Raw genomic sequence first — 53,690 nt, 5'->3', positions numbered from 1 at the left:
AGCGCACTGCGGGGCTTCGCTATTTTTACGCCTTGATGATTCCATCTTCCTTTAAACTCCGCTCCAGGCGTTTAATTACCTCTCCGTTAAAAGACCTGCATTCATCACTTGCAGCTTTCTTCAAAGCATCTTTCAGCCAATCAGGAAAACGTATTCCTGTCGGTGGAATGTTTCTTGCCTCTTTCATTACACTTCTCCGTACATTATGTATGATTTAATGCTACACCATGTGACTATCATGTCAATCCAAAATTAACTACATTATGTAGATTGTTTTGTAGTAGGGATAAATCATGAAAGGTGCAAGCCAATTAGCCCCACTTGGGATTCGTATCCCAGACGAACTTAAGGCAAGAATTCAGGAGCGAGCTCAACAAAATGGACGCTCCATGAATGCGGAAATTTTGGATATTATTGAAAAATCGTTCTCACTTGACGCTAATCAGCAAGTTGAGATCTTCAATGACAAGATAAACCACCTCACCAGAGTTAATGATCTTAAAGACCAGATAATTGAGTCAATGACCGGCACCATCTCCAGCCAGAAGGAAACGATATCTGCGCTAGAAAGCTCAGTAGGGTCTCAACAAGAACACATGGAAATACTCAGAGGTCACATTGATTTTCTAAAAAGCATCCTTGATAAGAAGTGATTTTTTACTAAAGCCCACCTGAGTGGGCTAATCCTCGCCCCCATCTTCATCACCCTGATCTCTTGCCCATTCATCGCGGTAAACGTCATCAAGGGCGAAAATAGCTTCCTCCAATAACTCCCGGTCAATCGTTACTGGCCTTGACGTCAGGTAGGTATCAACGTCCCTGAGAGATAATGGAAGCGGTGACGCCATCATGCCGACATATTGCCTGCCGCGACTGATAGCGGCATAGGCCGACAATATCAGCGCTGACAGTTCATCAATTTCAGGTTCGTCACTTGGCTTAATACCCAGACGTTCTTCACGCCAGCGATTACGCTCACCTTCAGGGCCAGAGTACCTGTTAAGCCACTTCTGAGCGGCTATTACTTTCCCACGGCATCCTGTTTTTGTTCTTCTTTACCGGCGGCAATATCTGAGCCAGCTTTGAGGATGAACCAGTAGAACTCCGGATTTTGTTGCAGGAAAATCAGCCCGGCTTCCGGCGTGTAAGGGATCGCCTGCTCTTTGCCATCAACAACTTCACCGACACCCTCCCAGTCAAGCAACAGGTGTCCGGCACACGTTTCCAGCAGCAGATCGTCCATCGAGTCGATGTCACCCACAGAATTCAGACTAAAATCAGTGGTGCCGGCTTTAAACAGATTATCCAGCTTATCGATGTGGCGGCGCACCAGTGCGCTTCGGGATTTGAAGCCGTGACTTGATACGCTGCCGACTTTGAGTTTCAGACCCGTTACCGGCTCAATCCAGCGGGTTCCGTCAGCGTCCAGGTGTTTATTGATAATTAACATAGTGCCTCTGCGTTAAAAGGCCCGTAGCGTCACGCAGAACACCACGGGCAAAAGGTGGGATTATTATGCTGCGGTTACGGTAACTGCAGATGTTGCAGTCACGCCGCCAGCGCTTGCTGTGATAGTGGCAGAACCTGCAGCTACGCCGGTCACGACACCGGTTGAAGAGTCAACCGTTGCAATGGTGGTATCGCTGGATGACCAGGACACGGCGCTTTCAGTGGCATTTGACGGTGTTACCGATGCAGCCAGTGTGGTAGTCGACCCCACAGCCACGGATGCAGTGGTCGGCGTCACGGTGATTCCGGTAACTGCTACTGCGGCCGGTGCGCGGGTGATGGTTGGTGGAATATCAGAACCGGTGATGTTCAGCTTCACCTGAACAATGTCGGTATTGCCGCCATCAGGCCAGTCACCATCAACCTGCACAGAAGGAAAATCGAATGTGTAAGAGCCTTCATCATTCGCAATTGTGAAGCTGAACGGCATCGCAACACCGGTCAGCGTTTTTTTCCACGTTTCGTATGCCGATTTTGACCAGGACAAGGTGATCTGACCTGACGGAGTGAAGGTCGTCGGGATATTCGCGCCGGCAAAGCCGGTGCCGGTGCCGATACAGCGCTGCGTTTTCAGTCCGTTATCGAACTGGATATCAAATGTATCCACACAGAAACCTGAACCGCCGGCAATACCATTCAGGCTGATTGCCGTGACCTGCTTAAACGAGTAACGCAGTGTGCCGGCCGCATCCGTTGGTGAGCCAAAATAACTGGTGCCGTCGTCTTTATCGTTCCAGTCAAGGCCAGCCAGGGTAATGGTGGCCTGCAAATCACCATCGTTCGGGATTTCCAGCTTAAATGTGCCGACCTGGCAGCCGGTAGCAATTGACGCTACACCGATATCTGAGGCGAATGACGCCACGGAAAACGCGATGCGGTTATTCCCCATGGTCAGCACGTTATCAACCCAGTCATTGCCGAAGCATGACGCAAGGAAGTCATCATGCTGGCCGTAACGGTATTTGCAGACCACATCACCGCCGACATCAGTAGTTCCCGGGGTCTTACCATTCGCCATGCGGGTGCCGCCAATCTCCGCGTTCTCTACCATGTTCTGAGTGGGTTTCAGACCGTTAGTGACGCGTTTTAAAAGCAGCCACGCCGGACTGGCCGGAGTGGTGCCTGGTGTTGTTTCACGGCAATATGCCGTTTGAATCTTAGCGCCTGAACTCACAGGAGCCTCCTATTGAAGTTAAGCGCTACATAGCGCGGTAAGGTATGGAAAGGTTCATCTGCGCCCATCCGTCGGCTTCTCCGGCATCGGTTGCACTCACAGCGAAGTAATCCAGCGCGCCGTCCGCCTTAAACTCGAACAGCTCGCGGATGGCGTCAGCGGTTTCGGTAATGAGAAGTGAGCGCGACCCGATCGGGACGAATAACTGAATGATGATGGTCCCTGTGCGGTGAACTACCGGACCGTCGCCAATCTCAACCGCTCCGGCGATCCCGGGAAGATTTGTTAATCTGGCCCAGATGGTTTTACCGCTTGGGTCGAAAGTCGGGTCATTCGGATAGGTCACAGAACCTGCAGGCATAGCCGCCTGCGCCGTCATTCGCTTAATGACAGCGTTTCTTATTTCGGTGAGGGTCATTTGTTGGCCTGCGCTACTCCGTTAAATGCATTGGCATATATGCCGGTCGGTGCCTGCTTTGAGTGTCCGTTTTCGAGAGCCACACTGTATGGCAGGTTTGACTGGATATAGATAACTGAGAAAGGTTTGCCTGTAGCGATGACTGCATTCCCCTGCTGTATGGTGCGGGAGCCTTCCTCATCCGGACCGGCAGGCTCTGAGTAATCAGGTTCATCGACACTGACAAGGTTTGACGCCCGGAACGTACCGCCGACATAGCCGGGAGGTGGTTTACTCATCCACAGTTCGGGATTCCCGACAGGAGAGGTCAGCACAATCTCATTCAGCAACTGGACGGAAATAACCCTCAGCTTTTTCCCGACATCATCCTCGACCATTCCAGCAAACTCTGACGGGTCAAAACTCCAGCCTTTCGCCATGCTATGCCCTCCGCAACTGAATAGAATATGTGGCCTTCGCCGCATCTGTACCGACAGTGACGACCTTGTACGCCTGCTGAATCCCTGTAACCAGATCCGGAGCCGTGATGACGTGATTCTCCGCAGGCTTATCCGTTACTTCATTTGTCAGCGCCGTGAGCTTCAGGTCACCATGCAGGATATTGACGCCATCAATGCGGTTCAGACTGTAACCTGACAGCACGCCGCGCCCGGAATAGTTCACCGTCTGACTGGTCGACGCTTCTGTAACCGGATCAACTTCACCGGCCACGACATAACTACCGGCAAACGCATTTACGGCATCACCGAGCCAGTCTGCGCTATTAAATGCCTCTGCAAGCTCTGCCTGCAAATCGTCACGCATCCCCATATCAGCCTCTCACAATCCGGATTTGCGACGTACTCAGCCCGTAGGGTTTGAGCATTGCCATTGCCAGTTGCAGGTTTGAGTCCAGCAGAGCAGCGCTGTTCGCATACAGGTCAGCAAAGGTCTTTGACACGCTGACGCCGTTTGCATCAACCGACTTGCTCAGGATTGCTCCGGAATCAGTCTTTTGCTGATACAGGCCGTTATTTGCAGCCGCAAGCGCCACATAAGCACCGGCAACTTTCACATCATCAGGGATAATCAGCTCATGTGTGACCCTGTCATGCGGCAGACGTAATGAAGCGCCGTTGAGCCAGGTATTTGCCATCAGGACAGCTTTTGCTTTGGCGCTGGCATCAGCCCATGTGCTGCCGAGAGTGGTATCGACATCATCCGTCGTGATGAAGGTGATCATGATTACACCCCGACTTTCCAGCCATGTGCTTTCCAGGCTTCAACCTCTTCCGGATGCACGTCGGCCCGCGTTGGCGCACCTTCAAATGCAGGAAACTCTGTCACCATGCAAACAAACTCCTGCTGGCTTTGAGCCTTTTCAGCCTCGCGCTGCGCCCGCTGTTCTTTTGTAAGTCCGGCCATAAGCCCTCCATTAAAAAAGGGGCCGAAGCCCCATGTCAGGAATAGCTATTAGCCCAGAACGATAGTCGCGTGTTCAGGCTTGATAGATGCCACACCCCACGCCAGGCCAACTTCATAGCGCACCTGGCGGTACTGACGGTACAGCGCCACCTGGAAGGTAATTCCGGAAACCGGGTCGGTGACGTTCATCACATCATCAGCAGTATCACCACCCTGTGGCATTGCCGGAGTACGGGCAGCCAGCAGGAACGCATTGCGGTCAAATGCCATGTTGGCAGTGAATCCGCCGATAACGGTGATTTCAGCATTATCAGCCAGAGCCTGCTGCAGGCCGGGGGCTGCCAGGGTGATGGTTGTTGCGGTCGTCGCTACTACCAAATAGGTATTATCATCTCCCGCAAATTTCACTGCATTGCCCTGCAGGATACCGCCAGTACCGGAGTCCACCGCGATGATGACATCACCTTCGTTTTTGGCACCATTTACCTGATAGCCCGTTGCAACAGAGGCTGCGGCTTTCGCCACACCGGCAGAGTTATGCAGGTTAAAACCTTCCAGGCTGCCAATGACGCCCTCGCGCAGAAGCTGGTCAGTACCTGCCTCGTTTACCTTGAACAGCACAGCTTGTTTGCCACGCAGGTTAGCGATAGCCGCCGAACCAAGTACCATTTGCAGGTCGGTAGTTGGTGCGCCGTTGTCTTCCAGCACCTGACGGGCCAGTGCCGCATCGGAGAGGTCTTCTTTTACGCCGAACGGTGTAGTGCCTGCTGTACCGACTGCGCGGGACGAGTTCAGATACAGCGCACCAAGGTCGGCATCGACTTCGTTCGCCAGCGCGCGGAATGCCTGCTTGAACTGGTCAGCCAGAATAGTGTTGTAGGTACCGGATGGGCCGATAGCCAGTTGTTCTTCACCGTTCCATTTGACCGAGGCCATTTTAGACTTGGTGATTTGCACGTTAACGCTACCAATGTCCTGATCTCCGTCATTCGGTGCGGTTGCACCCGGCGTGATGTCAACAGTGGTTGCGACCGGAGCTACTGGCGCGGTGACTGACTGCCCTTTTGCCGCAGCGTCAGCTTTGGAGTTACGGGCGACAGCAGGGATAAAACCGACCTGCTCGCGTGATACGACGTCCAGAGCGGTATAGATAGTGGGAATTAAGTTTGTGAGCGTATTCACTGGGATTTCCTTAAAATTAAATAGGTTGAGTGATGCCCTATCCAGAGCCTGCGCCAGCCCCCATCCGGGGAGTGGCAAATGAGGATTAATCGACGATGGTTACGCCGTCTTTAAGTGCAGATTGCCTGCCGGTAGCGTCCATTGAGTCAAACGCAGAGCGCTTGATGGTCTTCTGTCCGACTGCATGCTGCGAGGTCTGAGAGCCGCCGCCATTATTGCCGCTGGCTTTCAGAATGTGGTCTTTCTGCGGGTATTGCTCGACCAGGTATTCCAGCGCTTCGTCAAATCCGGCGAGTTCACCAGGCTTGGAGCGGGAATAAACTTTGTTACCGCTGCCGTCATAGGCAACGACCTGGCCGTCTTCGATTTTGAATGACTGACCAAAGCGGGCCTGAACGAAATCAGAGGGGATTGCCATCTTTTCGGAAATGAACTTGGAGCCTGCAAAGCTGCCGCCGATCTTCGCGTCATAGAGCTGACCTTCCAGAGCCTTACTGCGACTCGTAGCTTCTTCCAGTTGGGCCTGAAACGATTTGGTGATTTCTGCCTTAACCTGGTCAACTGCACCGGCGTCGATCAGCTTTTTCTGGTCGATTTTGGTCATCATATCCAGAGCTTCCAGCGCTTTTGATGGGTCGCTGATACCGGAGAACTTCGCCAGGCTGGATTCTGCCGCTTCTTTCGCTTCACGGTGAGATTTAGCCTCGCCATTCAGTGCCGAGATTTTCCCGATAGCCTGTGCAGCATCAAAGCCGATTTCTTTTCCGTCGTCATGGACGTACACCGGCAAGCCGTTGTTGTCGAGAGCTGCGAATTGCTGACCGTTCACTTCTACTGTTTTCAGTTTCATGCTTATACCTTTGGTTTGGTCATCCGACCGTTGCGCCACTCACCATCCGGATTGCGGCCATAAAAAAAGGCCACCGAAGTGACCCTGTTAATTGATTCCTGCTTTATCGAACGCCGTGGCGTCCCGAGCCTTTAGCTGTGCAAGCGTCAGCCATTCCCCGTTATCGCTGTAGAAAGCGTCCGGCTTCATACCGCCATCCCGCATTAACCGCGCACGTTTCTCACCGACAATCTGTTTCTGCCGGCCATATGACTGCCGGGCAAACCAGCTTTGATAATCCGTATCACCCGGCACCTGACCGTCCATACTGGCGCGGGCTGATGGCGGGATTTCTCTGATATCAATGCCGAGTTCTGCGGCAGATTTGAGAATGTAGGTTTCAGTCGAGCGGCAGCACCAGTGAAGTTTTCCGGGGCCCTGCAGATACGGTATTTTGTGACCGATGGGCTTGTTATCCAGCGTGTACTTCAGACGGTCACGAATGCGGCATTCCGGCGTTGTGCGGTTATCCAGCGTCGACAGCCATTGCTTGCCTTTCATGATGTCATCGTTAGCCGATGCGAAGCTGTCTCTGGCTGTTGCTGCGAGATGCCCTACCGCTGTTTTAGCGATGCTGGCAGCATTTGCCCGGCTCACCTGTAAAACGCCGTCTTTGTAACCGTTATTCGCATGACCGCGGACTTTTTTCGCAATCTGCTCAGTGGTATCGCCGAGCAAAAAACCCTGTCGTACAGTGTTGCGGATTTTGGTCATCCGGTCGGCTTCCAGATTCGACGCCCACTCACTCAGCAATTGCCCCTGGAATGGCCTTGCCATTGTGGCCGCGTAAAGCGCATCCGGATGAATGCCTGTCAGCGGGTGCAATGCCAGCACCGAATCAGGTATTGCGTGGTGAAAGAGATCGAGCTGATAACCTGCTTCATGCAAGGCAAGCTGATGGATTTCATCATTGAGGCCGGACATCATTGCGCTGACTGCCTGAGAGTTGACAGAGCGTACACCGCCCAGTAAAGCCTCCAGACGCGTCACAGTGAAGTTACTCGCGCTCAGACCATCCATTGCGACCAGTAATCGCGCCGTAAGCTCTGCGTCGCTCTCATTGAGGATATTGACCATCCTGCTTGCAACACCGGTCCCGAATCTGCTCACCCATATGGCGTGAGCGATGTATTCATCACGTAGCGTCTCATTGGCTGTCGTCATCGGTCATGCTCGCTATTGATTCCGGCGTCACTGGTGGCGTGGCAGCAGGCGGAGGCGTCATCGTGACCGGCAGGTTGTTCAGCTGGTCAACGACATCATTCGGGTCTGCGTCCGGGTCGATGAATTTAAGCGCCTGAAGCGTCATGACGGCGTCAATTTTGCGGATAATACCGCCCTGCTCCAGAGCCTGAACCGCAAGCGCCGACGGTGCATCGTAGGTCTGCGTGGAAACATCCAGCTCAGTCCTGATATCGACATTTCCGCCATCTTTCTCGCCAATCCACTCAGCCATAATCTGCAGAATGTTATCCAGCGCGTCTTCCAGTGAATTCGCCATGGTGTAAAGCGGCGAGTTTTCCTGCATGTGCTCGGAATGGTTCTGCTCAATAGACTTGGTGGACGTGTTCTGTGCGCGAACGAGCTTTGCCCCGGCCTGACGCATCTGGTTTTCCAGGTCGTCGAGAGAGGTTTTTCCTGCGCCGATAGCTGTTCCGGAATGCTCTGTATACTCCATGCCTTGAGTTGAGCGGTCAGAGAATTGCGTTGCACATGATGAGCCGATAGTCAGCTCCTGACCTTCCGTCAGCCCGAAGACCGACAGTAGCGGAACGCGGGCAACGTGCAGAATGTTGTCCTGCTCCGATTGTGACTGCCAGTGTTTGATATTCAGGTGCGCCAGGTTAAGCAGTGGCGGGGCGCCGCGCATGAAGCCGATGCGTTTGGTATATAGCGTTATCAGCGGTATATCCTGCCGGCTGGTTTCCCACTGGTCGACCATGACCCATGTTTTTGCCCCGTCATCACCCATCGGTGCTCGGTAAATCTCTACCTTCCCAGGCATGATGTGCCGGATTTGCTCAACCTTTTCCTGCCCGAAATCGTCACCTTCAACAACGACAATTTCTTTGATACGCAGATCGGTCAATACGACCTTTCCGCCCTGAATAGCAGACTGCCAGCCGATGATTTGCCGCGGGTTCAGCATGGTGACATATGGCCGTGCGCCGGACTGCTGTTCATCGGCACGGGTTTTCACCGCAGTCGTGTCAGTTTTCGGATAGTCGACAAGGGCGTGAGCCAGCCCGTACTGAAACGCGATGCTGAAGAACTGCTGCGCCCAGACATCGAGCCGGTTGCCTTCCATATCGATGTTTTCAGCGAGCGCCTGTATTTTCGGCGGCGTTGATGTGCTGAGTACAGTCGGCTCAGCGAAGATGCGGCCAATGTTCTGTTTGATTGTTTCCTCGTAGGCAGGCAGAAGCGTTGCTGCACAGAGTCTCTGCTTGTAGCTCTTTTGGTCTTCGTTCGGCCAGCGCGGGAGATAGATTTCACCCTGGCGGCGCATTTCCAGCGTACCGCCCATGAGCGCATCATTGATGTCCCACGCCTCGCACATATCGTTGTAGTCGAGATTGGGTGTAGAAATATCTGCCATGGTTTACATCCGGAGTTGAGTTACTTTGCCAGTTGGCTTGATGATCGGGAATCGCTTCACAATGAAATAACCGCCTGCATCATTCGTATGGTCAAAGCCTGCTGTTTTGTCAGGTTCGCCATTGGGTGACCAAATCTGCTGTTCGAGTGATTCGGCATACACCGGACACCTGTCGGCATTTATGCGATACCGGCGATCACCTTCGGCATTCAGCAGCATTGCATTCACCGAGTTCACCCTGTCTTTCACTGACGGGTTAGTGCCGTTCACATGGACTGTAAAACCGGCAGTGCGCAACAGGCTGAGGTCTGTTTCAGAGGCGTTGACTGATTTGCGGCTGTTACCGCTGGCATCGGGATAGACATGCACCTTGTTTACCGGGAACCGGTTTTGCAGCGTCTTAATCACGTCAGGCGTATCGTAGCCGCTCGTAATTTCATCCACTGCATGAGGAAGCTCACCGCGAAGAACATGGACAATGGCCGACATCTTGCCGACGTTGAAGTCCATGCCGACATGAATCGGTTCGTTGCCGGTGACAACCTCGCTGCTGCCATTCAGTTTCCGGTCATAACAGTGATACACCGTGCCGCTGGTCAGGTTGACAAAATCGCCGTTCAGATAGGCTTCTATCAGCTGCACAGGATACGAACTGCGCAGCGTATCAGCATAATCCGGCGGCAAAAACGGGTTACTGTAGGTACTGGCCTGAACCATTTCGTAACCAGGCTTAGGGTTACGCTTCCACGTCTTGTACACGAACCGGAAACCTTCCGGCGTGGTGTAGACGCTCACCCGGTTGAACGGGTCAGGTAATCCGTTGGGTCGCTGACGGTTACGGGCAATCACCTTGATCCACACATCAGTGGCGTGTTGCTCTTTCAGTGTGTCGATTTCGTCAATGTGGCTGCGGTAGGACTCATAACCGACGATACGCGCCGGGTTATCCAGCGTGCGCAGAACAAAGTCACCAATGCCCGGTGACGAGGTGTAAATGATGTTCTCAGATTTGTTGTACTTGTACCGGACGCCGTACTCACTGAGCTTATCCTCCATGCGAGGCGCGAGGATTAAGCGGATCAAGTCGTAGGTCGGTTCATACATCGCTATCAGTGCGTCAGATGAATGGCTGGCGTCACGGAACGCGCTCACCGCCATAGTTTCCGTCTTACCGGTACCGAAGCCACCGACAAAGGCCGGATATTTGCACTGGAGGCTAAAAAACTTACCCTGCGGCGGGGTCAGGGTCGTTCTGATTGTTCTCCCCGACAATTACCACCTCCATTCGTGTTATCGGCTGATCACTTCCCTGCGCACTGATTTCCTTGCGCAGTTTTTCAATTTCAAGTTGCCTGCGTTCCAGCTCAAGCTGCTGTAGTTTTTGCGCAATCTCGCTATCAGACAGGCCCATCCGTTTGATGATGGCTTCAAACATCTTTTCACGGCTGATGCTGACTACCTCGATACCGCCTTTCGTGACTTTGGTGCCGGAATAAGCCAGTCGGGCAATCGGAGACAGCTTGCGGGTGTCCTGCATGTAAACGCGACCTACACCTTCACCACTGCAAACAGGACAGTCAGGGTTGGCGTCAATGGTGCGGTTGTAGTCGAGGCCACCGGAGTCATCAGGCGGCTCTTTACCCATCCGCTCCGCTTTTTCAGCAGCCTGCCGGTATTCGAATTCGGTCCACTGGTAGTTGTGGTCTATGCCCCAGCAGTGACGGCAGCAGCCACGGCGATATTGCGATAGCTCGTTGGCGTCAAAGGTTGCTAATTGCCACATCTGGGAAAGGATTTCGTCAGCTGTTCCGATGGTTCGTGCGAGAGATTTCTTCTGCTGTTCGGCGATGGCTTGAGAGATTGAAGGTTTCTGAAGCAACTGGTAACCAATCTGTGCCGCAGTCTTTTTGCTGTACCCGGCACGAATAGCTGCATGGGTTGCACTCTGGTCTTTCAGGTATTCCACGATAAACAAGCGTACCTGGTCAGACAGGCCATTATCTCCAATCAGCTTTTCTGCGCATTCCTGTTTTTGCGCACTGCGCGTTTTACGCTGCGCACTTTTTTGCGCACTCTGCGCAGTTTTTTTTATATATCGGCGAGCAGTTGCATAGTTCAGCCCCTGCGACTCACACCACTCTTTCGGTGATACGCCGGATTCGGCATGTTCGGACAGGAACCGATCTTGAAGCTCGCTCCAATCCGGCTTTGCCATAATTTTCTCTTTAGTTTTGCTTATGAATGATCAATATTGTGTAATAGCATTGCCGTAAATATGGATTGCTAAACCTTTACCAATATTTTTGGAGGAATCATGCACGAGAATTTTGAAGTTGGCACTACAGTTCAATTAAAATCTGGTGGCCCTGTAATGACCGTAAATCACTACAATGAACAACAAGATATTTATGTTTGCATATGGTTTTCAGGGGATAATTTGCAGTCAGAGACTTTCAACCCCTCCGTTCTAACTGATGATTGCTGATCTGCAAATTTCTGAGAGCCGTTGTGATAGTGGCTCTCGGGTTAACCCGCGAATTTTTGCGGGTCACACAACTGACTTTTCCATCAGAGCCACCATGTCAGGGTCTATCTGGTCGATAAGGTTTTGACGCGCGTCATTCAGTAGCGCTTTTCTTCCGCCCGATCCCCATTTACCCATTTTGCTTGCGCACTGGCTTATCTCTTTGGTTTCGCCAGATATCAGGTAATCCAGGCGGTTAAGCTGGTTAAGAATATCCAGTGCATTGGTTCTGCTTTCAATGAACGTGTTGTAGACGTCAATTTCAAATTCGGGCTTTATCCATGCCGCATATCGGACGGCAATCATCTCTACGCCCCACGCCCCTTGATTATCACCACCGTGTATAACTATAAGTGGTTGATTTTGTTCCAAAGCATTTTTTAGTGCTTTGGACTTTAAGGCCTTAACAAAGCGTTTAACTTGGGCGCTTCGTAAAAATACGCTTGGTCGCTGAGACTCCGTAGCCTCTCCGTTTTTTACTGCCGCAGCGTGGAGGTCGTTGAGGTTATATCGCCCTTCTTCGTCTACACGAACAGAGATCCCATTAACTTTTACTGTTGGATATTGCATGGTGATTTCCTTTAGAAACGAGCCTCGTTGCCCAGAAACGACGCCCACAGAGAGGTCACCACCTATAACGGCGTTTCTCCGAGGCTTGTTTCCAGAAGACTCTGCGGTGGGTTAATGCGCCGGGCATGGCGCCAATAAAAAAGCCCACCGGTTAAAGTGGGCTTCGGGTAGTGAAATTACTTGTCGGGTAATCACAATCGAGGCCACCGTAATGGCCTCTGTTCTGATTACTTCTGCTTCGCGCTTACCGCTTTGGCAAAGTCGATTGCAAACTCGATGTACTCAGGGCCGTATTTTTCTTCCAGCTCTTTAACGATGCTGTAGAACTGTCCCAGGTCGCGCTCAACTGTCGCCACAATGCCGGTTTCTGGTTTAACTGCTGCTTCAGCTACTGCTGGTTGTGCGGTTTCTGCTGCCGGCTGAGCAGCGGCGGGTTGTGTTGCTTCTGGTTGTACTACGGATTGATCTGACATTTTCTCTTTCTCTCGGTTAAAAAGGCTTTTCAGCCAGGTGATGAATTTCATTTTCGTTGCGCCTCAATGTTCCTGATCGCCTGGCGGTCGATATTCGCCTGATTCAGCAAGCCGAATAACTCAGCATTCAGCATGACGCTGTCGCCATAGATGAAGGTGTCAGGGATTGCGGGTTTAGTGATTGGGGCTGTCAGCTCTGCCGGGATCGGCAGACACGGTACTGTGACTGTCCGGTACTCCGTTTGCTTCTGCTGCCTGACGCAGCCGGTCAACAGCATCGCGATTAATGGCAGACTGAGCGCACTGGTCCGAATGCAGGTAGGTTTTAATCTCACTCTGTAGCGCCTTATTGTAATGGTCTGCATCTGCCCGTTGCTGGAGCACATCAGACATGATTACGTTTTGCTTCTGGATGGCAGCAGTTAACTTCTGCACACCGTCAGCCAGGTCATCGTTTTTATCCTGCAGCTCGTTAATCTGAGCATCTTTGCTGTCGCTCAGTCGTTCCAGTCGCTCGTTTGTCGCGGTTAACTGGTGATTGCTGGTATTCAGCCCCCACAGAGCAACGCAGACGAGAAGGATGAATAAGCATGGGATGATGACGTGGGCGTTATTGCGGAGCTTGGTGTAAATCGCTTTGGATTTTACGAGCAGTGTCAGCCAGAGCATAAAACCCCCTTAGCTTTCAGTAGCCGCGCTGTTCTGTCGTCCAGGCCGTTAGTGCCGCCGTTAATGATTCGGGTAATAGCCAGCAAATCATCTTTGTCAGCCAGGGCATTCAGGCCGTGATTACTCCACCATGCGGCGGCAGACTCAGCAGCCAGTGCATACGTGGTTAACTGGTCAGGGTCTGCGATGATATCGACACCCAGATGGTTAACGAGGGCCTGATAATTACTGCGACCGGTAATCTGAATTAACCCGCGGCCACGAAACCGGTAACCGTCACCCGAGGCAATATCACCATTCCCATTCCGGTTGGCGTAGATGATGTTGGCTATCATCGGCTGGTCAGCCGGGTGAGCATTGGTACCGGCATCAACTCTGCCGTATTTCAGTGCATCAGCCTGACTTATTCGGTTGCCAAACATTGCCAGCAGCACACCATAGCGATAATTCAAACCTTCTTCGATCTTCGCAAACCCTCCCGATTCGTGCCCGGTCTGTGCGAGAAAGTGTGCCTGGCGGTACGGGTTGGTAATGCCAAACTTATTCATCGCCGCGTTAATATTCGGGAACCAGACATCGCGGAGATAATCACCGACACCGGTGGCGGACTGGAAATTAGTTGCCGTCAGCATCTGCTTCCTCCTTGCTGTCGTTAAGGCCGAATTTCTGGCGGGCAAATGCAAACAGGGAATCAACACCGATGTACCCGACTGCCGCAGATACCGGCCAGCAGAGTTCAGGCGGAAAATTCCAGTGAAATATCGCGCAGATGGCGGTTAATGTCGGTTTAGCGAAGAAGCAGAGAATGCCGCACATCAGTGCGCCGGCGATTCTGTCTGTCCATCGTGCTTTTTTATTCCGTGACGTTGCGAGGATCGACATGACAAAGGCCAGGACAGAGTAACCTGCCTCATTTCTGTGCGTGGCCAGCCATGAGAGCATCGCAGCCCAGGTGTCCGGCCTTTCGCTCATAGTCTGTTTCTTCATAGTCACCCCCGAACGGGGATTGAGGTGTAGGGGATTCACCCGCTGCCGTTAGCGCTTCAGTTCAGAGAGGATGTTTTAACGTGTTATGAATCGGCAGAGGGTGAAATTGAAGGGCCTGATATGACTCTGACTACTCTTTCAATTGCCTTGAATGTGCAGGAGCAGAAAATATTCTGGCACTGGTAGTAAGTTTCTTTCGTATCGTCAGAGAGGTAACGACTGCTTCTGGTGTGGGAACTGTGCTTACAGTGTGGACATCTCATCATTTTGGATAATTGTTTTCATGCATAAAAAAAAGCCCGCACCAGGCGCGGGCAAAAACACACAAGAAGGGAACAAAGTATGAGTCATACACTACATAACGTAGAACAGCTTGAAAACCATGCAAGTTTCTGGATACCTCAGATAAAAGGAGTTTGACCAGCGTCACAAAATCGTCGAAGCGTATCCCATTCAGGATAAAAAAAACCCCGCAAAACGCGGGGTTAAGAGAGAGTACTGCATTTCAGGGTAATAACATGATGGAGAGGTAATGAGTGATTCAAAAAAAGTATAGCCCTGATTTCATAACATGAAAGTAATACATAAAAAAAACCTCGCCGAGGCGAGGTAGCTGATAAAAATTCGTTAAGCAAAGATCTTCCATCATGGGAGTCAAATTTACCCAATTTCCGCCATTTAGTCAATTGCAATCGTTTGTTTTTTGCTAATGTCGTCAAAAGAGGTGGTTACCAGTCGTAACATACAATTGGCATGACTCTCAGATTTGTCCAGCTCCGATATCAGTGATTCGTAATAACGCTTCACCTCATAGCGCCACTGCTTATCAGTGATATTGGATTTTATGGCCTTGTAAGCTGATACGGCCGGCAGTCGGGTGTAACCCTCCCCGGAACATCGGTTACACTCCTTTTCAGTGAATACCCCGCTCTCCTCTGTCTTCTCCCGATCACATGCGCGACCGGTTCCGTGACAGTCTTTGCACCTGGCCCCGGGCGTTGCCGCAGAACGTGACCATGAAGCAAAGGCGAAAGTTGCGAGTGTTTGCACCACTTTTCCCTTAACCTTGGTTTCAAGCTTGCGTAAGGCGGCCACCTTGTCGCAATGCTTTAATCCGTGTTGTGTCAGTAACTGAATAGCCTTTCGTTTGTCGTTCTCACTCAGATCCATTTTGCCGCTGAAAGCTGTGAATCCGAGTGCAGAGCGACTCTGTACCATTCCGAACGCTCCCATAACATCAGTGCCGGTTAATGCCTCTGATGCGGTTGCCCGTGGGGAGTCGGTGAATTGCGGGGATTTGGGGCTGTGAAATTTAACGGCGTTTTCGAGGTTCATTGCTGCTCCCGCTGTTTAATCAGCTCTCTGGTTTTCTTCCTGTAACGCGCAGCCAGTTCTTCCAGCTCTTCCCGGGTCCATTTCTTCACCGGATGCGGCCCCATCAAAACATCGAACGCTTCCTGCCCTATTCTTTCGATAAGGTTCGGCGTGTAGTTCTCGATGTTTCCGGACAGGTGCTGGTTACAGGGGACACATTGCTTATGGCAGTTTGTCTCGTCATACCGCGTTGCTGGAGAGGCTCCACGCGTCCGATAATGCCCGGCATCATACTTACCCTCATGATGACGTCCGCAGCTAATACAGGGCTGCTCAGCGTCTCTGATGCGGATGAATTGATTGAATGCTGCCTGGGCTTTGCTGTGGAAATAGCTGAGGGGTTTTACTTCGAGTTTGCGTATTTGGTGGTGACGTCTTTCCTGCTGCGCTTCTTTCTTCCTTTGCTGCTCCTGCTTTAACTTTTCCTTCTGTCTGAGCATTAGTGCGTATGCAGTGCCATGTTCCGGACTGCACCACCATTCGTTAGGGAATCGTGGGTTAAACCATTCACGGCATATTTTGCATCGTCGTCGGGATGACTTAGTCAATTTCGTTTGCTTCATCATCACCTCCCAGATCATAAAAGTTTGGGCTCTTTGCGCTGTACAGTTCATCGCAGGAGTCACAGAGTTTCCCGTCAGTTGAGGGGAAGCCGCAGGCTGTGCAGGGTGTTTCTGCCAAGCTATCGAGAAATGCTCTGATAAACTCTGCAGCTACTTGTGGGACGATGGCATTGCCGTAACCGCGCAAGCGTCCCACTCGGGCGGGAATCCCATTAGCCAGCGGGAATGTGCCGGGTTCAACTGGCCTAAAATTTCCATCCCTGCCGCTGAGCCAATCAGGGTCTGACCAGTTATTGCGAGGGCTCTGATTGGCTTGTCTATCAGTCGAACCGCGCCGCCCAACGTCGTCCCGCGAGACGTTCCTGCAGCTTTTCCCTCCCCGCGAACCTGCGGGTTGTCGATTGTTGTTGGTGTCGGCCATGTCGCCATTGATGCTGCTGTCTGCAAATTCATGCCCCCTTGTCGCCCCGATATTCCCGCGCCAGTGCCGTTGTTTGCTGTCGGCGTGGGCCAGTTCGTTAATGGCGCCAAAGAAAACTCGATCTCTTTTATGCGGGGCACCGACGCTGCACGCTGGCAATACGGCCGACCCGCAGGCGTAGCCTTGTCTTTCCAGCTCAGTGAATAAATCATCGAGCCAGTGTTTTCTAATCGCTGCCGCAACTTGTTCGCCAAAGAGGATTGAAGGTTTGCACTGCTCAACGAGCCGCATGAATGTGGGGGCAAGGTGGCGATCGTCGAGTTGTCCGAGTTGCTTTCCTGCGACACTGAAGGGCTGGCACGGTGGTGATCCTGTCCAGCAGGGGTAATCATCGGGGACCCCTGCAAGACGCAGTGCATATGACCACCCACCGATTCCAGCGAAGAAGTGACATTGAGTGAATCCGGTAAGGTCTTCAGGTCTGACATCTGTAATGCTCCTTTCATCAACCACGCCATCTGCGATGTGGCCTTGCTTAATTAATTCCCGTAGCCATGCTGCTGCTTTTGGGTCAAATTCGTTGTAATAAGCTGTCATATGCGCCTCATCCTCATGCAGTCATATTTCCGTTTACGCAATAGCCGGACGGCATCATAGGTTTCGACCTCTGAGGCTATTGGTATCGGCTTGGGTTTATTGCGGGAGAGTTTTGTGGGCTGGAATATCAGGTTATCGATGGCTTTCTGCGTCGGGCTACGCTTCATCGCTTCCCCTGATTCGTGTTGACGTCATCAGAACGCCGTTAACGACGATGTGATGCTCACATTTAATGTCGTTTTTTAAGCGGCTTATAGTGCCGCGGTGTACGTGAAGTATTTCGGCCAGCTTTGTCATGTTGGGCTGGATTTTTAGCATGTTGGGGATGGATGCCAGTTGATGTGTCATGCTGCCCTCTCCATCAGTCGTTTGCCGAAGTTAATAAGCTGATCCCGGTCCACCGTTTTGAACTGGCACGAACCCGTCGGCCACGGGTGCCAGATAATCAGCAGTGACCCCTTGTTATTGCCACCTACCGGCCTTCCGGTTTGCGAAGAGATAAACGCCAGGCGGCCACCGGTTATCAGCCGGACTTCGCTGGCTGTTTTCACCGCCTCTTTGAACCAGCCCACGGATATGTCCGCCGGAAGAAGCATCACGCACCCGACGTGATTCAGTTCTTTTTCCTTCGCTGCCTTTTCGACAAACGGTAGCGGTGCGCTGTATGGTGGGTTTAGCCAGACATAGCCATTCTCAACATGATCACCCCACTCTGTCTGAAGCGTGTCCTGTTCAACGGTGATGTACTTCCGGCAAAGCGCGTTGTGCGGGCTGGCAGCGGCATCAAGCTGGAACTGAAATTCAGCATTGAGTGCGCGGAATATTTCCGGCGGGGTTTGCCAGCTATCCTTGTGCTCTGCTGGCGTATTGGATTTATCAGTCATTCTGTTTCCTCAGAAAAAGGCATACAGCCTGTTTAAGGTGTTCGGGTCTTTGGTGCCCGCGAATACGTGTTTAATGGCGGCGTTAATCAGTGCGCTATACACCCTCTCGAAACGTTCCTGCTCCATGCTGGCGAAGGCCAGGCTTTCCGCTTCTGTCCGGACGTCACCGTTTAATCTGACCGTCTGGACATAGAAACCGGCCAGTATCGTCAGGTCTTTACGGAAACGGTCAAACTGGCTTTGTTCGTCCATATGCTCCAGGCCGGCACGGTTGGCGCACCAGTGCTGGAAGCAAAAGCCAAAGAAGGCCATTACCTTGCGGTGAAAGGATGGATTACGGGTCAGTTTGATTTCGGCGATGTAGGTTTCGCCGGATTTGAAGCGGTTGATTCGAGGAAGGTCTATATCGTCTGCTAGTGAGAATACGCCGCCCGGATGTTTCACCAGGTCGAATTGCAAAGGTCACTCTCCTTTCTGGCTATCCTGTAGTGCCTGTCGGGATGCTTTCCAGAATAACCATCTGTCGTTAGTTCTGGGTAGCGTGTAGAACCCTGACTCATCTTTATCTAACAAAAAATTTTTGCATAAATCGATGCCAGAAATACTGAGGATAAACGCCTCGAACTGCCTGCGGGCTTCATCCATTCTTTGGCCCCTTGTTTTGTAGCCTGTAGAACGCGCTTTGATACGCTTCCAATCGCCTTATCATCTGGCAGTTATGACAAAGAATTACAGCTGAAAATCCAGATAGCGGACTAAATTCTTTTTGCCCGCATCTCAAATCACTACCATTGGGATTAATGTGCTTACCACAGCCTTTGGATTCATCCATTGCCAGACTCCTTCATCATCAGGAACACGATCATTGCGGCGCGGAGTGGGTTTCTGTTGCTTGCTGAAACTCCGCTCTCATGCGCTGCCATCCAGGACGCCTTTCCGTGGGGAGTTAGCGATATACGCTCTCGGAGAATAATCCGAAATCCATCCTCTGCACGACTGCATGGACAAAAGCTCAGCTTGTGTACGACCCGTCCAAACCCTTTAAAAATTGAAGCAGATTTCGGGTTTAGTTCTCCCAGTTCGACTCGACATTTTGGGTTTTCAATTCGCCCAACTAAAACGGATATCTCGCCGTCAGTTAGCTTGCTGTAGTTCATATTCCTCTCCAAATTCAGGCACAAAAAAACCGTATTAAGCGGCGGCGGGGTTAGCTTGCTTTCTGGCCTCGCCAGTTACTGACCGGCTTCGATTCCTGCTCGTTCTGAGAAAATCGCTTCGCGGCTTCTTCCTGGTCGATTGTGACAAAGTGACCATTGCGCCATCCCATGTAAAACGTCTTCGGCTGACCGGACCGGTATTTGCCGATAATGATTTCAGCGATGCCGCGCATGTTGCTATGCTCGTCGTACACCTCGTCCCGGTACGGGAAGATAATCAAGTCTGCGTCCTGCTCGATGGCCCCGGAGTCTTTCAGGTCTGCCATTGTCGGCCGCTTATCGACACGCCCTTCCACACCGCGGTTAAGCTGCGACAGGAGGATGACCGGTACTTTGTTTTTCAGGGAGAACTGCTTCAGCTTGCGGGTGATCTCCGCGATTGCCAGGTCGTGACGGTCAGACTTTGGCTTTCGCATCAGGCCTAGGTAGTCGATGGCCACAAAGCTCAGTCCGTTGTCGGCGTTCAGTCGCTCCGCATGAGCGATAATTTCATTGACACTCAACGTACCTTCCAGGACGTAATTGTCTTCGTTCTGAATCTGTGCCGCGGCATTGGTCAGGCGGGTGTACTGTTCGTCAATCATATCCAGCGGGTTGCGTAGTGCGCCTACTGCGATATTCCCGCGGTCAGCCAGATGGCGCTCAACAACCTGCATTTCTGACATTTCCATCGAGATAAACAGACCCCTGCCCTTCTGCCGGCCGATGTTGTTTGCGATGTGAATTGCGATCTCGGTCTTACCCATGCCCGGGCGACCGGCGATGATGATCAGGTCTGTCCGGTCAAAGCCGCCGTACTCATCATCCATCGGCCCGATACCGGTTTTCAGGTACAGCCCAGATTCTGCACCGGTCATTCGCTCCTCAAGGACAGCCATGTAATCGTCCAGCATATCCCCGATGCGGCGTGGTAACTTGTCGTTGGTTTCAAACTGGATCTTTGACAGGCCTGATGCTACTTCTGAGAGGGTTTCGTTGATGTTGTTGGTGTTGATACTTCCCAGCGAGTTAAGCGCCTCTGATAGCTGCGCCTTAGCCTTGCGGATCATCCAGCACTGGCGAACACGTTTGGCCCAAGCCTTGATGTTCGATGCCGCCGATGCTCCCTTTGCCACCTCAAGCACCCGATGGGATGTTTCCTCCGGAACGCCGTTTTTCACGCTGAATACGTCAACCGGTTCGGCCTGGTCCAGCAATCGGACAATGGCCCGGTACATTTCCCGCAAGTGGAAATTCTCAAACGATTCGACCGGTAGCTTACCGGCGATGTCCCGACAGTCGATGTGATCGCCTTTGACCATCATCGAGGCAACCAGTAATTCCTCAAACTCAATACTTTCCATGTCAGGCCTCAGTCGTCAGGATGGAGTCGATCATCCGCTGTGTCAGCGCAGTGGGAAGGCCATACTTCGTGCCGCTCGGGTTATTCCCGCAGGCATAATCCGTAGGCGTGTAGCCAAACTCGATATACCCGTTAACCATCGTGTCCACGTCAGCCGGTTCGCAGCCTGTTTGCTTGCAGTACGCAACATGCGAGGTATACAGGCGGGTCAGTCCAGCCAGATTGGTTTTGCTGATCACGGTGATTCTTGGTAGTCCGTATTTCTCGGCCTTGGCGTTCCAAGTGTTTATGAACCGTTGGTGGTCGAGTTGGATTTCAGAGTTTTTCTTCCTACTGCGTTTTGGCTTTTCAGGGTTTGATTCTTCCTGAACCGACAAACTCCCCTCTGGGGATTTAGGGGTAGTTTCTTTTTTCTTTTGAATAGTTTCTTTTGTGTTTAGCTGACTTGGCTTATGGGTATTAGCTGACTTAGCTAATGTTTCATTAGCTGGTTTGGCTAATGTTTCGCTATGTTGGCTAATGCCGGTATTCCAGTCAGAAACGACCTTGTTTACCCCGACTGCAATCCCTGTAGAAACAAGGATTCGCATCGCAATCATTTCGTTTTTTGCTTTACAGACATGCGTGTGATGAATGCCTGTCATCGCAGCGATCTGGGTATTGGTTATCCTGTCCAGCTTCTTGCCAAATCCGTATGTTTTCCTGATGATCGCAAGCACAACTTTTAGCTGCCGGGCAGTTAAATCGGCTGACATAACGGCTTCCAGTAGCTCGTTGGCGATGCGGGTATACCCATCATCGGTGTCGGCCACTTTGCGCTCCAGTTCTTCGTTTACCGGCTCATTTTGAACCAGCGATAAATGTCTAGCGGCGACCATTCTTCACCCCCGCTTTAGCCAGTCGATACTCACCAATAAGCCGGGCAGCAAAGGCCCGATTTTTAACTGCAACATCGACCAGACTGACCGGTCTTTCCGGGTGAAATTCTGGTGCCTTACCCTGGATTTTCTTCGTGTTTTTCATGTATAATTACCCCTGTTGAGTTGTTTAGAAATCAATGGTTAGTTGTGTAGAGGCTACTGTTCCCGCAGTGGCCTTTTTCTTTGTCAGAACGTTAAACATTTCCTGAAACGCCCTGCTGATCGGACTAACGTCTGATGCCATTCCGAAAGCACAAAGCACCGAAGCAATAAATCTCCAGTCTGTTCTGCTTATCTTCGATTCGTGGCACCCTACGAGGGCCGCCAGCTTGCGCTGTGTCAGCGTGGCAAGGTTGATGAGTAAATCAGTCTCCGCCCGGTCTATGGCTCGCTGAGATAGCTTGCTGTTATTTGCATGTTCCATTTGATTAAATCCTTGTGTGTGTAGTTGAGTGATCAGCAGGTGCTGTCACTTAAATTGGTCCCTGGTATTCCGAGGGTGGCAGACTGTTAAAGAGCGGTTAGTACTTATGCGGCCGTGTTTTTGTGGTCCATGTATCTATGCGGATAGAGAATTTGCATTTCAGTCACCAATCCACCGAAGAATTTCGATAGCTTCTCTGCCATATCAAGTGATGTGACCTGCACCCCTCTCTCAATTCGGCTCAGGTTTCCTACATCACAATGAACGGCAAGCGCTACTTCGGACATGGTTAGCTTTTTCTCCATACGCATTTTTCTTAGTGGTGTTTCCATGACTACCTCCATTAAATGCGCTGCACGCATATTAATACATATGTCATATATGCGCAACACGCTTTGCGAGTGACGCAAAAAAGGACTTCAATATGGATATGAAAATTGGAACTCGCATCAGACAACTTCGCAAAGCGAAGAAAATGACAATCCTTGAATTAGCCACATCTGTAGGCAGTGACGTGGGTAATATTTCACGTCTAGAAACAGGCAAGCAGGGTTATACAGAGTCAACATTGATTAAGATCGCCGAAGCTCTAGGTGTGAAAGTTGCCGACCTTTTTTCTGATGATATGCCAACCGACATTGAGCCGGTGAATCGCCCTATTTCAAGCCACAGGGTTGACGTTCTCGACATCCAGGCCAGCGCCGGACCTGGAACTTACCTGACTCATGACTTCGTAGAGAAGGTTCGGGCGATCGAATACACGTCGGAAGAGGCGAAAGCTCTTTTCAGCGGCAGAAGCCTGGATAGTGTGAAGGTAATTAGCGCCAATGGCGACAGTATGTCTGGAACGATAGAGGCCGGTGATCTGCTGTTTGTGGACGTCAGTATCAAGATGTTTGAAGGGGATGGGATATACACCTTCCTGTACGACGACACTGCCCACGTGAAGCGCCTGCAGAAAATGAAAGACAAGCTGCTGGTTATCTCTGACAACAAGAACTACACGCCATGGGACCCCATAGAACGCGACGAAATGAATCGTGTAGTCATCTTCGGTAAGGTAATCGGAAGTATGCCGCAGACTTACAGGAAGCATGGGTAATTGGTGTAGCCGTTGAGGCCAAGATGCGGTTTAAGTGAATTGGTTTTTCCGTTTTTTACGTTTTTGTTTTTTTTGCTTTTCTGTTTTTTTTAATTCTTCTGGTTTTTTTTGTTTGACTCACGGGTCAAGTTTAAGTAGATTTTACTCACCAGCCCGGCCCCGTTCGCAGACAATTGTTAATATCTGCATAACGGCTCCGGGCTTTTTTTTGGATTTTTTATGAAAAAAGCAGCAATACTGATAGACGCCGGATTTTTTATGCAGCGTCTAAATGCAACACATAGAAAGCACTTCTCGTCTGAGGAATTAACGGCACCTTGTATCATGAAAGTGATATGGTCGATGGTAATTTCACACCTCAAGGACAGGAAGCAATCTCAGGAGAGAAGAGATCCACTCGAACTCTACCGTATCTATTTTTATGACTGCCCTCCTTTAGATATACAAACAAGATACCCACTCCCTGAGCCAGGAAATAAAACCCCTGGGCGTAAAAACTTCAAGCTAGATAAGTCCTATCAGTTAAGAACTGAGCTTCACGAAGAGCTAAGAAAGACAAGAAAGACAGCTCTGCGGCTCGGTCACCTAGTTGACAATAAGCGTTGGCAACTAACCAGCTTTTCTCTTGATGCCCTGATGAAGGGGCATAAGCAGTGGAGCGAATTAACTAACGATGATTTTTATTATGACATCAAGCAAAAACAGGTTGATATAAAGTTAGGGGTAGACATTACAACCCTTACTTATGAAAAACTCGTAGATGTTATTGTATTGGTTGCTGGGGACTCAGACTTTGTTCCGGCAGCAAAGCACGCCCGCATAAAAGGCATTGATTTCATTCTTGATCCCCTCAGACAAAACGTCAGCCCTTCACTATCCGAACACATAGATGGGGTTCAATCATTTAGCCTCATTACTGGGCTTGCGGATGCATTGCATGCAGAACCGAACCCAGCACCAGATTGGTGGGAGGATAGAAAGAAAGCTAAAAGCCAGCGGAGCCGACAGGCTTCTGGTCGACATAAAAAGCAAAATTAACTGCTAACCCCGGCCACCGCGCCGGGTTTTTTGTGCCTGTAACCCACCGTACTCTCCCCGCCTGATGGCAACTCTATTCTGATGCGTAGTTGCCAGCAGGAAGCTGATTTCCGTCACTAGAACGTACCTACCAGTGCTGCAAGTGCAAACAGAATACCGGTAAGAATGTTATGAAGAAACATGTTAAAACTTAGTGAAGGCTTCTGTAAATCAAGGCGCCAAACCTGCCAGGACATGTGCATGGCAATGGCAACCATAGCAACATAGTAAGGGGCTTTCATACTACTGAGCAGGCCGCCATATGACCACAACGCTACTGCTGCAGTGTAAAATAACCCGATACTGGCCTTTCCGCATTTCCCAAAAAGCAGCGCAGTTGATTTGATACCGATCCGCACATCATCTCTTGCATCTACATAAGCGTAGACTGTGTCATAGCCAATTTGCCAAGCAACCGCTCCCAGCCATATCAAAATAGCACTCGGCGGTACAGCACCTTTTATTTGTGCCCACGCCATCAGCATTCCCCAATTAAACGCAGCACCCAGAACAGCCTGAGGCCAGTAAGTAAACCGTTTACAGAATGGGTAAAGAATAACAAGCGGCACGACTGCCAGTGCCATCAGGCGGGTGAGTGGGTTGAGAAAATAGAGCAGCGAAGCAGCGAAAAGCAGCTGAAAAATAAAGAAAATTACGGCCTGCCGGGTTGAAATCTGCCTGCTTGCAAGAGGGCGGAAGCGGGTTCTTTCAACGTGTGCATCGAAGTTACGATCAGCAATATCGTTGATTGTTGAACCCGCGCTCCTCATCAGGAAAGCACCCAAACAGAAAACCAACATTTCTTTTGCTCCGGGCCAGCCGTGCGATGCCTGAAAAAGAGCTGCTATGCATGGGAATAGGACCAGCCAGATACCGACCGGACGGTCGAGGCGCGCCAACCTAAGGTATGACGTAAGAGCTGGCGAGAACCAGCGTTCAACCCAGTCATTTTGTTTAATATCGCTTAAATCGTGGGATTCTGAATGGGACATACGCATAAAATCCTGAAGAAGATGAAAGCGGTAATTTTACAGGCAACAGCGTTCTGACACTAGTTCTATCCTGTTAGTTCGGGTGATATTTGCCCTTAAAGCGACCATTTCTAACATCATATTAATTTTCGTTCATTGTTCAGAGCGACCTGTCAATTCAGTTGGTAGCTTGCCTTCATTTTTTGTTGAAAATATGGTCGTAAGGGAAAAGCCAGATAAGTCGTTAAGCGAACCCCATCCACAAATGAACAAACTATAACCAAATCTAATCTCCCTATCTTATCCCGCCACTCACAAGTCGGGAATTTTTCGTCTGAGGAAAAATAAATAATCTATAAAATCATAAAGTTAATCTCGGATCCCTATTTCTAGCTCAAATATGCGTTTGACGCATTTGCGCTTTACGCATATTATCAACCCATCGAAACGAAACATCGATGCGGTAAACGGACTACCTACCGCGCCGGACATGAAGTCAGGCTGCTATTTAAAAACAAGGTTCCTGTGAATACACAGGCCGAAGTGAGTTCTTCGGGGGTGAGTAACCGAGCACAAAATTAATCAGGGGTAGATCTCAGTCTATCGCTGTATCGGGACGGCAGTAGGCACAATCTGAGATAGGGCCACAATGTCGCGCTTACTCCCCCACCAAAGAACTTACAGAGGAATACCCATGAAAAAGGCTTATTACTACGCAAGCAAGAAAACGAAATTCGTTGTTGTTTACCTGGAAGATGGCAGCGAGTGGTTCTCAAAGTCTGTAAGCGGCAAAGCTTCTGCCAGGTTGATAGCAAAGGAAGCAGAAGCAACTTGCTGGAACTTTTAGCGAATTCATCATGCGTCTGTCACCGGGCGCATGAATGAGACTACTGGAGATAGCAATGAACAGAAACAGACGCCGCATGGCAGAGTTCAACGCCCGCAAGGCAGCCGAAGCAATGCAGCTTAAACCAGTTGATCGCGTTGAGCGGGCACTGAAAGCACCGAACTGGCGTAATCGCCCTGAGCAGGTTACAGAGTGCATGCCAGACGTAGCAATTTATTCAGCCGGCCACCGCACCAAGAGTGACCGGGTAACATGCACCGGCCGTCAGAAGGTCAGAGGCCGGTCTATTCCTTTAGTGTGATTGAGGTGAAGTATGGATAATGAAGAGTTGAGGCACATTGTTGCTTTATTAATTGAAGATGCTGAAAAGTTAAACGCCATTAAGCCAAACGCAGCGATACAGGCGCACATCTGGCTTGCAAAAAGGGCTTTCAACAATATCGATGATGATGGAAGCGCTATACGGTTATAAGGCCTCTAACTGCTCTCCCAGAAGATTTTGTAACTAATATCCCCGGGTCGCGCTTTATATCGCTAGCGACTCTTTGAGCTTTGTTTGCTACCTGTGACTCATCTTCACTGATTGATGAATAAGTATATTCAGCTTCGGGTAATTGGTAAGTAGTACCAGATGAAGCGGTAATCATTTTACTGAAACCATGGGCCTGCATTTTTTCATGTAAATTTCTGTAGTCTTCTGCGCTTGCTTTATGCAGCTCAACTCTAACGGTGAACGTTGCCATTATCATTCCTTAATTGTCTGTGGAATAACCAACGTATCAGTTTCCTTTGTCTGTGGAAAGCAGGGAAAGCGGGAGCCTGCCCCGGCAAAAACAGGCACTAATTCAATCTGGCTTCGCTACGGCGAGGCCTTTTTTATGCCTGTCATATCAGCGTCCATTCACTGAGTGGGCGGTTATATGACCACATTCAGGAGAGGATTATGGAAAGCACAGAGTTACAGCTGTACAGCCTGCCAAAGACGGCGGGTGAACTGGAAGCGGCGTTTATCAGCGGTGATTACACCGACCGGCTGATTGAAGAAATCCGCGCCAAGGCGAAATCAGTCGTTGGTGACATCAACACCGCCAAAGGCCGCAAAGCCTACATCAGCATGGCGGCCACCGTACGCAGCTCAAAGGTGGCGATTGATGATGCCGGTAAAACGCTGGTTGCTGAGATGAAGAAACGCCCTGCCCTGGTTGATGCCAGCCGCCGGAAAATCCGCGAGGCACTCGACGCCCTGGCTATCGAAATCCGGCAGCCGGTGACCGACTGGGAAGCTGAGCAGGAACGCATCAAGGCAGAAGAAGCTCTGGCCGCCGCCCACGCCGAAGCGCTGGAAATGAACGCGGTATTCGATAAAGCAGCCGCTGAACGTTTCGAGTCCGATCATGAAATCGCCCTGCTTATGAACGACAAGTTTGACCGTGACCGTGCCGAAGCCGCCCGCCTGGCAGAGCAGCAACGCATTGAGCATGAGCAGCGTATCGCCAGGGAAGCTGAAGAACGCGTGAAACGTGAGGCCGAGGAAAAGGCCAAGCGTGACCACGAAGAGACTGAACGCCGTGAGCGTGAGTTACAGGCCGCAGCCGAACGGGAAAAGCAGCAGCGTATCGAAGCCCAGCAACTGGCAGAACGTCAGGCCCGGGAAGCACGTGAAAAGGCTGAGCATGAGAAGCAGGAGCCATCGAAGCTGAACGCCGTAAAGCAGCTCATGCAGAGCAAGCGCGACTGGCCGAAGAGAAGCGCAAGGCTGATGAATTGGCCCGGCGCACAGCAAATGAAAACCACCGCAAGCGCATTGGCTCTGAATCGGTCGGCGCACTGGAAAGTGTCGTTGGCCTTAGCCGTGAACAGGCTGTCCGCGCATTTAAAGCCATTAAAGACGGTGAAATACCGCACCTGAACGTCAACTACTAATCACACCGGAGTATCGCTAATGACAACCAACGTCATCGGCGGCGTCATTGGCGCTGCTAAATCACTGTTTAAATCACAGCTTGACCGTATCAAGCGATTTGTTAATGAGGCGGCCCGTCCGGGCGGGGAGGCTTTTGCGTGAAGAGACTGAAATTTAACGTCGGATTTATTCGCTACTCACTGCCGGATAACGATGCTAACCGGCTTCGGATGTTACAGCTTACCAGGAGGTCAAAATGAGCCTGAACCTGACAATCGAATGCTCAGATGTGCAGGCACGCGGGGCAATGCGGCCCGGAAAGGTCAGCGTTTCACTTGAGGATTGCGCCATCGACGGACTGACCACTGAGCAACAGACAGAACTGTGCGGCCAGATGGATTTCGACGTCCTGGTTGAGTATGTGAATTCGTTCGCGGAGGTGAAGAATGTGGCGTAGCAATGACACCGACTTCATAGCGGAAATGAGGGAGGCCATCGGAGAGGAAATGGAAGCCATCCAGCAGGAGCAAATTGACTTGGCAGCGGAGCGCCAGAATCAGGTGGTTAGCTGGCAGGAATTTGCGGGGGACTATTCATGAGTGTGTACAAAGCTATCAGCGCCGTAGCCAAGGAAATGGCGGAGAAAGGCATCAGCAAGGACAGAGAAAACCAACAGCAGAGATTTATGTTCCGTGGTATCGACCAGGTCTATAACGCGCTAGCGCCCGCTCTGGTGCGTCATGGGCTGCTTATCCTGCCTCGCATAATTGAGCGCACTGTCACGGAACGACAGACGCAGCGCGGGGGCGTGTTGTTTTATGTCGTGGTAAAGGCTGAGTTCGATTTCGTCGGTGCAGAGGACGGCAGCACCCACACTGTGACCACTTACGGCGAAGCTATGGATAGCGGTGACAAAGCGACGAACAAGGCTATGTCAATCGCCTACAAATACGCGGCATTTCAGACGTTCTGCATCCCGACAGAGGAAACAGCTGTGGATGCCGATAGTGAGGTCCATCACCCGAGAGCAATGAATCCGGATGAAGCTGTGGCAACGTTCAGTAATGGAGCGAACCAGGCAACAACGGAGTCGCAATTGACTGAGCTTTATAAAACAGCCTGGGCCGCAGTGGGTGAATCAAAACCACATCAGCAACAGGTAATCGAAATCTTCAAACACAGAAAATCAGACTTTAAGGCGGCAGCATAAATGGCAAGCAGAGGCGTAAATAAGGTCATCATCGTTGGTCGGCTGGGGCAAGATCCGGAGGTGCGTTATGCTCCGTCCGGAGCCTGCTTCGCTAACCTGTCGGTGGCTACATCAGAGCAATGGCGTGATAAGCATACCGGTGAGCAGAAAGAACTGACGGAGTGGCACCGGGTAGTTATCAGCGGAAAGCTGGCAGAAATAGCTGGCGAGTATCTCCGGAAGGGATCGGAAGTCTACCTGGAAGGTAAACTTCAAACCCGCAAATGGCAGGACCAGTCAGGGAATGACCGCTACACCACTGAAATTCGGGTCGGCATAAACGGAACTATGCAGATGCTGGGCGGGAAGCAGGATGGAAGCGCCGCACCGTCAGCAGGTCAAGGCGGCCGGGCCCGGCAATCGACAGGCCAGCAATACAGCGGGAGCGGAAACCCTCCGGCCAACTCAGCACCTGCGGCAAGCGACCCTCCGATGGATTTCGACGACGATTCCGATATTCCATTTTAAGCAAGGAGGCAGGCATGAAAACCTGTACGCGATGCGGCGAGCATAAGCCTCCTGAGAGCTTTCAGATTAGAAACGCTTCCAAGGACGGACTGACAGCTTCATGCAAAGAATGCTTAAAAACATACGATCGGATGCGGGCCAACTTACCACACAGGGTTAAGGCCAGAATGGATTACCAGAAGACTACCTCAGGCATGAAAGCGTCAAGTAAGGCTAAAAGGGATTTTGCCCTTAGAAATCCTCATAAGAGGACGGCGCATATCAAAGTCGGAAATGCCCTGAGGTCCGGTAGACTATCCAGGCCTGATTACTGTGAAAGCTGTAAACAACAATGCAGGCCCGAAGCGCATCATTGCGATTACGGCAAGCCATTGGAGGTCCAGTGGTTATGCAAGGCCTGTCACGTTAAATGGCACAAATATCATAAGCCAATAATCCCCCTCCCCACCCTAACCAAATAAGGCCACATCATGGAACTGTCACCGGAAGAATCGGCGGTATTGTCACGCCTGCCCGAAAAGTATCGGAGTATTACCCGCGAAAACATCATCCGGATGACAGTCCGTGAGCGCAAGGAATGGCTGGTCAGGCAACGGATTGTCATGGGGTGCGAGGAAGCGATTAAGGCGTCTGAGCAGGGAAGCTATCACCCGCGGCTGAATCAGCGCATGGAGCGCACTGTGCAGCGGCTGGTATGTCAGGCGACATCCGTTAACCCTCCGCTGCCGGGATGGCTGGCAGAGGAACGCCGAAGAAAACGCGCCGAGGACTGGAGACGGTACCACGAAGAACGCGGCGCACCTGAAATTAAAATACCGACAGCCAACACCCCGGGGCGCGGTGGCTTCGGTGACTAACTCACCCCACCCTATCCTCTGCCATACGGCACCGGGAGGGTTATCTGTTGGAGAGGAAAAGTGGAAACATTAGCAACAGGCGTCACAGTCGAAAAAACAGATGTGCTCTCATTCATCATTTCCGGCGTGGAGCGATTAGATCCTGTCCGGGTGATGATTGAAAACTATGGGCCAGGGCGAGGTCGTATCACAATCACATGCTATGGGAAGGCGTGGACCGGCGCATGGTTCGCAATGGGCGAGGACTCAGTACAGGAGTTCATTAAGCGGGTAAGCAACGAATACCTGATCGGATATTTTGCCCCCGACATTGAAAGCACGGTCAATGATGACAATGACGCCAATCTTGCTTTCGTGAAGACTGAAATTATTAAATTGCGGCTTGGCAGGGAAATAACGTCCGATGAAGCCCGGGAAATGTGGGTAGAGGCTGAAGATGCTGAGGACGTTAAGGTTAGCTGTTGCGATTGCAGGATAGGAGACAAACTCCCCGGCCTGCTGGGTGACGAGCCGTGGTACGCAAAGTGGCCCTCTGTACCGAATCATAAATATCAGTACCTTAACCGCATCGTGAATGCTGTCCGTGTTGGTCTATCTGAAATGGAGCGTGCTGCATGAAAGTGAAATGCATCAAAGATACCGAAGGGTATTGGACTGAGGGCGAAATGTACCAGGCTCGTATTGTGACCGGTGGCTATGTTCAGGTTGGCGATGATGAAGATTTGGATGGGGAAAATTGGAGCGCTCAACCGATAGAATATCGGGAAGACGATTCAGTCGTGTATCAGATTGGTGGCATTGAAGGCGAAGTGCTGTTTGAAGAGGTGATAAATGACTGATATCTCAGAACTGGTGAAATCTGAAATAAGCGATTTCTGCGCCGGGCTGGAATCGCCAGGGCGCCCGGAAACGCCTGAAGAGATTCAGCGTCAGTTAACGGACAGGATTTTGCCACTGATTAAAGACGGGCGCCGGGATTGGATATTGCGGTCGTTCTTGGCAGGTTATGACGATGGACATTCCCGAGGGCTTAATTGTGGCAGGCTCTATAAATCTGACGATGACATGAGAGGTCACAGGCATGTATGCGTCAGAGATTACCTGGAGGAAATTAGCCATGATGACTGAGCAGGAACGGCAGGAGCCTGATTTCTTTGTTGTTGTAACCAGCGCCGGCATTTGGCAGTAGTTCCACAAATGCAGAGCGGATGCTGAATTCATTACATCCAAAGCACCCAATCCAGGATATTCGATACTTGAAATTTATACCGCCCCGCCGGTACCGGTGATTAAGTTGCCTGGCGCCGTTGAATTTAATAAGCAATCAAAGACCTTAGCTTTTGATAAGGGTTTTTCTGTTGGGTTTAATGAATGCATCGAAGAGATTAAAAATCTCAACGGCCTGGGGGAGTGATGAGTATTATTTCTGAAGCGATCCCGTGGTTAATTATCGGGCTGATTTTCTGCCTGATATGGATACGAAAATGACCCGAATCACCACTCACATACTGGCAGGGAACTACCCTGCTTTCATTAAACGAATAGCGTTCCGCATAGCTCTGTGGGATGCGTACAGGAGGAAGTGATGGGAAAGGTAACTTTCGTTGTTGAGTTCGAAGACGGCAAGGAACCGAGGGTTAATTTTGGCATGGATATTTTGGGTGGGAAGCTATGCGTTGTTAGCTGGCAGGACTACCGTGATGATTTCCTGAGCGATGACGATGTTGAGGATATAAGACATGCCATTTCTGAAGGGGCAGTCAGCTCAAAACAGTATGACGACCTCATGAGAAAAATTGAGGCACTCGAAAGATGATACTCGCCGGATACGTCATCCTCATCCTCTCCGGTAACCAGGCAACTCCCCTCACTGAAACAATCTACCCCACCGAAACACAGTGCCAGATGACAATCGACCGACTGCATGAGCGGCGGCCGGCGGCTGCGTTATTGTGTGGCGAAGTCGAAAGAAAGATGTAATATTCCTTATGTATCAGTGAGCTGAAAAGCATTGGGCTATTATATACATCGGAGGGCTGCAGGTGAGTTGGCATGCGGGAAATTGGGGAGATTTTGTAGTTTCATTAGGATCAGCAATAGGGACGGTTGCTGCGGCATGGTTTGCATACAAAGCTGCAAAATCTAATAGTGTGTCTCAAGAAAAAATGGATGAGGTAAAAGTCTTTGAGAATTTACTCTCAATCTCCAACAGGATAGACGGTCACGCCAAAGGATTGTCGGCATCAAATATACCAAAAGAAATGAAGGGTAATATCGTAGCCTTGATATGTGTTGCGCATGCCGTCCTTACTGAATCTGGCATCAGCTATGAATCACAGGAAAGGCTCAAACATAATTTTCTTTTAATGCTCCCGCCAGCTATTAATCTTGTAATGAAAAGACAGAAAGAGGGCAATTACGCCCTTGGGGACCTGGCCGCCGAGCAAGACATATATCTAATAATAAGATTCAGAGCTGCTAAAGATTTCTTCTCTAACACTTACCAAACCGCCCACTGAGGCGGTTTTTTATTGCCTAAAGGAAACCACTATGACCTACGCAGACCCACTCGACCAGGCGTCAGAACTGGAGCAGCAACAACTGAAGATTGCGATGGCGAACCGCCCGCGGCCGAAGCCATTCACCGGTAAGTGCTATAGCTGTGGCGACACGATCGGCAAAGGCCACTACTGCGATTCAGTCTGCCGTGAAGATGACGAGAAACGAGAACGCGCAGCGAAGTTTAAACGCCATTGAGGTCAGAATGAGCAACAAACTGGACTCGCATTTTTTGAAACAGCGCGACGAAGCCCTGCAGATGCTTAAAGACGTCCTCGATAACTACCGAGACAACAACCGCAAGGGGATCGGGATAGGCCCATTGTTCAAGGCAGCCGAACTCCTGAAGAAGTATCCCCACATTAACAGTAAGTAACCCCCCCCCCCTAAACCAAACCACCCTATTCCCGCACCGGTCACCGGCGGCATCGTCGCGCCTGCGGGTTGGGTAAAGGAGAATGCTATGCAGCAATCAGATTTAATGACACAGGAAGAAGTATTCAGCGTGATCGGCAAAAAGCGCGTTGCACTTTACCGGCTGCGCAAGGAAAAGGGATTTCCGGAGCCGGTATTGCAATATCCATCGCGCTACGTTCGTGCTGACGTTGAAAACTGGCTTTTAACCGGCGGAGTTAACCGAGCTTCTTAACGTGCCAGAATATCTTATCGGCATATATTTCATACGCTTCTTTTTGCTCCGCTATCCAGTCGTGTTTGTTATACACGGCCATCACTCCCCCAAGTTCATGCCCCAGCATCTTTTCGGTGACATGGGGCGGAACTCCTTCACTGGACAGGTTCGTAACGAGGGATCGTCTGAAATCGTGCGTCCGCCATTCTGGTATATCAATTAACTCCCTTAGCTTCGCCATATAAAGGTTTGACGATGACCGGTCTATCGGCTTGTCCAGTTCCATCCCGGGAAACAGTACGTGATTTCCGTTATTCATCAGACGCTCAATATAAGGCTGAACGTGGCTGAAGATCGGACGCCGGATGACGTTACCCATTTTCGAGACGTCAGACGGCGTAGTCCATATCATGTCCTCAAGATTGAAGTCTGACATTGTTGCCAGTCTCATCTCTGAAAGTCGGCTCCCCCACAACAACAGCAGCTGGTGAAGGATGCGGTTTGAAGAATGTATCTTTGAATTCTCCAGTGCTACCCATACCTTTGCCAGCTCACCATACGTCAGAACCCTCGTCCCCACGTCGGACCGCTTGCCAATGGTTTTAACACTGAGCTTCATCACTTCACAGGATGGGATTATCTGCCGGCTGATGCACCAGTTGATAACGGAGCGCAACTGGATCAGTAATACTCTGGCCTTTTTCTTATTATCCTTTTCCTGCTTATCAAAGAAACGGACCCACTGAGACACCGGTATGTTGTGTACAGGCACGCCCTGAAAATGTGTGTACATGGTGTTGTACACGACAGAACGATACAGCGTCTGCGTGTTCTTTCTTAGGCCGCTTACATATTTCTCCCACCACTGGTCAAGGCACACCTGCAGGGTGATATCATCGCCAGGCGATGAAAAATACGTTTTCGGGTTTATGCCCCGCGTGTACAATTCACGCATCTCGCCGACAGCGATCCGGGCGTCCTTAAGAGACATTGAAGGATAACGTCCGATAGTCAGCCGTACCGGCTTACCTTCCCAGCGGTACCGGAACTGAAAAGCAATGGTCCCGGAGGGTGTAATGCGTGCGCTGAGACCTTCGGCGTCAGTAAGTTCTGCCGGTCCGTCATAAGGCTTGCCATTGAGGTTTCGCAGTTTGGTATCGCTAAGGGCCATGATTATGAGATGTACACAGGGATTTTTTTCATTATGTACTCAATCTGTACGCAATGGCAAATGAACAAAACGGAACCAATGCGGAACAACCAGAAACAAAGTGAGTACATTGACATCGGAAGTGCTTGATGAAACATGAGGAATTACGGTAGTATCGGAACACTCAGGAACAACCTGAAACACTAACGCGCAAAGTCTCCTTAGTTAAATGGATATAACGAGCCCCTCCTAAGGGCTAGTTGCAGGTTCGATTCCTGCAGGGGACACCAGTCATCAGTTCGCCACCCTCCGTTATAGTTCGCACTCCCCTCATAAATCAGTACTCATCAAAAACAACCGTTCGTTATAGTTCGTCAAAGTTCGTTGACAGCCGCAATCTAAAGCGGGAAAAAAACGGGTAAAGATTTTTACCCACCGGAATTTTACCCATGCTCACCGTCAAACAGATCGATGCCGCTAAACCAAAAGAAAAATCTTACCGGCTCCAGACCCGGCCGGCTTGTTTCTGTTCGTGCCTCCGACCGGCAAAAAGGTCTGGCGACTCCGGTATCGTCACTCAGGAAAAGAGAAGACTCTGGTCATCGGCCCCTAACCTACCCCGGAACACCGGTTACACTCCTTTTCAGTAAATCCCCTGCTATTCTTTGTCTTCTCCCGGACACAGACGCGACCTGTCACGTGGCAGTCTTTACATCTGGCCCGGGCGTTGCCGCAGAATGTCACCATGATGCAAAAGTGCAAGTTGCGAATGTTTGCACCACTTTTCGCTTAATCCTGGTTTCAAACCTGCGTAAGGGAGCCTCCTTGTCGCAGTGCTTTAATTCGTGTTATGTCAGTCACTGAATTGCCTTCCGTTTATCGTTCTTACACAGATCCATTTCGCCGCTGAAAGCTGTGAATCCGTGTGAAGAGCAACTCTTAAACGAACTCATACCGATTCAGTCTTCCCCGGGGGAAAATCCAAAATGAAACATAAAGCAGAGAGCAACAGTGAGCAGGACCGGCACCGTTGAAGTTAGCGCACCTAATCAGGCGCATCCTCCGGTGGGAAGCACCGCGCCTTAAAAATGAGGTTGTGATATCCACCCGATTATGGAGTGTATATAGTCATTTTGAGGTTACCCCCTGTCTTTACTTCCGTGTGCTTGCCGCGCCATGGGTGTCGCTGAACGCATAACCCTTGTCTTCCAACCCGGAAAATCTTTCCACCTGCCATTCATCCTTAATGACTGACTTCCTGCGGATATCCTCCTGAACCTGAAACTGCTGGCAAAGCGTATCATTCGCCAGTCAGAGCAAACTGTCTTAGGAACAGTAAACTGCAGTACGCAGTGTCGAAGGTATTCTGAGGGGGGATCCGCGCCATTTGGGAATCTTTACGCTGCAGAAATATCTGAAAGCGCTTCCATAAAACAAATTTATTAACCTGCCTAATTATTAGTATGTAATTATTAATGTGAGCCAGGTCTCATACCTGTGTCTGAGCGGCAAATGTATCAACCATTCGGTCGCCATCATGGCGTGGCAGTTTCCAGAACCAGGGATGAATAAAATGAAACACTCTCCACAAGCCGCTTCTGATGAAAGCGGTTCCAACAAGTTTACCGTGCAGCAACGCTTATTTTTTGTGGTACTGGTTGCGACGATGGGCGCACTGGCTTATGGCTATGATACAGGCATTATTTCCGGCGCATTACCTTACATGACCTTACCGGCAGACAGGGGCGGACTCAATCTGACCCCGTTTACCGAAGGATTAATCACCTCTTCACTGACCTTCGGTTCTGCTGTCGGAGCCTTTATCAGCGGATATGTTTCTGATCGATTCGGGCGCCGCATTACTCTGCGAAGCCTGGCACTGTTGTTTGTTGCCGGAGCATTGGGTACGACTCTGGCACCGAATATTGAAATAATGGTCGCCATGAGATTCATTCTTGGGATCGCTGTAGGCGGGGGATCCTCTACCGTCCCGGTATTTATCGCTGAAATCGCCGGCCCCAAGCGCCGGGCCCCGTTGGTCAGCCGCAATGAGCTGATGATTGTGTCAGGGCAGTTGCTGGCATATGTGGTGAGTGCTGCGATGAGCCTGCTGCTGCATGACGGAAGTATGTGGCGGTACATGCTGGCGTTAGCGATGATCCCAGGCGTAATGCTGTTTATCGGTACTTTCTTTGTGCCCGCCTCTCCTCACTGGATGGTCTCGGAAGGTCGCTTCAAAGAAGCACTGCGTATTATGCGAAAATTGCGTGAAAACCCTCGCGAAATAAAAAAAGAAATGGCTGAGATGCGACAGAATGCGCAGCAGGCCCGACAAGGCCCCGCGCCCCGTGAATTACTTAAAGAGAAATGGGTAATACGCTTATTACTGGTGGGTTTCGGTATGGGGATCGTGCTGCAGTTTACGGGGGTGAATGCCTTTATGTACTATACGCCGATTATCCTGAAGAGTACCGGGCTGGGAACCAGTGCGGCTATCGCCGCGACCATTGGTAATGGTATTGTATCGGTGATTGCCACCTTTGCCGGTATTAAGGCTATCGGCCATTTTGGTCGTCGCCCGATTCTGCTGACCGGACTGACTATTGTGATCACTATGCAACTCATGCTCGGTGCTGTCCTGGTGTTTATGCCTCATAACCTGACCCAGAGCCTGCTGGCATTGGCCTGTATTCTGGTTTTCCTGTTCTTTATGCAAATGTGTATTTCACCGGTCTACTGGTTACTCATGTCTGAACTGTTCCCGATGCAGTTACGTGGCGTTCTGACAGGGTCTGCCGTTTCATTTCAATGGGTCTGTAATGCGATTGTCGCGTTCGTCTTTCCCCCATTATTATCGCTGGTCGGGAACAGTGCATTCTTCATTTTTGCGGCGATTAATGTGGGATCATTTATCTTCGTCGCTTTGGCATTACCGGAAACCCGCGGTAAGTCTCTGGAAGAGATCGAAGCGCACGTACGTGAGCACTTTGGTGAAAGTATTAAAACCGCATCTGTAGCAGAGTAGTGAATATCAATCCGGACGTTATGTCCGGATTTCCCCCTGAACCGGGCGGTTATTCTTTGCAGGCGTCACCAGTTAGCCCCTTACAACCGGCAGCACTTCTGATAAACAGCAGATATACCGATCTCATCATTGCAGCTTCAGTCAATCTCTGTCCGGTAGTTCACCGCAGACTCATTCGCAGAATTCGATGATATCTGTTCGGCCTCACTGCCGGTATGAATTTTGCTGATAATAAACAGTGAGGCAACAACAGTCTTTCATGTCGGGACGGGAAATGTCTTTAGTTTCTTCCTGTATCCACCTCCCCGGTCACTCTGTAGTATGTTCGATTTCGCGTTATATTACTCGTCTGATGACGTATCCGATGGCTAATTTAAGCATATTCCACTGCATCATTTCCTGTGACTGTTCCGTCCGATTCTGTCTCTGATATTCCTGTCCGTAGCGGTAAAATACTGAGGGCCATCTGAGTTATCTCTGCCGGCAGAAGCTGTGCGCTACAAAGCGTAGTAAAACCTCTAAAATAATACCGGTAATTAAAATTAATCCGGAATTTTATAACTTCCCGATCATCCCTCCCGAAACCGACATCTATTAAGCAGTATTTCGTCAATATCTGAACCTGAAGAGCTTTCTGTGACCCAAAGGCCAGAGAAGCTCAAAAAATACTTTTACCTATAGTCAGATCATCGCAATCCTGGAGCCTGAATTGACCGAAATACCAGGGGCGTATCGGACCGCGAGCATTGCATGAGTCATGCCATTTTTGGTAATGGTCTCATTTTGACGGGATTAAGTCTTACCCCACCGCCCATCTGAGATAAACAGAAGACGAAACCGCCGCTAATAAAGCGCTATACTAAAGAGAGGTTAAAATCCTGAACGAGCCGCCAAGCTACGAAAAAGAGATCCTTACTGACTTTCAGAGATAGATTATACCGAGCTCCCCTTGACCGTTTTAATCGCCGGTACGGTAATGTTTTAGTTTTCTGTACGGTAATACTGACGTTAAAGGCTACAGGTCTGTCTGCGGGATTGCATTCTTATCTGACCCTAAACATCCGCTCAGGTCGGGGATTTTCAACGGTCTGCGGGATGATTTCTCTGTTCGGATCTCTTGAGCCGTAGTGGTTAATCTGCCCTATATCATTGCATTCGGCTAAATGCTGACTAATATCATAATTAACCTGGTAAAGGTATTTATAAAGGGCAATGAATGATAATTACAGACCATTTTTTCAATAAAAAACTATTTATTGGCGGTACGCTCTCAATAGTTCCGTCTCTTTTAATTTATTTACTCACAGGTGATCAAAAATTCATCATTGGTAGTATCGCTTCCATTTCTTTCTTTTACATGCTGGCCACTGAAGCTGATACGAAAAAAATATTATACATAATCCCCATAACTTATCTTTTATCAATGGTATTGTTATTTCTTGAAAACAATGCATCGGTCATGACTTACCCTTTTCTTATCATTATATCGTTCTTATCAATCATCTTCAGGATGGTTAATCTCAACAAATCAACAGGTTTATATGTATCCGTGATAGTTCTATTCTTTGCTATACCGGTAAGTCATTACCGGATGAGTCCCCTCCTGGTTAACTACCTTGCAACTTCTTCTGTTTTTCTGATATCGACACTGCCCCCTGTCATGCTCTTTTTATACTCAACCAGATTCAAAGATATAAAAAATGAAAATGGATATACCTCCCAAACAGAGATAGTCTTAGAATCGACCTCACTACTCATATCTACAGTAATATGCGCTGCAATTGCATCACGGCTTCACGGGTACGATGCTCCGATGCTTATGTGGTCTTGCATTGTAGTGAACAGTTGCAGAATTAAAAACTCCGGAGATAAATTAAAAGATCGCATTTTCCCGGGAATTGCAGGTGTTTGCATTGGGTATATTATTGGAATTTTTTTAAAGAACCTGGAGTATACCCTGCTGATTTCCAGTTATATCACTATGTTATCCCTCATATCTTTTAAAAATTATTCTGTCGGTTTTTTTATCCGATGTGTATCTTTCCCTGTCGGAGTGTGTGCATTGTACCAATCGGATAACCTTATCTCTGCAAGAGTTACTGAGATTTTTTTAGGTGGTTGCCTGTCTTTCATTTCAGTTTTTTTAGTGGCATTATTCTCCTGGAGAAGACTATAACCGGTTTCATTCAAATGAGAGTCCGGATATGTCATCTGTTGATTGGTATCTGCCGTAGTCTATGGGATTGAGCGTGACTGATTAAAGCGACAAGTCTGTAAACATTATCTCACCGGACTTGTGGCTCAGGCAGGTAAATAACAGATTGACAAAGGGAGGGGGATTTTTCCGGCACCACATGGCACGTTATTCGCAGATAATTTCAAAGCATTTAAGTAACAGCGTATGGTCATTGCCGGGATCAGTTATTATTGGGACCAAAGTTGTCTGTTTTGTCCATCAAAAATTAGCACAATAAGCTCCCGCCTTTTTTCTGATTGCCTGCTGGCGTTACATCGATAAAAAACGGCCGCACTGGTGACCGGGATTCCGCTGCAATCTATGGCACAATTGTCAGCCGTACAGGAGCACTATTTTAATGCGTCCGTATAATTATCATGCAGTGTATCTGCACCGGTTGATAACAGCATAGTATCGGCACCGAGCCCAAGGAAACATGTTAACAGTGCATCATCCGGGAGTTTCCACGTCAGAACGTATCGTATGGCGATGCGGGGAACTCAATATTCCTTATACGCTGGTGAAATATCCCCGTGATCCTGCGACCGGGCGGGCACCTGAAGCCTGAGGCATGACCTCCCTATCATACCGTATCCGTGCTCACCGATGGCAAAATCACGCCAGGCGAGTCCGGGGCGATTATTCAGTACATTCCCGCACGCTACTGGAAAACCGGCGTGTCCCACCGGTCGCCGATGCGGAGTTTGCAGACTACCTTTACCGGTTCCATTTTTCGGATGCATCACTGGTCGCAGGTTGCATGGCCGGAATAGCATTTTCGACGGTTCCGGGAAACGAAAATTATCCTGTGTGGGCGGTATTCAGCGACCGGACTGTACGCGCATTCGACACAATTTAGGAAAGGTTACAGCATCACCCTTATTTTGCGGGTAATAAGTTCACTGCTGCAGATATTATGATGTTATTCCCATGAACTACTCTACGGACCTTTATAGCTCGCGATATTTAAGGCTATCCGCCTATGAAAGCCTGTCTTCAACACATCAGTGAACGAGTGGCCTGGAAAAAGGCAAAACAGGTCGCGGATCCGGACGTACACTTTAAACCGGACCCGTCGTGATGCGCAGGTGTGATATTCCCGAAAGCCTGAAAGAGGCTACATTATATTTTTGACGATGGGCTGAAAGCGTAAGGGATCCACTATGCACCAGCCCGGAATCTGAAAAAAATGACGGGAAGATAATGCAGGATTTACACTCTCGCCAGTCACCGCGTATTATTCCCTGTGAATACCTCAATGGACTATTACACAAGGAATGTATACCAATGGCTGCACTACAGTTTCCCGACACTCTATTCAAAACCCAAAAATGGATGGACGACTACGGCGCGAGTGATATGCACTGCGGTGATCTGACCGAAGCACAGTTGAAATCGCAATATCGACTGAACTACATCTCTGTATTCGGGTTTTAGCCGGATAAAAAAAAGTATACTCTTTACGGTCCTGCAACTGACTGAACAGGATTGATGAGACCAGCACAATGCAGAAATTCTACTTCCGGATCCTGGCTGGCCGTTATCCGGCATTTGTAAAAAGGATCGCTTTCCGACTCGCCTTATGGGATGCCTACCGGCGTAAACGCTGATCCTGAGCGGTGTCAGGGTTACTGATTTCGGGCGGCAAAACCGCCTTGCCAGGCAGCCACACTCCCCCGCCTCCGCGCAATGACCCCTGACGGCCCGGGAGCCCTCTGCAGGGGAGTAATTCCGGGGACAATGCTTTCGCTTCAGCACAATGAAAACTGCACCTTACTGACCGGAGAGCGATTTTTTCGGGTGCAGTCTGATTAGGATACTATCCTGCAGAATGGCTTTCTACGCTGCGAATTATTTTTGCATCACACCATTCACTAAACGGGTGATCTGCAGCGGATTGCTATCTTTCAGGGCCTGGGGCAGCAGGCTTTCCGGGTAGTTCTGGAAACAGACCGGACGCAGGAAACGGTTAATCGCTAATGAGCCGACGGAAGTTCCTCTGGCATCCGATGTCGCGGGCCACGGACCACCGTGAACCATCGCCTGGCACACTTCGACCCCGGTGGGATAGCCATTGACAATCAAACGTCCGGCTAACGATTGCAAGGTATTCACCAGATAGCCTGATTCAGCGATTTCCTGGTCTTCACCAAACAACGTCACCGTCAGTTGTCCCTGCAGGGCAGATAATACCTGCAATAATGCCTCTTTGCTCTCAACACTGATGACGATGGCTGCAGGACCAAAAATCTCTTCCTGAACCAAAGGATTTTTACCGGCCACAAACGCCGCATCCGCACGGTATAAAGCCGCCTGTGCCCGATTCTCTTCGGCCTGCCCGCTAGCCAGCAGCGTCAGTTCCGGAGTGTTATCGAACAGGGCTTTTCGTTCGTTATAGGAATGCAGTGTGGAAGGATTCAGCATCATCATCGGCGATAATGCCCCGACGGTAGCGGTTAATTTATCGACAAAACGGTTAAACCCTTCGGACGCAAAGCCGATAATTAGCCCGGGTTTGGTGCAAAACTGTCCGGTTCCCATCGTAAATGAGGCGACAGTCTCTTCGGCCAGTTTTTCCGCGCTGCTTTCCATGATCCCGTCCAGCATGATCACCGGGTTAATACTCGACATCTCAGCGAACACTGGAATAGGATCCGGTCGTGCATTGGCAATATTAATTAACGCCTTACCACCATGCAGGGAACCGGTAAAACCCACGGCTTTGATCCGCGGATGTTCGACCAGTTTTGCGCCGATTCTCCCTCCGAAGATCATATTAAATACCCCGGCCGGAACATCGCACTGCTCTGCAGCAGTCAGAATAGCCTCAGCAATCACTTCAGCCGTTCTCATATGCCCGGAGTGTGCTTTGAAAACCACCGGACACCCGGCGGCTAATGCCGATGCGGTATCTCCGCCCGCCGTGGAAAATGCCAGCGGGAAGTTACTGGCTCCGAACACTGCCACCGGACCGATACCGATATTCATCTGACGCAGGGCCGGCTTACCGGTACCTTCGAAGGTATCTATTCGTACGCCGAGAAAACTGCCGTCCCGGACTGACGCAGCAAACATACGCATCTGATTCGCAGTGCGTGCCCGTTCGCCGGCAATTCGTGCCGCCGGTAATCCCGATTCTTCACAAACGATGGAAATAAAATCTTCGCCCAGTGCTTCAATCTGTTCTGCAATCGCTTCGAGAAAACGAGCCCGCTGGCTCAGCGGGAGAGTAGAGTAAGCATAAAAAGCCTCATCTGCAGCTTCGGCCGCCCTGTCTGCTTCTTCCGGTGTCGCCTGATAAAAAGTATAAGGTAACGGTTTTCCGCTGCCGGCATCGATACTCACAAGTTCAGCCGCTCCGCTGGAGACCCGCTGTCCGTTAATAAACTGTTTACCGGTATTCTGGTTCATTAAATACTCCTGCAAGATAAAGCAAAAAAGAAATATGAAGCGCCGTAATCAGCTATGTGGCCTGCAACGATCGGGTGTCACGATGTCCGTTGCATAACGAGGATCTCACCCCCTCATAAATAAGAGATATCGTATACGTCACTGAAGGTGCAACTTCTATACTGGCTGACATCCCGTGCTAAAAATAAGAGATAAAGCATTGCCCCGGACTCATAAGATTGAGCGTCGTAGATAAAGCGCTTCCGATAAATTCAATGTATATCGTATACAATTAGGATGTCAAATATCATTACATTATCCCCGGGATCTTTCCCCACAGAAGATAATACTGATTCAAATAGCGGAGTGTATCAGGCTTCATCGAATGTTTGCCTTACCCATCAAGAGCACTTACCTTTACCGGGAAACGGATATTTTGTCTGTATTCTGCAAACGAGGTGATCATGGGTCATTCAGAAAGTATCTCTATTGGTCTGCTGTTATTCCCGTCACTGACGCAGCTGGATCTCACCGGCCCCTATGAAGTTTTCGTCAGAGCACCGGGGACCACCGTTCATTTGATCTGGAAAGATCTGCACCCCGTGGTGTCTGACCGGGGCATGGCTATCCTGCCAACGACCACTCTGGATACCTGTCCGCCACTGGATATTATTTGTATTCCCGGAGGGCCCGGACAGGTCGGGCTAATGGACGATGAAGATGTACTGTCATTTATCCGGACCCAAAGCCAGCAGGCCTGCCTGATTACCTCGGTCTGTACCGGATCATTACTGTTAGGAGCGGCAGGTCTGCTGACGGGATTTCGTGCCACCACACACTGGGCCTCTCTGGATCAATTAACCTTATTAGGGGCCACTCCTGTCAGCCAGCGCATCGTTCGTGATCGCAATCGTATCACCGGGGCCGGAGTGACCTCAGGGATAGATTTTGCACTCTATGTCGTTGCTGAAGTCCTGGGTGAAGCCATCGCCCGGAATATTCAGTTGCAGATGGAATATGATCCGGCGCCTCCTTTCCTGTGCGGCTCTCCCGAATTCGCCTCTGAAGACGAGCTTAAAAAAGCCCGGGCGCAGGCTGCACCTTTTATGGAAAAAAGACGTCAGGCGACGATAAAGGCCGCTTCACGCCTCAGAAAATAAATCCCTTGCGGCTCAAGCTATTCGCCCGGAAGGTAATCGCCGCCCTGCCGGAGCATTCCGGGAAATATCAGCTTCTGCGGCCACGACTCTGCCACCGGAAAGCGAGGGTATTTAACGCGACACGGGTTCCGGAGGTTATTACACGTGTATGCTTAGCCTCCGGACTGTACAATAAACACCCGTCTGTTATTCCAGCAATGCCATGATCTCTTTATAAAGATCGTCTGAGATCTCAACTCCTTGCTGTAAAGACTTTTTCCGCGCAGTAAAACGTCGTTGTGAAGGCATTCTGACATTATCCTCTTCAAAATGAGCAAAGAAGTCCTCTGCCCTGGCCATATGCGCTGCCACACCGTCCCCGAGGAATTTTTCAGGGGAGAATGCAATAATCAGTTCACCATGATACGGGGAGGCTCCCGCATGATTATCATGCTGCATCGATTCCGGACTGGTCAGATCGCCAATTAACGGGCCTGCCAGTAACTCGATCATGGTCGATAACGCTGACCCTTTATGTCCCCCAAAGGTCAGCATCGCCCCGTCAAGCGCTTGCTGTGGATCGGTGGTCGCTTCGCCCTGAGCATCGACCGCCCAGCCCGGCTGCAAAGGTGTACCGTGCCTTTTATGTAGCTCAATTTCTCCGCGGGCTATCGCGCTGGTGGCGAAATCAAACACATAAGGATCTTTACCGGCCCGTGGCCAGCCAAAGGCGATGGGGTTAGTTCCCAGCAAGGGCTTTTTGCCGCCATGCGGGGTCACCCATGCATGGCTCGGATTACAGGCGATGGCCACCAGGCCTTGTGCTGTCAGCATTTCAATTTCCACCCATAATGCGGAGAAATGGACGCAATTATTGATCGCCAGTGCCGCTATCCCCTGAGATTTTGCTTTATCGCATAACACAGGAAAACCTTTCTCAAAAGCTGGCTGGGAGAATCCCCCTTTTGCATCCACCGCGACGATTGCCGGTGCCACATCCCTGATTTCAGGTGTCGCATCCGGAATGACTTTTCCCGCTTTCAGGGTATGAATGCACCCCAGAAGGCGATAAATACCATGAGAGGCACAACCATCACGCTCTCCGGCCGTCATCGTTTTAGCGATCACCGCAGCACATTCTTCACTAAAACCATGTTTTTTAAGAACGTTTTTTGCGATAGTGGATACTTCTTTCAGCGATAGCGTCTTCATGATGGCCTTCCGTCAGGGGGTTAAAGTACTGAGTATTATTACGCAAAGATACGCGTTTTCTATGTCAGCGGGCTTAATACATGCTGGACACAAAAAGTATTTAGTATACGATATTTCATAGCAACTGAAATTGCAAAGACTGAAGGTGCAACAACAGGTTGACGTATCACTCTGCATCAATCCGGTCCTGAATGCCCGATCCGGAATAACAGAAAACCAGCTTGAGGAAAGTCAGACAATGAAGATTATTGGTATTGATGTTTACAGCTATCAGGTGGGCTATGCTCATGGTACTTATATCATGTCGGGTGATCGTAAGGCCGACACTGAGGATGGCACTGTGGTGAGGATCCGTACCGACGAAGGTATTGAAGGCTGGGGTGAAATAACCACGCTAGGTAAAGTGTACCTTCCGACCTTCCCGGAAGGTATCCGCACGGCGATCAGGGACCTGGGTACGGCTCTGTTAGGGGCGGATCCGACCAATATTTCCGGTATCAACCGGATCATGAACGCCACCCTGATGGGCCAGGAATTTGCAAAAAGTCCGATCGATATCGCCTGCTGGGATATTTTTGGTAAGTCATTAAACCGGCCAATTTCTGCCCTTATCGGCGGCGTACTGAATGAGTCTTTCCCTCTCTATGAGGCCGTTCCGCTGGGTTCGCCGGAATCGATGGCAGACTATATTAAAAGCCGGCGTGCGGCCGGTATCAACCGGTTCCAGCTAAAGGTCGGTAATGACCCTTTTGAAGATATTGCACGTACACGGGCCAGTGTCGAAGCCGGGGATGATAAAACGATTATCGTTGCCGATTCTAACGGCGGCTGGTCTCTGGCTTCCGCACGGATGGCCTTCCAGGGACTCAACGGCCTGCCTGTCTTCGTCGAACAACCCTGCCGCAGTACCGCCGATTGTATTCTGGCCTCCCGTAACTCTTCTCTGCCACTGGTTCTCGACGAATCTATCGTTAATCATGACGAAGTGTACCGCGCGAAGTACGAGGCCAACGCAGTCTCGGTTAACATCAAATTCGGTAAGCTGGGCGGCCTCACCAATCTGGTAAAAGCCCGTGACCTGATCCAGGATCTGAATATGGCAGTCTCGGTGGAAGATATGTGGGGAGGCGATATTATCACCGCCGCCACCAGCCATATTGCGGCCACCACCCGACCGGAATCCCTATTAATGACGCCTTTCTTTAATGACTGGACCGACGGCCATCTGGCTGACTACACGCCCCGTTCTTCACAAGGTTTTGGCTCGGCACCTACAGGCCCGGGTCTTGGGATTGAAATCAATACCGATAAACTGGGCAAGCCGCTCTTTACTGTAGGGATCTAACCCCCGGCCGCAGACGCAGACTGTCACTGCCTGGCCGCTAGCCGGCCAGGCACCGGACCTCAGCAATAATGGCTACCGGTTAACCAGGACAAAATACGGCGAGACAGTAAGCGCCCCTTCCCCGGGCAGATTTCACATCGCAACAGGTCACTCAGTGACTGAAGTACAGAAGCGGATTCACAGACGACACCAAAGTGAAACAGAATTATCCCTGCACAACAACATTTGCACTCCCCCGGGGATGGGCAACCCGTGACCCAATAAAAAAGGCACCTGACGATGCCTTGATATTGAGGTTTATTTCTCTTTTTTTGTCTCGTCGAATCCGGTGAAACCCGGCAGGTGAGAATAGAGATCCCGGCATACGCCGATAATATGCTCTTTCATCAACCCGGCCGCTTTCTCCGCATCTTTGTCTATACAGGCCTGCAGGATTTTTCGATGCTCCATATCGGCTTCGATCAGTCCGTCAACCACAGACAATTGTAATCTCAGATAGCGTTCGATTTTATCGTGGATCGAGCGGATCATATCCATCATAAATGGCCGGTTCGCCGCTTCGTAGAACGCGTAGTGTATTTCCCAGTTCAGTTCCGCCCAGCGTCTGGGGTCATCCTCATTGATAAAGCGATCACAGGCTTTCGCAATCTTCTTCAGATGACCTTCGGTCATCCGCGGGACCGCGAGCCTCATAATGTCAGACTCCAGTAGCACCCTGACTTCAAACATTTGGGCCAGCTCAGGCTCTGTGATCGTAGCAACGACTGCTCCGCGGTTACGATGAAAGACGACCAGACCTTCGGCTTCCAGGATCTTTAACGCTTCCCGCACCGGAATTTTGCTGACATTGAACAGGCCGGCAATAACATCCTGGCGTACGGGGTCGTTTTCAGCCAGCTCGCCGGAAATGATAGCTTCCCGTAAATATTTAGAAATAATCACCGACGCTGACGGCGTTGAACCAATGTCAGGAATTTCTGATTTTAATCTCAACTCAGTGTGCCTCTTATTCTATGGTTCAACCTGAAATAATTTTTTATTACCAGGCATCGGAAAGTATATTGCATATACATAGATTGATAATAACACCAGCAACGGGCCACAGACAATCGCCATCTTCACTACCGGCAAACAGTTTCTGTTTTTTATCTTTCAATACATAAAGTTAACAAAAATACTGGTCATAACCCCGGGAAAGATATCACTTTCAGATAAATGTCGTCTTCTTTATCATCATTTTCTGAATATAAAGGCCAATCACCTCAGTCTGCTTGATACAAACATATTGTTATCTATAATTTCAGCCTATATTATGCGTTCAACTTCGTATACCTTATCCCTTTTCGTGGAGAAGTCATGGCTGATACTCTGGTTGCCAACAATATTAATACCGCCGGTAAAAGGATTTCGACCCGCGCAGCATTTTTCATCGCAGGGTTTGCCATGGGTGCCTGGGCACCGCTTGTGCCTTATGCTCAGCACCGGTTGAATCTTGATCCTGCCTTACTGGGATTATTGCTGCTTTGTCTGGGGTGTGGCTCACTGATCACCATGATTTTTTCAGGAAAACTGGCCGGAAAGTTCGGATGCAGAACGATGATCCTTATCGGTGTCGCCAGTATTTGTCTTTCACTTCCTTTGCTGGCAACCGTCAGTACGTTATCCCTGATGGTTCCTTCCTTGTTGCTGTTTGGTGCCGGAGTCGGCCTCACCGATGTTACTGTCAATATTCAGGGAGCGCTGGTTGAGCAAAAATCCGATAAACCCCTGATGTCCGGGTTCCACGGATTATTCAGCGTAGGGGGAATTGCCGGTTCCGCAGGGGGGAGTCTGATTTTAAGTTCAGGGTTTTCGCCTCTTCAGTTTGCATTTGCTGCTATCATTCTGATTCTTATCATCATTTCGGCCACCGGAAAGTCTCTTTTACCTTTCGCTTCTAATGAAGAGAAATCCGGTTCCCCGCTCCGGATTAATCTGCGTCTGGTCATTATCTCGGTCATGTGTATGGTCTGTTTTCTTGCGGAAGGCTCAATGCTCGACTGGGGCGGGATCTGGCTGACAGCTCACCGGCACGTACAACTGGAACATGCCGGCTGGGGTTATGCCGTCTTCGGTACTGCCATGGCCATCATGCGTTTATCCGGTGACGTCATCGTCAACGCTCTGGGCCGGCAAAAAGTACTGATACTGAGCGGCGTATTTGCGATGGCCGGTTTTGCCATTGCCGTCTACCTCCCCGGATGGCTATTTTCGTTGCTCGGCTTTGCATTTATCGGTATCGGCGCGGCGAACGTGGCCCCCGTCCTGACCACCCTGGCGGGCAAAGAGACCATTATGCCTTCCAATATGTCGGTTGCCTTTGTTTCCACTGTCGGTTACCTCGGCATCCTGATGGGGCCGGCACTTATCGGTTTTATCGCCAATATGACCAGCCTGCAGGTCGCCTTCCTCTGCATGTCTGTCTCGATGATCTGTATCATCGCCGGTGCCTTCAGACTCAGATTTTAAGTAGCACGGTATCACCCGCCGCGGTGATACCGTCTTTACCTGCCCCGGTAATACAGCCTGCATATTCTGTCAGACGCCGTATTGCATTAATAACGCGCCACTCAGACCAATCAGAGAAGCAATCATCGTAGCGACAGAAATACTCTTCAGGGCATTCGCCAGAGAAAGCCCCAGATATTCTTTTCCCAGCCAGATCAGACTGTCCGTAAACTGGACAAACCCCAGCCCCCCGCTACCGATGGCAATAGTCATGGCGACCGGATTGAGCGCCGGATTGCTTTGCAGAAGAGGCAGAATAATCGCGGACGAGCCCAGCATTGCGACCGTTGCTGAACCCACCGCAAGATGAATAAGCCCCGTTAATAACCAGGCCAGGATTACCGGGCTGACCGGCAGTTCACCGATCATTATACCCAACGTATGGCTGATACCACTGGCAGTGATCACCGCGTTAAATGCCCCCCCGCTGCCGATAATCAGCATCACATTGGCAATCTGACGATAACTTTTCCCGGTCAGAAAGCTCAATTCGCCTGCTTTTTTCCCTCTGGCTAACCCCAGGCTCCAGTAGGCAAAAATGACCGAAATAAGCAGTGCGGTAAACGGGTTACCTAAAAAATCGAATAAAGGTCGTAATGGGTTACCGGCAGGCAGTAACGCAGCAAGAATGGTTTTACTGACCATAAACACCAGGGGCATAAGGATAGTCAGCAAGGTGATCCCGAACCCTGGTAACTCACTGTCACTGGCATTCTGGTGAGGGCCGGCAATCACTTCATCTGCAAGGACAGGTGATACCGAAGAGTTACGCGAGAGCAAAATAATATAACTGGTTGCCATCAGTGCACACAGCAATGCCAGCGGCATGCCCGTCATAATCACTTTTCCGATATCCGCATGCAGTATTTCTGTAACTGCCGTCGCCGCCGGATGCGGGGGAACAATACAGTGAATAGCATGCAGAGAGACCAGCAGCGGTACGCCAATCTTCATTCTCGACATACCCGCATTTTTGGCAATCACGGCGACCAGCGGCACCATCAGAATAAAGCCGACATCTGAAAAAATAGGAATTCCGACAATGAATCCGATCCCTGCCATGACCCAGGCCGCGTTTTGTTTACCGGCTTTTCTGAGTAAAGTTCTGGCAATCTGCTCCGCTCCTCCCGAGTCGTCCAGCATCTTACCCAGTACACCGCCAAACGCCATAATCAGGGCCAGATAAGATAAGGTGCTGCCAATACCGTCTTCCAGAGTAGAGACTAATTTTTCCAGCGGGATCCTTGTCGCCAGTCCCAGTGCCAGACTCGACAGAATCAGTGCAATACTGGCATGCATTTTCAAACGGGCAATAAAAAACACAAGCAAAAAGATAGAAAGAACCAGAAGAACCACAAGTGTTGGTGCTGATACCATTTTTCACGTTCCCTAAAATTTATCTCTGTCGACACCGGGCCCCAGGCCTGCATAAATCCGGATGACGAATGCTCTGAAGAAAAGACATCGTGCTCAGGTCAAAATAACTCTGTTCATCTGCCGGAATCCCCGACCACCACGATTAATTAGATATCGTATACCATAACTTCTGAAATATTCCGTCGCCCGGGAGACCGGTTAGCAGTAAAAACTCATAGTTATTAAGCAACGACTATGCCAACTCATAATTGCAGGGCGATATAATTCTTTACTTGCTGAAGTGGCAAGGCACAACAGGCCGGCTACCTGCAGAAGCAGGTCTGAGTTATCCTTAGCGCCCGTCGCTCGCTGAATAAAAATGCACCTCAGGGGAGCAGAGCGGCAGAATGCTGCACCGTCAGGCATCAATAACTTTACGTGATAGTTTCTATTTGTTTATTAAAATACCGGATGCAGACCTGTCCGGGGTCTTGAGGTTTGTCCCTGATTAAGCACTAACCTTCCGGAAAACAGAGGATTTTTCACGCAGGCCGGAGGGACTGGTTAACTGCACAGTCCGTGCGGGTGATCATACGGCTAACCCAAAATTGCCGATGTGACGTTCAGATTTCTATCGTACCCTCTCTGGTGCAGGGTGATGAAAATGGTGCAATCATAGAAGGGTCCGAAGCCTTCCGGCGGAAAAAAGAGGATAATCCCCCCCTGCCGCGGTTATCTTTCGCCGGTATGATAATCGGTTATCAACAGCGGAATTGCCGGCCTCTTTTCGGGTGATTCTCCGCCGGAATGAGGCTGTTAACTGCAATACTGCCCGCCTGAGAAGGCAGTCGTCCTGACGCGCGGCAATGCTTTCTGTGAAATGGAGAAATGGAGAAACAAGGCAGCATTACAACGCCCTTGTCTCTCCGGGGCCAGCCGGAGAGTAAACAATACGCATCTCACATAACTCCGGACGACTCTTCAGGAAGTCCGGAAATATTGTTCCTGTAATAGCATTATCGGAGGCACGGCGTAATTTTACCGGCACAGTACTCCCCGGAAAGTAATGATGTCTGACCGGAATAAACAGGGTGATGCTGAAGCGACAAAGCCAGCCTCTGTTATCAGACCCGCCTGAACAGAACAAGCGCAGTGATCGATCCGCTAAGCGGCGTAACGGTATTGCATCTCAACGCTTTCTGCCGCTGAAGCGGAATCTGTCCGGAATGTACGGAGATAGAAGAGTGGCAGGCTTCGTCAGGGGCTGGAGTCTTAATGTGAACGTCAGTGCGATCGGGGATCCGGAGGGATTGTTTTTCAGCAACCGTTAAGTGAAGCTCATTACTGATGACATCAGGGAGTAAAGCGGTGAAGATAACGAAGATCGACCACGTGCATGTATACGTTGAAAATATCGCGCTGGCAGAAGAATGGTACAAAGACGTCCTCGATTTTACCCGGGATGAATCGCTTTATTTCTGGTTTGAGCAGGGAGGACCATTGGTGATCAGCAATAACGATGTATCTCTTTCCCTCTTTCCCCGAAAACATCAGTCTCCCGGTCATACGATTGCTTTCGCTGTAGAAGCATCGGTATTTACGGAGTTGATACCCACCCTTCGCCAGAAGGATATTCCTTTTACCCTATGCGACCATGATGTCTCTGTCTCGCTCTATCTGTGTGATCTCAGTGAGAACAGTATCGAATTCACCTGTTATAACTATGCTGAAGCAAAGCTGACTCTGCAAACGCTTGCCTCACCCGATCACGACAGCGTGTCCACGGCGTATTGATGAAAATAGCCGGCAAACCCTGCCTGGTAAACATCATCGCCGGCAGGGTGATCCGCGAGAATTTACGATACGCCGGTGGATCAAAAGTGATCTGGATGATTTCATATTAAATAAGGCTGGAAGCGCTACATTATCTTCATTAAGCCTCTGGCGCATTTTATAAGGAGTGGCGCCGGAAGCCGGAAAGATAGTGCTGTACGACCTCAGGTTTGGAGCTGAGAGAATACTTCCACATAAAAAACGATACCTTACTCAATCAGATATCCAGCTCCCGGGGGCAGCCCGTTTTTTGGGGGGTTCGATGCCGCGGCTCAGATGCAAGGTATGATCGGGGTCAGCCGTAATCCTTCGGAAAAGTCAAAGCTGTGGGGAAGGTATGTCCGTGAACAGGCAAGAGGATCAGGGCGGTCAGGCAGCCTGACGGAAGCAGCGCCGCAGGCAACCACGGCAGTGAAAGTCTTAAAACTCTCAGTACTGACTACCCATACGGCCACTTATTCACTTTACCGTGCTGGCAGATTCAATGAATGGGCAATCGACAAGTATGCCTTGTGTATTGATGACGCATTTTATGACGAAGACCTGATGCGAAAAGAGCTGCTCCGGAGACCCCGCTGAGGAGGCTATGCCCGATTGGCGGATAACACCAGAGACCAGGAAAATAAAACAGGAAGGCCGGTATCGGCGAGAGG

Annotated in this window: 69 protein-coding genes, 1 tRNA gene and 4 pseudogenes; 32 read left to right on the top strand and 42 right to left on the bottom strand. The window is 50.2% G+C overall.

Annotated elements, in window-relative coordinates; all coding sequences use genetic code 11:
* Positions 1-25: 25 nt before the first annotated feature.
* Complete coding sequence (locus tag JK223_RS06675; protein ID WP_212713423.1) at positions 26-187, bottom strand: Arc family DNA-binding protein; 162 nt, start codon at positions 185-187, stop codon at positions 26-28.
* Between the two features lie 106 nt (positions 188-293).
* On the opposite strand from JK223_RS06675, the gene JK223_RS06670 reads away from it, so the two are divergent.
* Positions 294-653, top strand: a complete 360-nt coding sequence (locus tag JK223_RS06670; protein ID WP_212713422.1) for an Arc family DNA-binding protein — start codon at positions 294-296, stop codon at positions 651-653.
* Positions 654-1,021: 368 nt separating this feature from the next.
* Here JK223_RS06670 and JK223_RS06665 read toward each other — a convergent pair whose 3' ends face one another.
* The 14 genes and pseudogenes from JK223_RS06665 to JK223_RS06605 all read right to left on the bottom strand — a co-directional run bounded on the left by JK223_RS06665 (position 1,022) and on the right by JK223_RS06605 (position 11,390).
* Positions 1,022-1,450, bottom strand: a complete 429-nt coding sequence (locus JK223_RS06665) for a hypothetical protein (RefSeq protein ID WP_212713421.1) — start codon at positions 1,448-1,450, stop codon at positions 1,022-1,024.
* A gap of 63 nt (positions 1,451-1,513) precedes the next feature.
* Positions 1,514-1,753: an Ig domain-containing protein gene (locus JK223_RS16910; RefSeq protein ID WP_371813071.1), complete on the bottom strand. Its 240-nt coding sequence runs from the start codon at positions 1,751-1,753 to the stop codon at positions 1,514-1,516.
* A 12-nt stretch (positions 1,754-1,765) separates the two neighbouring features.
* A pseudogene (locus JK223_RS06660) lies at positions 1,766-2,683 on the bottom strand (phage tail tube protein); the annotation flags it as partial.
* A 25-nt stretch (positions 2,684-2,708) separates the two neighbouring features.
* Positions 2,709-3,101: a phage tail terminator-like protein gene (locus JK223_RS06655; protein WP_212713419.1), complete on the bottom strand. Its 393-nt coding sequence runs from the start codon at positions 3,099-3,101 to the stop codon at positions 2,709-2,711.
* Positions 3,098-3,520: an HK97 gp10 family phage protein gene (locus tag JK223_RS06650; protein WP_212713418.1), complete on the bottom strand. Its 423-nt coding sequence runs from the start codon at positions 3,518-3,520 to the stop codon at positions 3,098-3,100. Before JK223_RS06650 ends, JK223_RS06655 begins: the two co-directional genes overlap by 4 nt.
* A gap of 1 nt (position 3,521) precedes the next feature.
* Positions 3,522-3,911, bottom strand: coding sequence for a glutamate 5-kinase (locus JK223_RS06645; RefSeq protein ID WP_212713417.1), 390 nt, complete (start codon positions 3,909-3,911; stop codon positions 3,522-3,524).
* A 1-nt stretch (position 3,912) separates the two neighbouring features.
* Positions 3,913-4,323 carry a protein singed gene (locus JK223_RS06640; RefSeq protein ID WP_212713416.1) on the bottom strand — a complete coding sequence of 137 codons (411 nt, stop codon included), beginning with the start codon at positions 4,321-4,323 and terminating at the stop codon, positions 3,913-3,915.
* Between the two features lie 2 nt (positions 4,324-4,325).
* Positions 4,326-4,505 carry a hypothetical protein gene (locus JK223_RS06635; RefSeq protein ID WP_025901403.1) on the bottom strand — a complete coding sequence of 60 codons (180 nt, stop codon included), beginning with the start codon at positions 4,503-4,505 and terminating at the stop codon, positions 4,326-4,328.
* Positions 4,506-4,553: 48 nt separating this feature from the next.
* Positions 4,554-5,693: a P22 phage major capsid protein family protein gene (locus JK223_RS06630; protein WP_212713460.1), complete on the bottom strand. Its 1,140-nt coding sequence runs from the start codon at positions 5,691-5,693 to the stop codon at positions 4,554-4,556.
* A gap of 79 nt (positions 5,694-5,772) precedes the next feature.
* On the bottom strand, positions 5,773-6,537 hold the full coding sequence (locus JK223_RS06625) for a DUF6651 domain-containing protein (RefSeq protein ID WP_212713415.1): 765 nt from the start codon (positions 6,535-6,537) through the stop codon (positions 5,773-5,775).
* An 87-nt stretch (positions 6,538-6,624) separates the two neighbouring features.
* On the bottom strand, positions 6,625-7,740 hold the full coding sequence (locus tag JK223_RS06620; RefSeq protein ID WP_212713414.1) for a phage minor head protein: 1,116 nt from the start codon (positions 7,738-7,740) through the stop codon (positions 6,625-6,627).
* Entirely contained in the window at positions 7,724-9,175 is a 1,452-nt protein-coding gene (locus tag JK223_RS06615) for a DUF4055 domain-containing protein (protein ID WP_212713413.1), read from the bottom strand. Before JK223_RS06615 ends, JK223_RS06620 begins: the two co-directional genes overlap by 17 nt.
* 3 nt (positions 9,176-9,178) lie before the next feature.
* A complete protein-coding gene (locus tag JK223_RS06610) occupies positions 9,179-10,447 on the bottom strand; it encodes a terminase large subunit domain-containing protein (protein WP_256437072.1) in 1,269 nt (422 codons plus the stop codon).
* Entirely contained in the window at positions 10,401-11,390 is a 990-nt protein-coding gene (locus tag JK223_RS06605) for a terminase small subunit (protein WP_212713411.1), read from the bottom strand. Before JK223_RS06605 ends, JK223_RS06610 begins: the two co-directional genes overlap by 47 nt.
* Positions 11,391-11,489: 99 nt before the next feature.
* On the opposite strand from JK223_RS06605, the gene JK223_RS17130 reads away from it, so the two are divergent.
* Positions 11,490-11,660, top strand: coding sequence for a DUF2158 domain-containing protein (locus JK223_RS17130; RefSeq protein WP_212713410.1), 171 nt, complete (start codon positions 11,490-11,492; stop codon positions 11,658-11,660).
* Between the two features lie 63 nt (positions 11,661-11,723).
* Here the strand turns inward: JK223_RS17130 and JK223_RS06595 are convergent, their stop codons facing one another.
* From JK223_RS06595 to JK223_RS06500, 20 genes are all read right to left on the bottom strand, one after another.
* The gene (locus tag JK223_RS06595; RefSeq protein WP_212713409.1) at positions 11,724-12,269 is read right to left on the bottom strand and encodes a KilA-N domain-containing protein; all 546 of its coding nucleotides are present in this window, start codon (positions 12,267-12,269) and stop codon (positions 11,724-11,726) included.
* Positions 12,270-12,496: 227 nt separating this feature from the next.
* A complete protein-coding gene (locus tag JK223_RS06590; RefSeq protein WP_212713408.1) occupies positions 12,497-12,793 on the bottom strand; it encodes a hypothetical protein in 297 nt (98 codons plus the stop codon).
* A 123-nt stretch (positions 12,794-12,916) separates the two neighbouring features.
* A complete protein-coding gene (locus tag JK223_RS06585; protein WP_212713407.1) occupies positions 12,917-13,411 on the bottom strand; it encodes an Rz lytic protein in 495 nt (164 codons plus the stop codon).
* Complete coding sequence (locus tag JK223_RS06580; RefSeq protein ID WP_212713406.1) at positions 13,399-14,043, bottom strand: glycoside hydrolase family 19 protein; 645 nt, start codon at positions 14,041-14,043, stop codon at positions 13,399-13,401. The genes JK223_RS06585 and JK223_RS06580 overlap by 13 nt, the downstream gene beginning before the upstream one ends.
* On the bottom strand, positions 14,027-14,398 hold the full coding sequence (locus JK223_RS06575) for a phage holin, lambda family (RefSeq protein ID WP_212713405.1): 372 nt from the start codon (positions 14,396-14,398) through the stop codon (positions 14,027-14,029). The genes JK223_RS06580 and JK223_RS06575 overlap by 17 nt, the downstream gene beginning before the upstream one ends.
* A gap of 83 nt (positions 14,399-14,481) precedes the next feature.
* Complete coding sequence (locus JK223_RS06570) at positions 14,482-14,664, bottom strand: ogr/Delta-like zinc finger family protein (RefSeq protein ID WP_212713404.1); 183 nt, start codon at positions 14,662-14,664, stop codon at positions 14,482-14,484.
* 412 nt (positions 14,665-15,076) lie between these two features.
* Entirely contained in the window at positions 15,077-15,733 is a 657-nt protein-coding gene (locus tag JK223_RS06565; protein ID WP_212713403.1) for an antitermination protein, read from the bottom strand.
* Complete coding sequence (locus JK223_RS06560) at positions 15,730-16,338, bottom strand: recombination protein NinG (protein WP_249213502.1); 609 nt, start codon at positions 16,336-16,338, stop codon at positions 15,730-15,732. The genes JK223_RS06565 and JK223_RS06560 overlap by 4 nt, the downstream gene beginning before the upstream one ends.
* On the bottom strand, positions 16,313-17,353 hold the full coding sequence (locus JK223_RS06555; RefSeq protein WP_212713402.1) for a DNA cytosine methyltransferase: 1,041 nt from the start codon (positions 17,351-17,353) through the stop codon (positions 16,313-16,315). Before JK223_RS06555 ends, JK223_RS06560 begins: the two co-directional genes overlap by 26 nt.
* Positions 17,350-17,520: a NinE family protein gene (locus JK223_RS06550; protein ID WP_212713401.1), complete on the bottom strand. Its 171-nt coding sequence runs from the start codon at positions 17,518-17,520 to the stop codon at positions 17,350-17,352. The genes JK223_RS06555 and JK223_RS06550 overlap by 4 nt, the downstream gene beginning before the upstream one ends.
* Positions 17,510-17,650: a hypothetical protein gene (locus JK223_RS17125; RefSeq protein ID WP_371813070.1), complete on the bottom strand. Its 141-nt coding sequence runs from the start codon at positions 17,648-17,650 to the stop codon at positions 17,510-17,512. The genes JK223_RS06550 and JK223_RS17125 overlap by 11 nt, the downstream gene beginning before the upstream one ends.
* Before the next feature lie 47 nt (positions 17,651-17,697).
* The gene (locus JK223_RS06540; protein ID WP_212713399.1) at positions 17,698-18,237 is read right to left on the bottom strand and encodes a phage N-6-adenine-methyltransferase; all 540 of its coding nucleotides are present in this window, start codon (positions 18,235-18,237) and stop codon (positions 17,698-17,700) included.
* A gap of 9 nt (positions 18,238-18,246) precedes the next feature.
* Positions 18,247-18,696: a DUF1367 family protein gene (locus tag JK223_RS06535; RefSeq protein WP_212713398.1), complete on the bottom strand. Its 450-nt coding sequence runs from the start codon at positions 18,694-18,696 to the stop codon at positions 18,247-18,249.
* Positions 18,697-18,874: 178 nt separating this feature from the next.
* Positions 18,875-19,069 (bottom strand): hypothetical protein, encoded by a 195-nt coding sequence (locus tag JK223_RS06530; RefSeq protein ID WP_212713397.1) that lies wholly within the window; start codon positions 19,067-19,069, stop codon positions 18,875-18,877.
* Positions 19,062-19,394, bottom strand: a complete 333-nt coding sequence (locus JK223_RS17120; RefSeq protein ID WP_212713396.1) for a phage protein NinX family protein — start codon at positions 19,392-19,394, stop codon at positions 19,062-19,064. The genes JK223_RS06530 and JK223_RS17120 overlap by 8 nt, the downstream gene beginning before the upstream one ends.
* 50 nt (positions 19,395-19,444) lie before the next feature.
* Complete coding sequence (locus JK223_RS06520; protein WP_212713395.1) at positions 19,445-20,797, bottom strand: replicative DNA helicase; 1,353 nt, start codon at positions 20,795-20,797, stop codon at positions 19,445-19,447.
* Position 20,798: 1 nt separating this feature from the next.
* Complete coding sequence (locus tag JK223_RS06515; protein WP_212713394.1) at positions 20,799-21,674, bottom strand: replication protein; 876 nt, start codon at positions 21,672-21,674, stop codon at positions 20,799-20,801.
* Entirely contained in the window at positions 21,661-21,819 is a 159-nt protein-coding gene (locus JK223_RS06510; RefSeq protein ID WP_212713393.1) for a hypothetical protein, read from the bottom strand. The genes JK223_RS06515 and JK223_RS06510 overlap by 14 nt, the downstream gene beginning before the upstream one ends.
* A gap of 24 nt (positions 21,820-21,843) precedes the next feature.
* Entirely contained in the window at positions 21,844-22,140 is a 297-nt protein-coding gene (locus JK223_RS06505) for a CII family transcriptional regulator (protein WP_025901425.1), read from the bottom strand.
* Positions 22,141-22,244: 104 nt separating this feature from the next.
* On the bottom strand, positions 22,245-22,472 hold the full coding sequence (locus JK223_RS06500; protein WP_212713392.1) for a helix-turn-helix transcriptional regulator: 228 nt from the start codon (positions 22,470-22,472) through the stop codon (positions 22,245-22,247).
* 98 nt (positions 22,473-22,570) lie between these two features.
* Here JK223_RS06500 and JK223_RS06495 point away from each other — a divergent pair, with 98 nt between their 5' ends.
* From JK223_RS06495 to JK223_RS16900, 3 genes and pseudogenes are all read left to right on the top strand, one after another.
* A complete protein-coding gene (locus tag JK223_RS06495; RefSeq protein ID WP_212713458.1) occupies positions 22,571-23,242 on the top strand; it encodes a S24 family peptidase in 672 nt (223 codons plus the stop codon).
* A 219-nt stretch (positions 23,243-23,461) separates the two neighbouring features.
* Positions 23,462-23,815: pseudogene (locus JK223_RS16905) on the top strand (NYN domain-containing protein); the annotation flags it as partial.
* Between the two features lie 63 nt (positions 23,816-23,878).
* Positions 23,879-24,280 carry an NYN domain-containing protein gene (locus JK223_RS16900; protein WP_241964922.1) on the top strand — a complete coding sequence of 134 codons (402 nt, stop codon included), beginning with the start codon at positions 23,879-23,881 and terminating at the stop codon, positions 24,278-24,280.
* Positions 24,281-24,396: 116 nt separating this feature from the next.
* On the opposite strand, the gene ubiA is transcribed toward JK223_RS16900, so the two are convergent.
* Positions 24,397-25,311 carry a 4-hydroxybenzoate octaprenyltransferase gene (gene ubiA / locus JK223_RS06485; protein ID WP_212713391.1) on the bottom strand — a complete coding sequence of 305 codons (915 nt, stop codon included), beginning with the start codon at positions 25,309-25,311 and terminating at the stop codon, positions 24,397-24,399.
* 673 nt (positions 25,312-25,984) lie between these two features.
* Here ubiA and JK223_RS06480 point away from each other — a divergent pair.
* The gene (locus JK223_RS06480; protein WP_212713390.1) at positions 25,985-26,137 is read left to right on the top strand and encodes a hypothetical protein; all 153 of its coding nucleotides are present in this window, start codon (positions 25,985-25,987) and stop codon (positions 26,135-26,137) included.
* A gap of 313 nt (positions 26,138-26,450) precedes the next feature.
* On the top strand, positions 26,451-26,609 hold the full coding sequence (locus tag JK223_RS06475) for a hypothetical protein (protein ID WP_212713389.1): 159 nt from the start codon (positions 26,451-26,453) through the stop codon (positions 26,607-26,609).
* On the opposite strand, the gene ghoS is transcribed toward JK223_RS06475, so the two are convergent.
* Positions 26,596-26,880: a type V toxin-antitoxin system endoribonuclease antitoxin GhoS gene (ghoS, locus tag JK223_RS06470; RefSeq protein WP_212713388.1), complete on the bottom strand. Its 285-nt coding sequence runs from the start codon at positions 26,878-26,880 to the stop codon at positions 26,596-26,598. The genes JK223_RS06475 and ghoS overlap by 14 nt on opposite strands.
* 200 nt (positions 26,881-27,080) lie before the next feature.
* Between ghoS and JK223_RS06465 the strand changes: the two are divergent.
* From JK223_RS06465 to JK223_RS06400, 15 genes and pseudogenes are all read left to right on the top strand, one after another.
* Positions 27,081-28,060: pseudogene (locus JK223_RS06465) on the top strand (hypothetical protein).
* Between the two features lie 19 nt (positions 28,061-28,079).
* Positions 28,080-28,202, top strand: a complete 123-nt coding sequence (locus JK223_RS17045) for a hypothetical protein (RefSeq protein WP_256360140.1) — start codon at positions 28,080-28,082, stop codon at positions 28,200-28,202.
* 94 nt (positions 28,203-28,296) lie between these two features.
* Positions 28,297-28,497: a hypothetical protein gene (locus JK223_RS06460; protein ID WP_212713386.1), complete on the top strand. Its 201-nt coding sequence runs from the start codon at positions 28,297-28,299 to the stop codon at positions 28,495-28,497.
* A complete protein-coding gene (locus JK223_RS06455) occupies positions 28,487-28,639 on the top strand; it encodes a hypothetical protein (protein WP_212713385.1) in 153 nt (50 codons plus the stop codon). Before JK223_RS06460 ends, JK223_RS06455 begins: the two co-directional genes overlap by 11 nt.
* Positions 28,636-29,250: an ERF family protein gene (locus tag JK223_RS06450; RefSeq protein WP_212713384.1), complete on the top strand. Its 615-nt coding sequence runs from the start codon at positions 28,636-28,638 to the stop codon at positions 29,248-29,250. The genes JK223_RS06455 and JK223_RS06450 overlap by 4 nt, the downstream gene beginning before the upstream one ends.
* A complete protein-coding gene (gene ssb, locus JK223_RS06445; RefSeq protein ID WP_212713383.1) occupies positions 29,251-29,757 on the top strand; it encodes a single-stranded DNA-binding protein in 507 nt (168 codons plus the stop codon).
* Positions 29,758-30,227: 470 nt separating this feature from the next.
* Complete coding sequence (locus tag JK223_RS06440; RefSeq protein WP_212713382.1) at positions 30,228-30,614, top strand: hypothetical protein; 387 nt, start codon at positions 30,228-30,230, stop codon at positions 30,612-30,614.
* A 60-nt stretch (positions 30,615-30,674) separates the two neighbouring features.
* The gene (locus JK223_RS06435; protein ID WP_212713381.1) at positions 30,675-31,232 is read left to right on the top strand and encodes a hypothetical protein; all 558 of its coding nucleotides are present in this window, start codon (positions 30,675-30,677) and stop codon (positions 31,230-31,232) included.
* Positions 31,229-31,453 carry a hypothetical protein gene (locus JK223_RS06430; protein ID WP_212713380.1) on the top strand — a complete coding sequence of 75 codons (225 nt, stop codon included), beginning with the start codon at positions 31,229-31,231 and terminating at the stop codon, positions 31,451-31,453. The genes JK223_RS06435 and JK223_RS06430 overlap by 4 nt, the downstream gene beginning before the upstream one ends.
* Complete coding sequence (locus JK223_RS06425) at positions 31,446-31,742, top strand: hypothetical protein (protein ID WP_212713463.1); 297 nt, start codon at positions 31,446-31,448, stop codon at positions 31,740-31,742. Before JK223_RS06430 ends, JK223_RS06425 begins: the two co-directional genes overlap by 8 nt.
* Positions 31,743-32,199: 457 nt before the next feature.
* On the top strand, positions 32,200-32,430 hold the full coding sequence (locus tag JK223_RS06420; RefSeq protein ID WP_212713462.1) for a hypothetical protein: 231 nt from the start codon (positions 32,200-32,202) through the stop codon (positions 32,428-32,430).
* Positions 32,431-32,656: 226 nt separating this feature from the next.
* Entirely contained in the window at positions 32,657-33,133 is a 477-nt protein-coding gene (locus JK223_RS06415; protein ID WP_212713379.1) for a hypothetical protein, read from the top strand.
* Positions 33,134-33,164: 31 nt separating this feature from the next.
* On the top strand, positions 33,165-33,371 hold the full coding sequence (locus JK223_RS06410) for a hypothetical protein (protein WP_212713378.1): 207 nt from the start codon (positions 33,165-33,167) through the stop codon (positions 33,369-33,371).
* A gap of 7 nt (positions 33,372-33,378) precedes the next feature.
* Complete coding sequence (locus tag JK223_RS06405; RefSeq protein WP_212713377.1) at positions 33,379-33,549, top strand: hypothetical protein; 171 nt, start codon at positions 33,379-33,381, stop codon at positions 33,547-33,549.
* Positions 33,550-33,636: 87 nt separating this feature from the next.
* Positions 33,637-33,822: an AlpA family transcriptional regulator gene (locus JK223_RS06400; protein WP_212713376.1), complete on the top strand. Its 186-nt coding sequence runs from the start codon at positions 33,637-33,639 to the stop codon at positions 33,820-33,822.
* Here JK223_RS06400 and JK223_RS06395 read toward each other — a convergent pair.
* The gene (locus JK223_RS06395) at positions 33,806-34,975 is read right to left on the bottom strand and encodes a site-specific integrase (RefSeq protein ID WP_212713375.1); all 1,170 of its coding nucleotides are present in this window, start codon (positions 34,973-34,975) and stop codon (positions 33,806-33,808) included. The genes JK223_RS06400 and JK223_RS06395 overlap by 17 nt on opposite strands.
* Before the next feature lie 194 nt (positions 34,976-35,169).
* Here JK223_RS06395 and JK223_RS06390 point away from each other — a divergent pair.
* The 6 genes and pseudogenes from JK223_RS06390 (at position 35,170) to JK223_RS17115 (ending at position 41,652) form a co-directional block, all read left to right on the top strand.
* A tRNA-Arg gene (locus JK223_RS06390) sits at positions 35,170-35,244 on the top strand.
* A 159-nt stretch (positions 35,245-35,403) separates the two neighbouring features.
* A pseudogene (locus JK223_RS16895) lies at positions 35,404-35,561 on the top strand (Arm DNA-binding domain-containing protein); the annotation flags it as partial.
* A gap of 966 nt (positions 35,562-36,527) precedes the next feature.
* Positions 36,528-37,979, top strand: coding sequence for a sugar porter family MFS transporter (locus JK223_RS06385; RefSeq protein WP_212713374.1), 1,452 nt, complete (start codon positions 36,528-36,530; stop codon positions 37,977-37,979).
* A gap of 1,216 nt (positions 37,980-39,195) precedes the next feature.
* Complete coding sequence (locus JK223_RS06380; protein WP_212713373.1) at positions 39,196-40,155, top strand: FUSC family protein; 960 nt, start codon at positions 39,196-39,198, stop codon at positions 40,153-40,155.
* Positions 40,156-40,651: 496 nt separating this feature from the next.
* Positions 40,652-40,783 (top strand): hypothetical protein, encoded by a 132-nt coding sequence (locus tag JK223_RS17040; RefSeq protein ID WP_256437070.1) that lies wholly within the window; start codon positions 40,652-40,654, stop codon positions 40,781-40,783.
* A 635-nt stretch (positions 40,784-41,418) separates the two neighbouring features.
* Complete coding sequence (locus JK223_RS17115) at positions 41,419-41,652, top strand: DUF3289 family protein (RefSeq protein ID WP_371813067.1); 234 nt, start codon at positions 41,419-41,421, stop codon at positions 41,650-41,652.
* Between the two features lie 414 nt (positions 41,653-42,066).
* Here the strand turns inward: JK223_RS17115 and JK223_RS06370 are convergent, their stop codons facing one another.
* The gene (locus JK223_RS06370) at positions 42,067-43,626 is read right to left on the bottom strand and encodes an aldehyde dehydrogenase (NADP(+)) (RefSeq protein ID WP_212713371.1); all 1,560 of its coding nucleotides are present in this window, start codon (positions 43,624-43,626) and stop codon (positions 42,067-42,069) included.
* Positions 43,627-44,069: 443 nt separating this feature from the next.
* Here JK223_RS06370 and JK223_RS06365 point away from each other — a divergent pair, with 443 nt between their 5' ends.
* On the top strand, positions 44,070-44,765 hold the full coding sequence (locus tag JK223_RS06365) for a DJ-1/PfpI family protein (RefSeq protein WP_212713370.1): 696 nt from the start codon (positions 44,070-44,072) through the stop codon (positions 44,763-44,765).
* Between the two features lie 186 nt (positions 44,766-44,951).
* Here the strand turns inward: JK223_RS06365 and JK223_RS06360 are convergent, their stop codons facing one another.
* On the bottom strand, positions 44,952-45,956 hold the full coding sequence (locus tag JK223_RS06360; protein WP_212713369.1) for an Ldh family oxidoreductase: 1,005 nt from the start codon (positions 45,954-45,956) through the stop codon (positions 44,952-44,954).
* 238 nt (positions 45,957-46,194) lie between these two features.
* Between JK223_RS06360 and JK223_RS06355 the strand changes: the two genes are divergently transcribed.
* Positions 46,195-47,301, top strand: a complete 1,107-nt coding sequence (locus JK223_RS06355) for a mandelate racemase/muconate lactonizing enzyme family protein (protein WP_212713368.1) — start codon at positions 46,195-46,197, stop codon at positions 47,299-47,301.
* A 297-nt stretch (positions 47,302-47,598) separates the two neighbouring features.
* Here the strand turns inward: JK223_RS06355 and JK223_RS06350 are convergent, their stop codons facing one another.
* Positions 47,599-48,294, bottom strand: coding sequence for a GntR family transcriptional regulator (locus JK223_RS06350; protein ID WP_212713367.1), 696 nt, complete (start codon positions 48,292-48,294; stop codon positions 47,599-47,601).
* A gap of 363 nt (positions 48,295-48,657) precedes the next feature.
* Here JK223_RS06350 and JK223_RS06345 point away from each other — a divergent pair, with 363 nt between their 5' ends.
* On the top strand, positions 48,658-49,809 hold the full coding sequence (locus JK223_RS06345; RefSeq protein ID WP_212713366.1) for an MFS transporter: 1,152 nt from the start codon (positions 48,658-48,660) through the stop codon (positions 49,807-49,809).
* Positions 49,810-49,878: 69 nt separating this feature from the next.
* On the opposite strand, the gene JK223_RS06340 is transcribed toward JK223_RS06345, so the two are convergent.
* On the bottom strand, positions 49,879-51,225 hold the full coding sequence (locus tag JK223_RS06340) for a gluconate:H+ symporter (protein WP_212713365.1): 1,347 nt from the start codon (positions 51,223-51,225) through the stop codon (positions 49,879-49,881).
* Positions 51,226-52,572: 1,347 nt separating this feature from the next.
* Between JK223_RS06340 and JK223_RS06335 the strand changes: the two genes are divergently transcribed.
* Positions 52,573-52,998, top strand: a complete 426-nt coding sequence (locus tag JK223_RS06335; RefSeq protein WP_212713364.1) for a VOC family protein — start codon at positions 52,573-52,575, stop codon at positions 52,996-52,998.
* The last annotated feature ends 692 nt before the right edge of the window (positions 52,999-53,690 follow it).

The organism is Tatumella sp. JGM118, from assembly GCF_018257515.1.
In the GTDB taxonomy this organism is placed as follows: Bacteria; Pseudomonadota; Gammaproteobacteria; order Enterobacterales; family Enterobacteriaceae; genus Tatumella; species Tatumella terrea.
Note: the sequence above shows the minus strand (reverse complement) of the source record. Positions and strands in the feature narration are given on the sequence as shown.

What these genes read in the sequence shown, in the direction of transcription:
- JK223_RS06460 (WP_212713386.1), top strand. Translation starts at nt 28,297, where the DNA reads ATGAGCCTGAACCTGACAATCGAATGCTCAGATGTGCAGGCACGCGGG.
- JK223_RS06410 (WP_212713378.1), top strand. Translation starts at nt 33,165, where the DNA reads ATGACCTACGCAGACCCACTCGACCAGGCGTCAGAACTGGAGCAGCAA.
- JK223_RS06645 (WP_212713417.1), bottom strand. Translation starts at nt 3,911, where the DNA reads ATGGGGATGCGTGACGATTTGCAGGCAGAGCTTGCAGAGGCATTTAAT.
- JK223_RS06475 (WP_212713389.1), top strand. Translation starts at nt 26,451, where the DNA reads ATGGATAATGAAGAGTTGAGGCACATTGTTGCTTTATTAATTGAAGAT.
- JK223_RS06655 (WP_212713419.1), bottom strand. Translation starts at nt 3,101, where the DNA reads ATGACCCTCACCGAAATAAGAAACGCTGTCATTAAGCGAATGACGGCG.
- JK223_RS06440 (WP_212713382.1), top strand. Translation starts at nt 30,228, where the DNA reads ATGGAACTGTCACCGGAAGAATCGGCGGTATTGTCACGCCTGCCCGAA.
- JK223_RS06450 (WP_212713384.1), top strand. Translation starts at nt 28,636, where the DNA reads ATGAGTGTGTACAAAGCTATCAGCGCCGTAGCCAAGGAAATGGCGGAG.
- JK223_RS17120 (WP_212713396.1), bottom strand. Translation starts at nt 19,394, where the DNA reads ATGAACTACAGCAAGCTAACTGACGGCGAGATATCCGTTTTAGTTGGG.
- JK223_RS06555 (WP_212713402.1), bottom strand. Translation starts at nt 17,353, where the DNA reads ATGACAGCTTATTACAACGAATTTGACCCAAAAGCAGCAGCATGGCTA.
- JK223_RS17040 (WP_256437070.1), top strand. Translation starts at nt 40,652, where the DNA reads ATGTTAACAGTGCATCATCCGGGAGTTTCCACGTCAGAACGTATCGTA.
- JK223_RS06430 (WP_212713380.1), top strand. Translation starts at nt 31,229, where the DNA reads ATGAAAGTGAAATGCATCAAAGATACCGAAGGGTATTGGACTGAGGGC.
- JK223_RS06500 (WP_212713392.1), bottom strand. Translation starts at nt 22,472, where the DNA reads ATGGAAACACCACTAAGAAAAATGCGTATGGAGAAAAAGCTAACCATG.
- JK223_RS06615 (WP_212713413.1), bottom strand. Translation starts at nt 9,175, where the DNA reads ATGGCAGATATTTCTACACCCAATCTCGACTACAACGATATGTGCGAG.
- JK223_RS06620 (WP_212713414.1), bottom strand. Translation starts at nt 7,740, where the DNA reads ATGACGACAGCCAATGAGACGCTACGTGATGAATACATCGCTCACGCC.
- JK223_RS06425 (WP_212713463.1), top strand. Translation starts at nt 31,446, where the DNA reads ATGACTGATATCTCAGAACTGGTGAAATCTGAAATAAGCGATTTCTGC.
- JK223_RS06505 (WP_025901425.1), bottom strand. Translation starts at nt 22,140, where the DNA reads ATGGAACATGCAAATAACAGCAAGCTATCTCAGCGAGCCATAGACCGG.
- ghoS (WP_212713388.1), bottom strand. Translation starts at nt 26,880, where the DNA reads ATGGCAACGTTCACCGTTAGAGTTGAGCTGCATAAAGCAAGCGCAGAA.
- JK223_RS06560 (WP_249213502.1), bottom strand. Translation starts at nt 16,338, where the DNA reads ATGATGAAGCAAACGAAATTGACTAAGTCATCCCGACGACGATGCAAA.
- JK223_RS06360 (WP_212713369.1), bottom strand. Translation starts at nt 45,956, where the DNA reads ATGAAGACGCTATCGCTGAAAGAAGTATCCACTATCGCAAAAAACGTT.
- JK223_RS06400 (WP_212713376.1), top strand. Translation starts at nt 33,637, where the DNA reads ATGCAGCAATCAGATTTAATGACACAGGAAGAAGTATTCAGCGTGATC.
- JK223_RS06420 (WP_212713462.1), top strand. Translation starts at nt 32,200, where the DNA reads ATGGGAAAGGTAACTTTCGTTGTTGAGTTCGAAGACGGCAAGGAACCG.
- JK223_RS06395 (WP_212713375.1), bottom strand. Translation starts at nt 34,975, where the DNA reads ATGGCCCTTAGCGATACCAAACTGCGAAACCTCAATGGCAAGCCTTAT.
- JK223_RS06370 (WP_212713371.1), bottom strand. Translation starts at nt 43,626, where the DNA reads ATGAACCAGAATACCGGTAAACAGTTTATTAACGGACAGCGGGTCTCC.
- JK223_RS06675 (WP_212713423.1), bottom strand. Translation starts at nt 187, where the DNA reads ATGAAAGAGGCAAGAAACATTCCACCGACAGGAATACGTTTTCCTGAT.
- JK223_RS06520 (WP_212713395.1), bottom strand. Translation starts at nt 20,797, where the DNA reads ATGGAAAGTATTGAGTTTGAGGAATTACTGGTTGCCTCGATGATGGTC.
- JK223_RS06340 (WP_212713365.1), bottom strand. Translation starts at nt 51,225, where the DNA reads ATGGTATCAGCACCAACACTTGTGGTTCTTCTGGTTCTTTCTATCTTT.
- JK223_RS06625 (WP_212713415.1), bottom strand. Translation starts at nt 6,537, where the DNA reads ATGAAACTGAAAACAGTAGAAGTGAACGGTCAGCAATTCGCAGCTCTC.
- JK223_RS06515 (WP_212713394.1), bottom strand. Translation starts at nt 21,674, where the DNA reads ATGGTCGCCGCTAGACATTTATCGCTGGTTCAAAATGAGCCGGTAAAC.
- JK223_RS17115 (WP_371813067.1), top strand. Translation starts at nt 41,419, where the DNA reads ATGCAGGATTTACACTCTCGCCAGTCACCGCGTATTATTCCCTGTGAA.
- JK223_RS06455 (WP_212713385.1), top strand. Translation starts at nt 28,487, where the DNA reads ATGTGGCGTAGCAATGACACCGACTTCATAGCGGAAATGAGGGAGGCC.
- JK223_RS06580 (WP_212713406.1), bottom strand. Translation starts at nt 14,043, where the DNA reads ATGCTGACGGCAACTAATTTCCAGTCCGCCACCGGTGTCGGTGATTAT.
- JK223_RS06385 (WP_212713374.1), top strand. Translation starts at nt 36,528, where the DNA reads ATGAAACACTCTCCACAAGCCGCTTCTGATGAAAGCGGTTCCAACAAG.
- ubiA (WP_212713391.1), bottom strand. Translation starts at nt 25,311, where the DNA reads ATGTCCCATTCAGAATCCCACGATTTAAGCGATATTAAACAAAATGAC.
- JK223_RS06635 (WP_025901403.1), bottom strand. Translation starts at nt 4,505, where the DNA reads ATGGCCGGACTTACAAAAGAACAGCGGGCGCAGCGCGAGGCTGAAAAG.
- JK223_RS06510 (WP_212713393.1), bottom strand. Translation starts at nt 21,819, where the DNA reads ATGAAAAACACGAAGAAAATCCAGGGTAAGGCACCAGAATTTCACCCG.
- JK223_RS17125 (WP_371813070.1), bottom strand. Translation starts at nt 17,650, where the DNA reads ATGACAAAGCTGGCCGAAATACTTCACGTACACCGCGGCACTATAAGC.
- JK223_RS06540 (WP_212713399.1), bottom strand. Translation starts at nt 18,237, where the DNA reads ATGACTGATAAATCCAATACGCCAGCAGAGCACAAGGATAGCTGGCAA.
- JK223_RS06405 (WP_212713377.1), top strand. Translation starts at nt 33,379, where the DNA reads ATGAGCAACAAACTGGACTCGCATTTTTTGAAACAGCGCGACGAAGCC.
- JK223_RS06530 (WP_212713397.1), bottom strand. Translation starts at nt 19,069, where the DNA reads ATGGATGAATCCAAAGGCTGTGGTAAGCACATTAATCCCAATGGTAGT.
- JK223_RS06595 (WP_212713409.1), bottom strand. Translation starts at nt 12,269, where the DNA reads ATGCAATATCCAACAGTAAAAGTTAATGGGATCTCTGTTCGTGTAGAC.
- JK223_RS06665 (WP_212713421.1), bottom strand. Translation starts at nt 1,450, where the DNA reads ATGTTAATTATCAATAAACACCTGGACGCTGACGGAACCCGCTGGATT.
- JK223_RS06550 (WP_212713401.1), bottom strand. Translation starts at nt 17,520, where the DNA reads ATGAAGCGTAGCCCGACGCAGAAAGCCATCGATAACCTGATATTCCAG.
- JK223_RS06585 (WP_212713407.1), bottom strand. Translation starts at nt 13,411, where the DNA reads ATGCTCTGGCTGACACTGCTCGTAAAATCCAAAGCGATTTACACCAAG.
- JK223_RS06650 (WP_212713418.1), bottom strand. Translation starts at nt 3,520, where the DNA reads ATGGCGAAAGGCTGGAGTTTTGACCCGTCAGAGTTTGCTGGAATGGTC.
- JK223_RS06575 (WP_212713405.1), bottom strand. Translation starts at nt 14,398, where the DNA reads ATGAAGAAACAGACTATGAGCGAAAGGCCGGACACCTGGGCTGCGATG.
- ssb (WP_212713383.1), top strand. Translation starts at nt 29,251, where the DNA reads ATGGCAAGCAGAGGCGTAAATAAGGTCATCATCGTTGGTCGGCTGGGG.
- JK223_RS06495 (WP_212713458.1), top strand. Translation starts at nt 22,571, where the DNA reads ATGAAAATTGGAACTCGCATCAGACAACTTCGCAAAGCGAAGAAAATG.
- JK223_RS06345 (WP_212713366.1), top strand. Translation starts at nt 48,658, where the DNA reads ATGGCTGATACTCTGGTTGCCAACAATATTAATACCGCCGGTAAAAGG.
- JK223_RS06670 (WP_212713422.1), top strand. Translation starts at nt 294, where the DNA reads ATGAAAGGTGCAAGCCAATTAGCCCCACTTGGGATTCGTATCCCAGAC.
- JK223_RS16900 (WP_241964922.1), top strand. Translation starts at nt 23,879, where the DNA reads ATGAAGGGGCATAAGCAGTGGAGCGAATTAACTAACGATGATTTTTAT.
- JK223_RS17130 (WP_212713410.1), top strand. Translation starts at nt 11,490, where the DNA reads ATGCACGAGAATTTTGAAGTTGGCACTACAGTTCAATTAAAATCTGGT.
- JK223_RS06480 (WP_212713390.1), top strand. Translation starts at nt 25,985, where the DNA reads ATGAAAAAGGCTTATTACTACGCAAGCAAGAAAACGAAATTCGTTGTT.
- JK223_RS17045 (WP_256360140.1), top strand. Translation starts at nt 28,080, where the DNA reads ATGACAACCAACGTCATCGGCGGCGTCATTGGCGCTGCTAAATCACTG.
- JK223_RS06565 (WP_212713403.1), bottom strand. Translation starts at nt 15,733, where the DNA reads ATGAACCTCGAAAACGCCGTTAAATTTCACAGCCCCAAATCCCCGCAA.
- JK223_RS06355 (WP_212713368.1), top strand. Translation starts at nt 46,195, where the DNA reads ATGAAGATTATTGGTATTGATGTTTACAGCTATCAGGTGGGCTATGCT.
- JK223_RS06640 (WP_212713416.1), bottom strand. Translation starts at nt 4,323, where the DNA reads ATGATCACCTTCATCACGACGGATGATGTCGATACCACTCTCGGCAGC.
- JK223_RS06570 (WP_212713404.1), bottom strand. Translation starts at nt 14,664, where the DNA reads ATGATGAGATGTCCACACTGTAAGCACAGTTCCCACACCAGAAGCAGT.
- JK223_RS06365 (WP_212713370.1), top strand. Translation starts at nt 44,070, where the DNA reads ATGGGTCATTCAGAAAGTATCTCTATTGGTCTGCTGTTATTCCCGTCA.
- JK223_RS06380 (WP_212713373.1), top strand. Translation starts at nt 39,196, where the DNA reads ATGATAATTACAGACCATTTTTTCAATAAAAAACTATTTATTGGCGGT.
- JK223_RS06605 (WP_212713411.1), bottom strand. Translation starts at nt 11,390, where the DNA reads ATGGCAAAGCCGGATTGGAGCGAGCTTCAAGATCGGTTCCTGTCCGAA.
- JK223_RS06590 (WP_212713408.1), bottom strand. Translation starts at nt 12,793, where the DNA reads ATGAAATTCATCACCTGGCTGAAAAGCCTTTTTAACCGAGAGAAAGAG.